This is a genomic window from Nocardia sp. NBC_01499 (assembly GCF_045040275.1).
Lineage (GTDB): Bacteria > Actinomycetota > Actinomycetes > Mycobacteriales > Mycobacteriaceae > Nocardia.
Genome location: NZ_CP109426.1, coordinates 5,052,525 through 5,110,195, shown reverse-complemented (window position 1 = coordinate 5,110,195; position 57,671 = coordinate 5,052,525). Strand labels below are relative to the sequence as shown.

The 57,671-nt window shown below is 66.8% G+C and carries 51 protein-coding genes, 1 tRNA gene and 1 pseudogene (1 of these 53 only partly in view); 26 read left to right on the top strand and 27 right to left on the bottom strand.

What is annotated here, in order from left to right:
* Positions 1-153 carry the final stretch of an aminotransferase class IV gene (locus tag OG203_RS23345; RefSeq protein WP_405167711.1) on the top strand. It extends 762 nt beyond the left edge of the window, so 153 of the gene's 915 nt are visible here — the last part of the coding sequence; its start codon lies off the left edge, out of view; it ends in the stop codon at positions 151-153.
* An 18-nt stretch (positions 154-171) separates the two neighbouring features.
* Here OG203_RS23345 and OG203_RS23340 read toward each other — a convergent pair whose 3' ends face one another.
* Positions 172-864 carry a TMEM175 family protein gene (locus tag OG203_RS23340; protein WP_405167710.1) on the bottom strand — a complete coding sequence of 231 codons (693 nt, stop codon included), beginning with the start codon at positions 862-864 and terminating at the stop codon, positions 172-174.
* Between the two features lie 85 nt (positions 865-949).
* Positions 950-1,579, bottom strand: a complete 630-nt coding sequence (locus OG203_RS23335; RefSeq protein ID WP_405167709.1) for a TetR/AcrR family transcriptional regulator — start codon at positions 1,577-1,579, stop codon at positions 950-952.
* 76 nt (positions 1,580-1,655) lie between these two features.
* Between OG203_RS23335 and OG203_RS23330 the strand changes: the two genes are divergently transcribed.
* On the top strand, positions 1,656-2,183 hold the full coding sequence (locus OG203_RS23330; protein ID WP_405167708.1) for a PaaI family thioesterase: 528 nt from the start codon (positions 1,656-1,658) through the stop codon (positions 2,181-2,183).
* Position 2,184: 1 nt separating this feature from the next.
* On the opposite strand, the gene OG203_RS23325 is transcribed toward OG203_RS23330, so the two are convergent.
* On the bottom strand, positions 2,185-3,525 hold the full coding sequence (locus OG203_RS23325) for a serine hydrolase domain-containing protein (RefSeq protein WP_405167707.1): 1,341 nt from the start codon (positions 3,523-3,525) through the stop codon (positions 2,185-2,187).
* A 66-nt stretch (positions 3,526-3,591) separates the two neighbouring features.
* The gene (locus OG203_RS23320) at positions 3,592-4,944 is read right to left on the bottom strand and encodes a serine hydrolase domain-containing protein (protein WP_405167706.1); all 1,353 of its coding nucleotides are present in this window, start codon (positions 4,942-4,944) and stop codon (positions 3,592-3,594) included.
* 338 nt (positions 4,945-5,282) lie between these two features.
* Between OG203_RS23320 and OG203_RS23315 the strand changes: the two genes are divergently transcribed.
* The 5 genes from OG203_RS23315 (at position 5,283) to OG203_RS23295 (ending at position 10,993) form a co-directional block, all read left to right on the top strand.
* Positions 5,283-5,723 carry a Fur family transcriptional regulator gene (locus OG203_RS23315; protein ID WP_405167705.1) on the top strand — a complete coding sequence of 147 codons (441 nt, stop codon included), beginning with the start codon at positions 5,283-5,285 and terminating at the stop codon, positions 5,721-5,723.
* 55 nt (positions 5,724-5,778) lie between these two features.
* Positions 5,779-7,266 (top strand): catalase, encoded by a 1,488-nt coding sequence (locus OG203_RS23310; RefSeq protein WP_405167704.1) that lies wholly within the window; start codon positions 5,779-5,781, stop codon positions 7,264-7,266.
* Positions 7,267-7,392: 126 nt separating this feature from the next.
* On the top strand, positions 7,393-8,316 hold the full coding sequence (bla, locus tag OG203_RS23305; RefSeq protein ID WP_405167703.1) for a class A beta-lactamase: 924 nt from the start codon (positions 7,393-7,395) through the stop codon (positions 8,314-8,316).
* An 863-nt stretch (positions 8,317-9,179) separates the two neighbouring features.
* On the top strand, positions 9,180-10,406 hold the full coding sequence (locus OG203_RS23300) for a cytochrome P450 (RefSeq protein ID WP_405167702.1): 1,227 nt from the start codon (positions 9,180-9,182) through the stop codon (positions 10,404-10,406).
* Positions 10,403-10,993, top strand: a complete 591-nt coding sequence (locus tag OG203_RS23295; protein WP_405167701.1) for a TetR/AcrR family transcriptional regulator — start codon at positions 10,403-10,405, stop codon at positions 10,991-10,993. The genes OG203_RS23300 and OG203_RS23295 overlap by 4 nt, the downstream gene beginning before the upstream one ends.
* Before the next feature lie 56 nt (positions 10,994-11,049).
* On the opposite strand, the gene OG203_RS23290 is transcribed toward OG203_RS23295, so the two are convergent.
* Complete coding sequence (locus OG203_RS23290; protein WP_405167700.1) at positions 11,050-12,285, bottom strand: FAD-dependent monooxygenase; 1,236 nt, start codon at positions 12,283-12,285, stop codon at positions 11,050-11,052.
* A gap of 101 nt (positions 12,286-12,386) precedes the next feature.
* Here OG203_RS23290 and OG203_RS23285 point away from each other — a divergent pair, with 101 nt between their 5' ends.
* Positions 12,387-12,959, top strand: coding sequence for a TetR/AcrR family transcriptional regulator (locus OG203_RS23285; RefSeq protein WP_405167699.1), 573 nt, complete (start codon positions 12,387-12,389; stop codon positions 12,957-12,959).
* Positions 12,960-12,992: 33 nt separating this feature from the next.
* Here OG203_RS23285 and atzF read toward each other — a convergent pair whose 3' ends face one another.
* The 6 genes and pseudogenes from atzF to OG203_RS23255 form a co-directional block, all read right to left on the bottom strand.
* Positions 12,993-14,753: an allophanate hydrolase gene (gene atzF / locus OG203_RS23280; RefSeq protein WP_405167698.1), complete on the bottom strand. Its 1,761-nt coding sequence runs from the start codon at positions 14,751-14,753 to the stop codon at positions 12,993-12,995.
* Positions 14,754-18,413, bottom strand: coding sequence for an urea carboxylase (gene uca, locus OG203_RS23275; RefSeq protein WP_405167697.1), 3,660 nt, complete (start codon positions 18,411-18,413; stop codon positions 14,754-14,756).
* Positions 18,414-18,436: 23 nt separating this feature from the next.
* Positions 18,437-19,138 (bottom strand): GntR family transcriptional regulator, encoded by a 702-nt coding sequence (locus OG203_RS23270; RefSeq protein ID WP_405167696.1) that lies wholly within the window; start codon positions 19,136-19,138, stop codon positions 18,437-18,439.
* 250 nt (positions 19,139-19,388) lie between these two features.
* Positions 19,389-19,952, bottom strand: coding sequence for a flavoprotein (locus tag OG203_RS23265; protein ID WP_405167695.1), 564 nt, complete (start codon positions 19,950-19,952; stop codon positions 19,389-19,391).
* An 18-nt stretch (positions 19,953-19,970) separates the two neighbouring features.
* Positions 19,971-20,816 (bottom strand): XRE family transcriptional regulator, encoded by an 846-nt coding sequence (locus OG203_RS23260; RefSeq protein ID WP_405168222.1) that lies wholly within the window; start codon positions 20,814-20,816, stop codon positions 19,971-19,973.
* A gap of 156 nt (positions 20,817-20,972) precedes the next feature.
* Positions 20,973-21,152 (bottom strand): annotated as a pseudogene (locus OG203_RS23255) (multiprotein-bridging factor 1 family protein); the annotation flags it as partial.
* A 438-nt stretch (positions 21,153-21,590) separates the two neighbouring features.
* Here OG203_RS23255 and OG203_RS23250 point away from each other — a divergent pair.
* From OG203_RS23250 to OG203_RS23235, 4 genes are read left to right on the top strand one after another with little or no spacing between them, the layout of a single operon-like run.
* Positions 21,591-23,477: an SCO2524 family protein gene (locus tag OG203_RS23250; RefSeq protein WP_405167694.1), complete on the top strand. Its 1,887-nt coding sequence runs from the start codon at positions 21,591-21,593 to the stop codon at positions 23,475-23,477.
* A gap of 3 nt (positions 23,478-23,480) precedes the next feature.
* Positions 23,481-24,398 carry an SCO2523 family variant P-loop protein gene (locus tag OG203_RS23245; protein ID WP_405167693.1) on the top strand — a complete coding sequence of 306 codons (918 nt, stop codon included), beginning with the start codon at positions 23,481-23,483 and terminating at the stop codon, positions 24,396-24,398.
* A gap of 5 nt (positions 24,399-24,403) precedes the next feature.
* Positions 24,404-25,429: an SCO2522 family protein gene (locus tag OG203_RS23240; RefSeq protein WP_405167692.1), complete on the top strand. Its 1,026-nt coding sequence runs from the start codon at positions 24,404-24,406 to the stop codon at positions 25,427-25,429.
* A gap of 3 nt (positions 25,430-25,432) precedes the next feature.
* Positions 25,433-26,413: an SCO2521 family protein gene (locus OG203_RS23235; RefSeq protein ID WP_405167691.1), complete on the top strand. Its 981-nt coding sequence runs from the start codon at positions 25,433-25,435 to the stop codon at positions 26,411-26,413.
* A gap of 15 nt (positions 26,414-26,428) precedes the next feature.
* Here the strand turns inward: OG203_RS23235 and OG203_RS23230 are convergent, their stop codons facing one another.
* The 6 genes from OG203_RS23230 to OG203_RS23205 form a co-directional block, all read right to left on the bottom strand.
* Positions 26,429-27,286, bottom strand: a complete 858-nt coding sequence (locus tag OG203_RS23230) for a hypothetical protein (RefSeq protein WP_405167690.1) — start codon at positions 27,284-27,286, stop codon at positions 26,429-26,431.
* Between the two features lie 71 nt (positions 27,287-27,357).
* A complete protein-coding gene (locus OG203_RS23225; RefSeq protein WP_405167689.1) occupies positions 27,358-27,864 on the bottom strand; it encodes a GNAT family N-acetyltransferase in 507 nt (168 codons plus the stop codon).
* A gap of 196 nt (positions 27,865-28,060) precedes the next feature.
* Positions 28,061-28,810, bottom strand: coding sequence for an SDR family NAD(P)-dependent oxidoreductase (locus OG203_RS23220; protein ID WP_405167688.1), 750 nt, complete (start codon positions 28,808-28,810; stop codon positions 28,061-28,063).
* A gap of 161 nt (positions 28,811-28,971) precedes the next feature.
* Positions 28,972-29,045, bottom strand: a tRNA-Pro gene (locus tag OG203_RS23215).
* 95 nt (positions 29,046-29,140) lie between these two features.
* The gene (locus OG203_RS23210) at positions 29,141-31,015 is read right to left on the bottom strand and encodes a hypothetical protein (RefSeq protein WP_405167687.1); all 1,875 of its coding nucleotides are present in this window, start codon (positions 31,013-31,015) and stop codon (positions 29,141-29,143) included.
* Between the two features lie 38 nt (positions 31,016-31,053).
* Entirely contained in the window at positions 31,054-32,016 is a 963-nt protein-coding gene (locus tag OG203_RS23205) for a metallophosphoesterase (protein ID WP_405167686.1), read from the bottom strand.
* Positions 32,017-32,174: 158 nt separating this feature from the next.
* Here OG203_RS23205 and OG203_RS23200 point away from each other — a divergent pair, with 158 nt between their 5' ends.
* Positions 32,175-32,639, top strand: a complete 465-nt coding sequence (locus tag OG203_RS23200) for a GatB/YqeY domain-containing protein (RefSeq protein WP_396991639.1) — start codon at positions 32,175-32,177, stop codon at positions 32,637-32,639.
* 56 nt (positions 32,640-32,695) lie between these two features.
* Here OG203_RS23200 and OG203_RS23195 read toward each other — a convergent pair whose 3' ends face one another.
* Positions 32,696-34,993 (bottom strand): penicillin-binding protein, encoded by a 2,298-nt coding sequence (locus tag OG203_RS23195; RefSeq protein ID WP_405167972.1) that lies wholly within the window; start codon positions 34,991-34,993, stop codon positions 32,696-32,698.
* Positions 34,994-35,424: 431 nt separating this feature from the next.
* Between OG203_RS23195 and OG203_RS23190 the strand changes: the two genes are divergently transcribed.
* A complete protein-coding gene (locus tag OG203_RS23190; RefSeq protein ID WP_014981178.1) occupies positions 35,425-35,748 on the top strand; it encodes a WhiB family transcriptional regulator in 324 nt (107 codons plus the stop codon).
* A 97-nt stretch (positions 35,749-35,845) separates the two neighbouring features.
* On the opposite strand, the gene OG203_RS23185 is transcribed toward OG203_RS23190, so the two are convergent.
* Together OG203_RS23185 and OG203_RS23180 are read right to left on the bottom strand one after the other, a co-directional pair.
* Positions 35,846-36,976: an ArsA family ATPase gene (locus tag OG203_RS23185; RefSeq protein WP_405167685.1), complete on the bottom strand. Its 1,131-nt coding sequence runs from the start codon at positions 36,974-36,976 to the stop codon at positions 35,846-35,848.
* A gap of 2 nt (positions 36,977-36,978) precedes the next feature.
* A complete protein-coding gene (locus OG203_RS23180; protein ID WP_405167971.1) occupies positions 36,979-37,998 on the bottom strand; it encodes an ArsA family ATPase in 1,020 nt (339 codons plus the stop codon).
* A 360-nt stretch (positions 37,999-38,358) separates the two neighbouring features.
* Here OG203_RS23180 and OG203_RS23175 point away from each other — a divergent pair, with 360 nt between their 5' ends.
* The 3 genes from OG203_RS23175 to OG203_RS23165 are packed head-to-tail and all read left to right on the top strand — an operon-like array spanning position 38,359 to position 39,834.
* Entirely contained in the window at positions 38,359-38,520 is a 162-nt protein-coding gene (locus tag OG203_RS23175; protein ID WP_014981181.1) for a DUF4177 domain-containing protein, read from the top strand.
* Between the two features lie 11 nt (positions 38,521-38,531).
* Positions 38,532-38,999: a RidA family protein gene (locus OG203_RS23170; protein WP_405167684.1), complete on the top strand. Its 468-nt coding sequence runs from the start codon at positions 38,532-38,534 to the stop codon at positions 38,997-38,999.
* A 43-nt stretch (positions 39,000-39,042) separates the two neighbouring features.
* A complete protein-coding gene (locus OG203_RS23165) occupies positions 39,043-39,834 on the top strand; it encodes an MBL fold metallo-hydrolase (RefSeq protein WP_405167683.1) in 792 nt (263 codons plus the stop codon).
* 84 nt (positions 39,835-39,918) lie between these two features.
* Here the strand turns inward: OG203_RS23165 and OG203_RS23160 are convergent, their stop codons facing one another.
* Positions 39,919-40,593: a Crp/Fnr family transcriptional regulator gene (locus tag OG203_RS23160; RefSeq protein WP_011206875.1), complete on the bottom strand. Its 675-nt coding sequence runs from the start codon at positions 40,591-40,593 to the stop codon at positions 39,919-39,921.
* 210 nt (positions 40,594-40,803) lie between these two features.
* A complete protein-coding gene (locus OG203_RS23155; protein ID WP_107659949.1) occupies positions 40,804-41,031 on the bottom strand; it encodes a hypothetical protein in 228 nt (75 codons plus the stop codon).
* 106 nt (positions 41,032-41,137) lie between these two features.
* Between OG203_RS23155 and nth the strand changes: the two genes are divergently transcribed.
* The 4 genes from nth to OG203_RS23135 are packed head-to-tail and all read left to right on the top strand — an operon-like array spanning position 41,138 to position 44,509.
* Positions 41,138-41,971, top strand: coding sequence for an endonuclease III (gene nth / locus OG203_RS23150; protein ID WP_405167682.1), 834 nt, complete (start codon positions 41,138-41,140; stop codon positions 41,969-41,971).
* Complete coding sequence (locus OG203_RS23145) at positions 41,968-42,606, top strand: redoxin family protein (RefSeq protein WP_405167681.1); 639 nt, start codon at positions 41,968-41,970, stop codon at positions 42,604-42,606. The genes nth and OG203_RS23145 overlap by 4 nt, the downstream gene beginning before the upstream one ends.
* Positions 42,603-43,319: an NUDIX hydrolase gene (locus OG203_RS23140; RefSeq protein ID WP_405167680.1), complete on the top strand. Its 717-nt coding sequence runs from the start codon at positions 42,603-42,605 to the stop codon at positions 43,317-43,319. The genes OG203_RS23145 and OG203_RS23140 overlap by 4 nt, the downstream gene beginning before the upstream one ends.
* Positions 43,316-44,509 carry a MarP family serine protease gene (locus OG203_RS23135; protein WP_405167679.1) on the top strand — a complete coding sequence of 398 codons (1,194 nt, stop codon included), beginning with the start codon at positions 43,316-43,318 and terminating at the stop codon, positions 44,507-44,509. The genes OG203_RS23140 and OG203_RS23135 overlap by 4 nt, the downstream gene beginning before the upstream one ends.
* Positions 44,510-44,619: 110 nt before the next feature.
* Here OG203_RS23135 and OG203_RS23130 read toward each other — a convergent pair whose 3' ends face one another.
* The 4 genes from OG203_RS23130 to acs form a co-directional block, all read right to left on the bottom strand.
* Positions 44,620-45,555: an alpha/beta fold hydrolase gene (locus tag OG203_RS23130; RefSeq protein ID WP_405167678.1), complete on the bottom strand. Its 936-nt coding sequence runs from the start codon at positions 45,553-45,555 to the stop codon at positions 44,620-44,622.
* A gap of 46 nt (positions 45,556-45,601) precedes the next feature.
* Positions 45,602-46,108 (bottom strand): phage holin family protein, encoded by a 507-nt coding sequence (locus tag OG203_RS23125; protein ID WP_405167677.1) that lies wholly within the window; start codon positions 46,106-46,108, stop codon positions 45,602-45,604.
* Positions 46,109-46,214: 106 nt separating this feature from the next.
* Complete coding sequence (gene nhaA / locus OG203_RS23120) at positions 46,215-47,441, bottom strand: Na+/H+ antiporter NhaA (protein WP_405167970.1); 1,227 nt, start codon at positions 47,439-47,441, stop codon at positions 46,215-46,217.
* Between the two features lie 178 nt (positions 47,442-47,619).
* Positions 47,620-49,572, bottom strand: coding sequence for an acetate--CoA ligase (gene acs, locus OG203_RS23115; protein WP_405167676.1), 1,953 nt, complete (start codon positions 49,570-49,572; stop codon positions 47,620-47,622).
* A 424-nt stretch (positions 49,573-49,996) separates the two neighbouring features.
* On the opposite strand from acs, the gene OG203_RS23110 reads away from it, so the two are divergent.
* From OG203_RS23110 to OG203_RS23090, 5 genes are all read left to right on the top strand, one after another.
* Positions 49,997-51,586, top strand: coding sequence for an ABC transporter substrate-binding protein (locus OG203_RS23110; protein ID WP_405167969.1), 1,590 nt, complete (start codon positions 49,997-49,999; stop codon positions 51,584-51,586).
* A 58-nt stretch (positions 51,587-51,644) separates the two neighbouring features.
* On the top strand, positions 51,645-52,571 hold the full coding sequence (locus OG203_RS23105; RefSeq protein ID WP_405167675.1) for an ABC transporter permease: 927 nt from the start codon (positions 51,645-51,647) through the stop codon (positions 52,569-52,571).
* Positions 52,564-53,541, top strand: a complete 978-nt coding sequence (locus tag OG203_RS23100) for an ABC transporter permease (protein ID WP_405167674.1) — start codon at positions 52,564-52,566, stop codon at positions 53,539-53,541. Before OG203_RS23105 ends, OG203_RS23100 begins: the two co-directional genes overlap by 8 nt.
* Positions 53,538-55,244, top strand: a complete 1,707-nt coding sequence (locus OG203_RS23095; RefSeq protein ID WP_405167673.1) for a dipeptide ABC transporter ATP-binding protein — start codon at positions 53,538-53,540, stop codon at positions 55,242-55,244. The genes OG203_RS23100 and OG203_RS23095 overlap by 4 nt, the downstream gene beginning before the upstream one ends.
* 167 nt (positions 55,245-55,411) lie before the next feature.
* Positions 55,412-56,158, top strand: a complete 747-nt coding sequence (locus tag OG203_RS23090; protein WP_405167672.1) for an oxidoreductase — start codon at positions 55,412-55,414, stop codon at positions 56,156-56,158.
* Between the two features lie 515 nt (positions 56,159-56,673).
* On the opposite strand, the gene OG203_RS23085 is transcribed toward OG203_RS23090, so the two are convergent.
* Positions 56,674-57,507 carry an HAD-IB family hydrolase gene (locus OG203_RS23085; RefSeq protein ID WP_405167968.1) on the bottom strand — a complete coding sequence of 278 codons (834 nt, stop codon included), beginning with the start codon at positions 57,505-57,507 and terminating at the stop codon, positions 56,674-56,676.
* Between the last annotated feature and the right edge of the window lie 164 nt (positions 57,508-57,671).

Below are 57,671 nucleotides of genomic sequence, written 5' to 3'. Positions count from 1 at the left end.
GGCACCTCCGCGGGCGCCGCCCCGGTCTTCGAGGTCGACGGCCGCACCGTGGCCAACGGGCAACCAGGCCCGATCTCCCAGGCCCTGCGCAAACGCCACGCGGCCGCACTGCGCACCGACGACCTGCACGGCTGGATCACCCCGCTGAACTGACCACCCGCGAGCGCCGGGCTAGGTGCGTGTTTGCGCCATCTGCTCGGCCTGGCGCTCGGGTGCCCGGTCGATGACGTCCGGCCGGATGCGTTCGGACAGTTTCCCGCCGAAGTAGGCGGCCAGCGGGGCGAAGAACCAGATGAACCAGATCCAGGGCGTCACCCACACCAGTCCGGCCGTCACGGCGAAGACCACGGTGACCGAGACGGACGCGCCGGCACTCATCCGGATCTTCGACCGATCGACGCCGGGCTTCAATATCGCACGCCGCCAAGCGAATTCCTTCATAACAGCCTCGCACCCGAACAGCGCCGCCGCCGTCGCGGCGAACAGGCAGGCGGCGAGCTTGTTATCGGGTGCGTGACCGAATATCGCGGTCGGAAACGGCAGGAAGGCGGCGAGCAAGAGCAGCGGCGCGTGCGAGGCGGCGGTCGCCCGGTCGAGTCGGTCGACCTCGTCGATGAGCGTGTGGTGCCTGCGCCAGACCGACCACAGCAGGAAGAACGCCAGCACGAACGCCACGAACGACGCTTTCTCGTGCCAGAGGAATTCGGCGAGGGCGTGCGGGCTGGCCAGATCTTCGCCCTCGGGCCGTTTGATCTCGATGACGAGTAGCGTGATCGCGATCGCGAGTACCGCGTCGGCGAAGGCTCCCATCCGGTGGGCGCTGAAATCCTCGTCCCTAGGCGAGGGTGGTACGCGATCGGTCACTGCTCCGAGCTCCTAACGGCGACGCGGTAAATCGGTTGAACCGTAGCCGATCCCCGGCCGGTCCCGCCGCGTGTAGCCGTATCGATCACAGTCGTTCGACGGCAGCGATGGTCGCCAGGAACAGTTCGACATTGTCGTGGATGAACTTGTCCCGAGGATAGGGCAGCGACTGCTGGATCCACGCGGTAGTGGTCTCGCCGAAGCCGCCCACCAGGAATCGGGCGGCGAGATCGATGGCCGGGTCGTCTGGTGTGCGGTCGGCGAGCAGCCCGTGCAATAGGGCGCCGTAGGTCCGCGACACGTCCTCGGACCGCGCGAGCCTGCGGGCCGCCACGGCGGGGTGACCATAAGCCTTGGTGGACAACAGTTTTCCCTTGGCCGGTGCGTTCAGGAAGAAGTCGGCGAGTGCCTCGACCAGCGCGCTCACCTTGTCGCGGCGGTCCGGCCCGGTCGCCGCGACCGCCGTGTCTACGGTCGCCGCCATCTGCCGGAAGGCCAGCTCGAACGCCGCGACCACCAGATCGTCGAGATCGGTGAAGCTCTCGTAGACGAAGCGGGTGGACAATCCCGCCTGTTTAGCGACGGTCCGGATGGTCAGCCCGCCGAGACCGTCCAGCGCCATCACCTCGAATGCCGCCTCGAGCAGCTGCTCGCGCCGAGTGGCGCGGCGTTGATCGGCGGAGACCCCGCCGTAGGTCCGTGCTTGTTTCACCACCTCGCGATCTTGACACAAATGTTTCCTAAATCTAGCTTCATTCAGGAGACAGCTGATTCCTGATCAAGGGGTGCACATGACCGGACTTGCCGAAGCGGCCGACCGCGCCGCAGCGAGCGTGCCGCGACCGGCGAGCGGCCAGCAGCGCGACGGCGCGGCATCCGCGCACGGCGACAACTGTTTCGGCTGCGGACCGCGCAATCGCGCCGGTGTCGCGCTGGTGTCGGAACTGGTGGACGGTCACCTCGTCGGCAGCTGCGTTTTCGACGAAAAGCACCAGGGCGCACCGGGTTTGGCGCACGGCGGGGTAGTCGCCGCGGTGCTGGACGAGGCATCGGGGAGCGTCCCGACCAGGAGTGGGATTCCCGCGGTGACCGCCAAACTCACCGTGAACTACGTCAAGCCGGCGCCGCTGCATCGCCCGATGACGGTATCCGCGTACCTGGAGCGCCGCGACGGCGACCGCAAACTGCACATCTACGCGCGACTCGAGCTCGACGGCGAACTCATCGCCGAGGCGGACGCGCTGTTCATCGTCGTCTCGCCGGATCACTTCCGCGCACACGGTGCCAAGGACGGCGAGTTGCCCTTCCTCGGCGGGTGATTCAGTGGATGCCCGGCGCGTCGGGGCCGAGGCAGATCATGATCACGCAGCCCGGCGCGGTGTCCGCGAAAGGCGGCGCCAGGGGGTATTTCAGGCAGGAGAGGACATCGCAGCCCGGGTAGGCGAACGGTCCGGCACCGAACACGGCGAGCACGAAGTTCAGGTCGACGAACTGGCTCGGATTCAGCCGCACCGGCGGTTCGACATAGGGGCCGGGGTCGGGAATGTGCTTGTCCTGGAATGACGCGAACAGCCTGCGGAAGAACTCGTACGGCAGTTCATCGATGTTCTGGATGGTGCCGTTCAGTCCGTACTGGCTGACATCGCCGAAGAATCCGGTCCACACCACCACCAGGTCCAGGCTCGGCATGACGAAGACGTTCTGTAGGCCGAGCCCGGCCATCATGTACACGTCGGCGGGCAGGTTGCTCGCTTGTTCCGCGCACCCGGGCCCCACCCAGAACAGATAGCCGTAGCACTTGTTGGCCTGCGACGGCTGCCGCGCCTTGCGCAGATACTCGGTCGAGACGATTTGTTTTGTGCCCCAACGTCCGTCGTTGCTCACCAGCAGGCCGAGTTTGGCGAAGTCGTTCGGCGGGATCATCAGGTGCGCGTAGCCGTAGGTGTGCCCGGCGCGATCGCGTGCCCAGTAGTAGTCGCCGCGTGCGATGCCGAGCGGATCGAAGAGTTCACGTTGCGCGAATTGCTGCAGTGGTTCGCCGATGGCCAATTCGATGACGTACGAGAGTAAGTCGACGTTGCGCTGGCTGTAGCTGAACACCGTGCCAGGCGGATGGTCCAGCGGCACACCGAGAGCCTGCACCGCGCTGTTCGGCTCGATCGGAATGACACCGGTGGCGCCCTCGGCCAGCACGCCGACCTTCATCCCCGATGACTCGGTGAGCAGGTTCGCCACGGTGATCGAGCGATGCTCGGCATCGCCGAGCCCCGGCGGCAGATACCGATCGATCGGGGCGGATATGTCCAGTTTGCCCTGATCCCAGGCGATTCCGGCGAGCACCGAGACAACACTCTTGGTCGCGCTCCAGATATTCCACGCCACATTGTCGGTCTGTGCGTTCGTCGGACCCTCGCCGATCAGGCAGTTGTGCCGAAATACCTTGATATTGACCCGGTTTCGACCAGCGGCGAAAGACAGTGCGTCCGCGAGTCGTGCGCTGTCGAGGTCGACCTGCTCCGGCAGCGCGCGCGCCAACTCGCGACCGGAACTCACCGCGCAGCTCGCCGGATCGGCGGACGCCGGTGCACTGCCGGTGAATACGTTCCCAGCGATCAGTGACAACACAGCGAACCCAACAAGGAACCCACCGAATCGCCCCATGCGCACGAGGTTATCGCGCCAGCCAGCCGGCTACGGGCGAATGGCGTGTTGTGGTACGCCCGAGACTCAATGGATGCCAGGGGCATCGGGGCCGAGGCAGGCCAGAATCGCACAACCGGGCGCGGTGTCCCAAAATGGCGGGGCCAGCGGATAGTCCAGGCAGGAGAAGACATTGCAGCCCGGATAGGCGTCGGGGCCGATGCCGAACACCGCGAGCAGGATGTTCGGGTCGACATACTTTCGCGGGTCCAGTTGGACCGGTGGCTCGACAAACGGGCCAGGGTCGGGCAGCGGCCTGTTATAGAACGCCGCGAACAGTTTACGGAAGAACTCGTACGGCAATTCCGCCTGATTCTGCAGGGTGCCGGTCAGGCCCTTGTCGCTGCGATTCCCGAAGAACCCGGTCCAGACGACCGTGAGGTCGAGGCTCGGAATACCGAAAACATTCTGCATGCCGAGCCCGTCCATCATGAACACGTCGGGCGGCACGTTGTAGAGCGGTGCCGCGCACTCGGGACCGAGCCAGAACAGGTACCCGTAGCATTCGTTGCCTGCGGACGGATGAAGTGCTTGCCGCAGATAGTTGGTCGAGACGATTTGTTTTGTGCCCCAACGTCCGTCGTTGCTCACCAGCAGGCCGAGTTTGGCGAAGTCGTTCGGCGGGATCATCAGGTGCGCGTAGCCGTAGGTGTGCCCGGCTCGATCGCGTGCCCAGTAGTAGTCGCCGCGTGCGATGCCGAGCGGATCGAAGAGTTCACGTTGCGCGAATTGCTGCAGTGGTTCGCCGATGGCCAACTCGAGGACATAGGTGAGTAGGTCGACGTTGCGCTGGCTATAGCTGAATACCGTGCCCGGCGGATTCTCCAGCGGCATGCCCAATGCCTGCACGGCGCTGTTCGGGTCGATCGGGACCACCCCGGAGATCCCCTCGGTGAGCGCGCCGACCGCCAATCCCGATGACTCGGTGAGCAGATTCGCCACGGTGATCGAGCGATGCTCCGCGTCGCCGAGTTCGGCGGGCAGGTACCGGCCGATCGGGGCGGAGATATCGAGCTTTCCCTGATCCCACGCGATGCCGGCGAGTATCGAGACGATGCTCTTGGTCGAACTCCAGATGTTCCACGCCACGTTTCCGGTCTGTGCGTTCGTCGGCCCCTCACCGATCAGGCAGTTGTGCCGGAACACCTGTACGTTCAACCGGTTTCGGGTGGCGGCGAAGGTCAGCGCGTCCGCGAGCCGCGCGGAGTCGAGGCCGACCTGCTCCGGCTTCGCCCGCGCGAACTCGCGCCCTGACTGCGGCGTGCACCGCACCTCGCCGGAAACGCGAGTCGGCGCCGCGTGCGCGCTGCCGGTGAAGATATTGCCCGCCACCAGCGATAACGCAGCGAACACGACGAGAAACCCACCGAATCGCCCCATGGGCACGAGGCTATCGCGCAGCCCCGCCTCGACCTGGCCTTCGCGGCGGCGAGCCGGGCCGGAAAACACAAACGCCGCCAGGTCGCAAAACCTGGCGGCGCTGAGTCGCCGGACGCCACGCCAGCGTCACGACTCCAAGTCGACGTCCCACAAGCGCCTCTCGGCGGGTGGTCGCTCGTAGCGACAAATGGGGTGAGGCCCGGGGCTGTCCGGACGCCGACAGTGGTGATCAACGACCACCTGCCCAGAAGTATTCCGCGCTCTCGAATGTGATCCGCGCCACGAAAGCGCATCCTCCTTTTCTTGACTAATTCCAGAAAAGGAGGAGTATCGAAGACATGCACACCAACCACACCGATCCGCAAGCGCAGTTGCGTGCGGCGGGCCTGCGGGTCACCGCCCCGCGGGTCGCGGTGTTGAACGCGGTCGCCGCCTCGCCGCATGCCGATGCGGATCGGGTGGCCGCCACCGTTCGCGAGGCCCTGGGTTCGGTGTCGACGCAGGCTGTCTACGACGTATTGCGCGCCTGCGTGCACGCCGGAATCCTGCGGCGCATCGAGCCCGCCGGTTCGGCCGCGCTGTATGAGACCAGGGCCGGGGACAACCACCACCACCTGGTGTGCCGTAGCTGCGGCACGGTCGTCGACGTCGACTGTGTCGTGGGCGCAGCGCCCTGTCTTGAACCCGCTGACGCGCACGGGTTCGCGGTCGACGAGGCCGAGGTCGTCTTCTGGGGACTGTGCCCGACCTGCCGTTCCACACAGCGGCAGCCATCCTGATCGGCCCGGGTCAGCCCACCCGGGACGTCGTCCATCAGCCGAGGAGGCTTCGAGAATGACCAAGCCGACAACCACCAACACCGGAACCCCGGTGGAAAGCGACAACGAATCGCTCACCGCCGGTACCCAGGGCCCGATCCTGCTGCACGACCACTACCTCATCGAGAAGCTCGCCCAATTCAACCGCGAGCGGGTGCCGGAGCGGATCGTGCACGCCAAGGGCGCTGGCGCCTACGGCGAGCTGGTGGTAACCAACGACGTCAGCCGCTACACCAAGGCCAAGCTGTTCCAGCCGGGTGCGCGGACCGAGTCGCTTGTCCGGTTCTCCACCGTCGCCGGCGAGCAGGGCAGCCCCGACACCTGGCGCGACCCACGGGGTTTCGCGGTGAAGTTCTACACCGAGGACGGCAACTACGACCTCGTCGGCAACAACACCCCGGTCTTCTTCATCAAGGACCCGATCAAGTTCCCCGACTTCATCCGATCGCAGAAGCGCCTGCCTGGCAACGGACTTCGCGATCACAACATGCAGTGGGACTTCTGGACCCTGCGCCCGGAGACGGCGCACCAGGTGACCTGGCTGATGGGCGATCGAGGCATCCCGAAGACCTACCGGCACATGAACGGCTACGGCTCGCACACCTACCAGTGGATCAACGCGGCGGGCGAACGCTTCTGGGTGAAGTACCACTTCAAGACCGACCAGGGCGTCGACTACCTCACCCAGGCCGACGCGGACCGGATCGCGGGCGAGAACGCCGACTACCACCGCAAGGATCTGTGGGACGCGATCGAGCGCGGCGAGTTCCCGAGCTGGACGTTGCACGTGCAGGTGATGCCGGACGCCGACGCCGAGGGCTATCGGTTCAACCCGTTCGACCTGACCAAGGTGTGGTCGCACAAGGACTACCCGCTCATCGAGGTCGGCAAGTGGACGCTGAACCGCAACCCCGGCAACTACTTCGTCGATATCGAGCAGGCCGCCTTCGAGCCGTCGAATGTCGTTCCCGGCATTGGCTTTTCGCCGGACAAGATGCTGCTCGGCCGGGTGTTCGCCTACGCGGACGCGCACCGCTACCGGATCGGCACCAACTACGCGCAGCTGCCGCCGAACCTGCCGAGGGCCGCCGAGGTGAACTCCTACTCCAAGGAGGGCGCCATGCGGTACACCTACAACGACGCGAGCGTGCCGGTGTACGCGCCGAACTCCTTCGGCGGCCCGCACGCCGACCCGGCACAGGCGCCCGACGGCGGTCTGTGGGAATTCGATCCGACGATGGTGCGCGCGGGCTACGTCCAGCACGCCGAGGACGGCGACTTCACCCAGGCCGGCACCATGGTTCGCGAGGTGTTCAACGATGAGCAACGCGACCGGCTGGTGAACAACATCGTCGGGCACGTGCTCGGCGGTGTGCGAGAGCCGGTGCTGAGCCGGGTCTTCGAGTACTGGACGAATGTGGACCCCGATCTCGGCAAGCGCGTCGAGGAGGGCGTTCTGGCCGGTCTCGACGGCGGTTCGACGCCGCCGCCTGCGCAGGGCTGAGCGGCGACGTAGTTCGACATCGAGGCAGGTGTGCACCGTTTTCGGTGCACACCTGCCCTGGCTTCAGCACGTTCAGGGGACCGAAGTCCGTTTGCCCGGTGGTGGCTCGCCTGCAACAGTGATGGGATGTTTCGGCTGACGCGTGATTCCCGGGTGGCCCTGGCCACCGCCGCTCTCGTTCTCCCGTTGCTTGCCGCTTGCGGCACCGATACCCCTGCGGCGCATACCGACCCGCCGAGCGCCAGCGCGCAGGCCGACAGTTCCGCCGCCGCCGAGCTGGCGGCGCTGGAGAAGCAGTACGGCGCGCAGCTCGGCGTGTTCGCGGTCGATACCGGCAGCGGCAAGACCCTCGTAGCGGGCGGGGACCAGCGCTTCCCGTTCCTGTCCACCTTCAAGGGTCTGGCCGCCGCAGCCTTGCTCAAGGCACATCCGCTCGACACCGGCTACTTCGATCAGGTCATCCACTACACCCAAGCCGATCTGCTCAGCTACTCGCCGGTGACCAGCACCAAGGTGGCCGAGGGCATGACGGTCGCCCAACTGGCCGACGCCGCGATCACGCAGAGCGACAACACCGCCGGCAACCTGCTGCTGCGCGAACTCGGCGGCCCCCAAGCGCTTACGGACTTTCTGCGCACCCTCGGCGATCAGGTGAGCCACCTCGACCGCTGGGAACCGGACCTCAATACCGCGATCCCCGGCGACGAGCGCGACACCACCACCCCGGCCGCGCTCGCCGCCGACTACCGCGCGGTCGTTGTCGGCGATGCCCTCGGCGCCCCCGAGCGCGATCGGCTTACCGGCTGGCTGAAGGCGAACACCACCGGCGACAAGCGAATTCGCGCTGGGGTGCCCGCAGGCTGGACCACCGGCGACAAGACCGGCACCGGTGATTACGGCTGCGCCAACGATGTGGCGGTCACCTGGCCCGACGGTGCCGGTGCGCCACTGGTCATCGCGATCCAGTCCCGCAAGCCGGCCAAGGATGCCGAGCCGAGCAACGACCTGGTCGCCGACGCCACCAAGGTTGTCGTCAAGACGCTGCACTGACCTTGCCGCCGCTGTCCGCCATTCCTGTTGGCGGACAGCGGATTCCGGCATTCGTCGGGTAGCGTCACGCGGTCCGGCGATGCCGATGACCGCGGCCCATCGGTCAACATCACCGCGATGGTGATGGCCGCGAATCGCGCTGTGCCGTGCGCTATTACGGTGCTGGAAATGGGTGTGCATGTCGCGCCGTCACTGCTGAACTACGGCGCAAATCTACGACAGAGTGTAGTAGACCTGGTCGGCTTCGACCAGGTTCCTGTCAACGGTTACAGCAGGCCCCACCAATACAGCAGGCAGGCCAGTGCCCAGACCACCACGGTTTCCATCGTTGCTCCCACTCTCCTTGGCGCTCCTGCCTCCATCATCCGCTATCCGGGACCGGGTGGTACAAACTCGGTACATTCCGCGCCCAGATGGCCGGATAACCTGCGATTTCGCGCCTGCAAGGTGTTCTTAAGTCCGTGCTAAGCCCGCGCGTGCATTGTTTGTGTCAACACCGAACGCCTCGGGCGGGGAGGTTCCGGGGCGTTCGGTGTTGCGGCCACCGCCGGGGGTGGGGAACGGGGCGCGACCTGTCTTCGAGGGGTTGACAGGTCGGGCCTCGGGGGAAGGGTGCTTGCCGGGCCGGTCCACGAGGGGTGACCGGCCTGGCAGGCCACTCGGGATACCTGACACGCTTTTCGCTGGCTCTTCCGGGAGCTGACCGGCAACGAGCACCGTGTTGCCACTGCTGAGGTAACCGCGGGCGCGGCGACGGTCCCGACGCGGAGGGTGGCCGGACCGGTTTCGGAGGGTAATCGGCCCGGCGCCATCGAATAGAACTTGTTCTAGACACAATTGTGGATTTGTCTTACCGTCACTACATGTTGATCGATGCGTATCGGCCCGCTCCCGTCTTCGAGCTCCGCTCCGGCGCCACCTGGACGTCGCCGTGGGAGATGTATGCCGCACTGCGCGAACAGGATCCGGTGCATCACGTGGTGCCGCCGACGCGTCCCGACAACGACTACTGGGTGCTCACCCGGCACGAGGACGTGTACGCGGCGGCCCGCGACAGCGAGACCTACTCCTCGCGCGACGGGCTGACCGTGGAGTACGGCGAGCTGGAACAGATCGGGCTCGCCGACAATCCGCCGCTGGTGATGCAGGATCCGCCGGAGCACACCGACTTTCGCAGACTCGTCGCCCGCGGGTTCACCCCGCGCCAGGTCACCGAGGTGGAACCGGTGGTGCGCCGGTTCGTCCGCGACCGCCTCGACCGGATCGCCGAGGACGGCGGCGGCGACATCGTCAAGCAGGTGTTCAAGCCGCTGCCGAGCATGGTGGTCGCCTACTACCTCGGGGTGCCCGCCGAGGATCGGGCCCGGTTCGATGGCTGGACCGACGCGGTGGTCGCGGGCAGCATCGATCGCGCGCAGACCCAAGCCCTGCCCGCTTCGATGGCGATGATGGGCTACTTCGCCGAACTCATCAAGCGGCGCCGGACCGATCCGGGGGAGGATACGGTGTCACTGCTCGTGCAGGCTGGCATGGCGGCGGACGACCTGGATGTCCGTGGCCTGGTGCAGATCCTGGCCTACACCTGGACGATGGTCGCCGGCGGCAACGACACCACGACGGGGTTGCTCGGCGGCGCTGTGCAACTGCTGCAACAACATCCGGACCAGCGGGCCGCGCTGGCCGCGGACAAGAACCAAATCCGCGCGGCCGTAGAGGAATTCGCCAGGCTGACCGCGCCGGTGCAGGGTCTGGCACGCACGACCACGCGCGCAGTCGAGTTGCACGGCAAGACGATTCCCGTTGGTCGCAAGGTATTACTGGTGTTCGGCTCCGCCAACCGGGACGAACGGGCGTTCGGCGCCGACGCGGCAGTCCTCGACATCGATCGGAATCCGCAGCGAATCCTCACTTTCGGGCATGGCCCGCACCACTGCCTCGGCGCGGCCGCGGCTCGGATGCAGGCACGGGTGGCATTGGAGGAACTGCTCGATCGCTTCCCGAACTTCGCGGTGGATATCGACGCGGTCGAATACGCACCGGGGCCCTATGTCCGGCGCCCGACCACCGTCCCGTTCCGGTGCGCCGCGTGACCGGCGACTGGCTGGCGGACGGCCGGGCTGAGCTGGCCAGCGAGCGCATCCTGGACGCGGTCCGCGCGCTGTTCATCGACAAGGGGGTCAGCGGCGTCGGCATGGCCGAAGTCGCTGAGGCCGCAGGCTGTTCCAGAGCGACGCTCTACCGCTACTTCGACAACCGTCAGGCGCTGTACGTCGCCTTCGCCGGCCGCGAGGCGCGTCAGGTGATCGAGCGCGTGTGGCGGGCCCCGGTCGTCACCGCGGCCACCGATCCCGGCGAACAACTGCTCGACGGTTTGACCGCGTTGATCGCCGAGGTCCGCAAAACACCGCACCTGGCAGTGTGGTTCGCGCCGGCCAACGCGGGAATCGTTGCCCAGCTGTCGAATTCATCGGAGGTGGTGGACACTCTCGCGACCGACTTCGTCAGCGGCTTCCGTCCGGATCTGTCCGCGCCCGCCGCACGCAGGCTCGGCCAATGGTTCGTCCGCGTCATGGTGTCCCTGCTGACTCTGCCGGGCGCGACCGAAGACGAAGAGCGCGCGATGCTTCGCGACTTCGCCCTCCCGTTCCTCCTCGACCCGCGAACGACGGTCGAGTAGCCGCATACGACAGTGACCGGATCCGCGCTGGACGGTTCCGGTCGTTGTGGTTCGGGCTACTGGCTGACGGTCTGCGCGGAGTAGTCGGGCAGGTCGTAGGACTCGGTCTTGGTGAGCATCTTCATCATGACCGGCTTCATCACCTTCGAGGTCATCAGCTTGCTGACGGTCTGGCCCGCGCGAATGGCGAAGGCGGTCTTGGGGGTGATGGCCTTCAGCCCGCCCGGCTGGAGCTCCTGCGCCTTCGCGACGAACGGGCGAAGCACCTCCTCGTAGCGGGCCAGCGCCTGCTCGGGATCGCCCGCGTGCGCGGCGATTTCACCGGCGAGCACGTAGGCGCCGATCAATGCCATCGCGGTGCCGTTGCCGCTGAGTGGCGAACCGCAGTATCCGGCGTCGCCGAGCAGCACGACCCGGCCCTTCGACCAGGTCGGCATGTCGATCCTGGCCAGCTCGTCGAAGTAGAAGTCGGTGGCCGCGCTCATGGCGTCGGTGATCGTGGCCGCCTCCCAGCCGCCACCGGCCAGCCGCTGCCGGATCAGCTCCTGCTGAGCCGAAACATCGCGGCGCAGTGCGGGATCGGCGTCGGTACGGATGGTGACCAATGCCTTGGCGGTCGCCGGATCGAGGTCGGGGCGCAGGCCGATATTGGTCGCGCCGACCAACGAGTGCAGCGTGAACCAGTTGTTCTCCACGTCCTCCGGTGACGGCATGGTGAAGAAGGACATGTACCCGCCCAGATACGTCGAGAACTGCTCGGTCGGGCCGAACACCATGCGGCGGGTGCCGGAATGCAGTCCGTCCGCACCGATTACGAGATCGAAACGCTGCGCCGAGCCAGCGGCGAAGGTGACGTCGACGCCCGTCTCGTCCTGTTGGATGTCGGTGATCCATTCGCCGTAGCGGTAGTCGACGCCGCCAGCCTCGGCCAGCGCGTCGAGCAGCACCTGGTTGAAATCGCCACGGGTGAGCTCGATTTCGGCGACACCGCCCTTGCCGTCGAACATCTCGGTCGGCATCCGCAAGACCTCGCGGCCCGCGGCGTCAACGAACTTCATGCCGCGCTCGTCGAGCTGGTACTTGCGGATCCCCGGCATCAGGCCCATCCGCTCGGCCACCTCGCAGCTCGGCCCGCGCAGGTCGACGGCCTGTCCGCCCGGCCGCGGCGCTTCGGCCCGCTCCACCACGGTGGCCCGGATGCCTGCCCGAAGCAGTTGCAGCGCAACCGCATTGCCGCCGATGCCGCCGCCGGCGATCAGGATGCGGGTCGCTGTGGAGTGGTTGCTGCTCATGGTCTGTTCCCTCGCTTGGGTCGAATGTCTTAGACGTATGTCTACACCGCACTTGCACGATTGTCTAGCACAAATGTGTAAGACATCCGTACATTGGAGCCATGGGAAACAGACAAGCGCTGCTCGCGGCCGCCCGCACCTGCGTCTACCTGCGTGGATTCGCGGGCACGACGGCACGCGACATCGCCACCGAGGCGGGGGTGAGCCTGGCCGCGATCGGCTATCACTTCGGCACGAAGGACCGCCTACTCACCGAGGCCTTCACGGAAGCGGCCGGTCATTTGATGGGCGACGAGCTCGCGGAGCGCATCCGCGCCGCGGCCCGTGCCCGATCACGGGCTGCGGCCTTCGCCGACACGTGGACCGGCATCGGGGACCTGTTCACCCGGCACCGCGACGCGATCGTCGCGAGCGCCGAGAACCTGATCCGCGGCCATCGCTCGACCACCGCGGATCAGCGCCACATGGCGACGGTCCATGAAGACGCGGTCGCCGAATTCGCCGCGCTGGTCGGCGACACGCTGCCGACGCTGTCCGAGGCGCAGGCCCGCGCGATCGGCAAGCTGTACTTCGTCCTCATCAACGGGCTGGCCATGCAATGGATCAGCGACCCGATCAGCCCACTGCCGACCGGCGAAGAACTCGCCACCGCGGTAGTGGCACTAGCTCACTAGTGGCCATGGCGGCGGCTAGGCGCGAGAAGGCACTCAGGGCACGGCGCGCTCGAGGTAGGACTTCCAGCCGCCGAAGGAGGTGATGTCGGTGGCTGTGCTCGCCGCGTCGTAGGTGCAGGCGAAGCCGATTACCGAACGGCCATCGGACAATTCGATGCTGGTCAGCGCCATCGGAGCAGGGAGGGCGGCGAGGAAGCTGCCGAGTCCGGCCTCGGAAACGCGGAAGAGTTCACCGCCGATGGGGGCGCCGAGGCCGTCGCCGTGGCGAACGAGTCCGGGCTTCGGGGGCGTGGTGTCCAGGGCGGTCAGGCGGTAGGCGTCAGTGGTGTGGATTTCTCCGGTGCAGCGGGCACCGATCTGTTCGAGCTGCCAGTGCAGCGGCTGGCCGCGCAGGTGCGCGCCGAAGACGGCCAGTTCGACACCGCGTTCGACCAGCAGCGGGGTGGGTTCGGCACCGAGCATGCGGGCGGCGAGATCGACGGCGACCTGGTCGGTGAAGGCGGGCGTCACCAGCATGACGCCGAAAGGCGGGCCGTCGGCGGTGGGTTCGCCGGGGATGGCGAGTGCCGCCATGTCGAGGAGGTTGCAGAAGTTGGTGTAGGTGCCGAGGCGTCTGTTGATGCCTATCGGATCCGCTTGTACCGCAGCGATACTCGGGTGTTCGGTGGTCGTCGGCAGTAGCAGTGCGTCGAAGCCGTTGAGCAGTTCGGCGGCTGCCGCGCGGGTACGGGCCAGTGTGTCGAGGTCAGCGGCGAACGCGGGACCTGTTGTGGTACCCGCTGATTCGATGATCGCGGCGACGGTGGGATCGGCACCGGCGGGCGCCGTGGTCAGGAAGGCGCCGACCGCCGCGTAGCGTTCGGCGACGATCGCGCCGTCGTAGAGCAGCAGCGCGGCATCGAGCAGGCCGGAGATGTCGACCTCCTCGATCTTCGCGCCGGAATCCGCGACGGCGGCCGCGGTCCGCGCGAAGGCGTCCCGATACGGCCCGCTCAGCGCGGCGAGGTCCGCGGCGCGCGGGATCGCGATGCGCGGGGCCAGCGGCGCGGCGAGCCGGACATCGGCGGGCCAGTCGCGGCTGCGCGGATCCCGCGGTTCGGGTCCGGACATGACCGCGGCGGCGGACACCGCGGCCGCGAGGTCGGCGGCGAACACGGTGACGGCGTCGTAGTCCGCGCAGGCAGGCACGACACCGTGCACCGGGATGATGCCCAAAGTGGCCTTGATGCCGACGATTCCGTGGAAGGCAGCCGGAACGCGTCCGGAACCCGCTGTGTCGGTGCCGATTCCGATATCGGCGATACCGAGCGCGACCGCAACGGCCGAACCCGAACTGGAGCCACCGGAGATCAGCGCGGGATCGTGCGCGTTACGCACGGCGCCATAGGGGCTGCGCGTGCCGACCAGCCCCGTGGCGAACTGGTCGAGGTTGGTCTTACCGAGCACGATTGCGCCCGCCGCGACCAGCCGCTCGATCGCGGCGGCGGTCGCCTCGGCGGTGTAGGCGAATTCGGGGCAGGCCGCGGTCGTCGGCAGCCCGGCGACATCGATATTGTCCTTGACCGCAACCAGCACACCGGCCAACGCCAGCGAATCACCGTCGGCGAGGCGCTGTTCGACCGCCGCTGCGTCGGCGGCGACCTCGCTCTCCTGGCGCAGGGTTATCCACACCTCGGGCCGATCCACCTCGGCGATCCGCCGATACGCGGCGGCCACCCGTTCGGTGGGTAGTGCGCCGTTGCCTAGGGGGACGGCAGTCGGCGGGGTGGGTAGGGACGGCTCGCCAGCGGCCATTCAGTCGACTCCGATCACTGCCAGTGGGGTTCCCGGTTCTACCTTGGCACCTGGCGTCGCCAGTACCTTCAAAACGGTGCCGGTGCCCGGGCTGTGCACTGGCAGTTCGAGTTTCATCGCTTCCAGCACGGCGATCGGTGTTCCTGCCGTGAGTCGTTGTCCCGCTTCGACTTCGATCCGCCAGACATTGCCGATCATCGGCGCCGTCACCACCGTCGCGCCAGGGGGCATGCCGTCCAGTGGGTCGTCGATGGGCTCGGTGACCGGCGCGGTCGTTGTCGGCCGGTCGAATTCGCCCGCCGCCCGCCATGCGGTCTTCTCCGCCTTGAACGCCGCGGCCTGCTTGGCCTCGAATGCGGCGATGGCTTCGGCGTTTTCGCTGAGCAGTCGCAGGTGGTCGGCCAGCGCGAAGGTGCCGTCGCTGACCTCGGCGTCGAACCGGCCAGCCTTGGCGGCCTCGCGGTAGTCGAGGAGTTGTTCGGGACTCACCGGCTCCCAGACAATGCGGTCGAAGAACCGGAACAGCCAGGGTGTGCCCGGCTCGAATGGAGCGGACTGCCGGTAGCTTGACCAGATCGGCACGGTCCGTCCGATCAGTTGATATCCGCCGGGCGAGGCCATGCCGTATACGCAGAGGTACTTGCCGCCGATGCCGACCGCGTCCGAGGGGGTCCAGGTGCGGGCCGGGTTGTATTTGGTGGTGACGAGGCGGTGTCGTGGATCGAGCGGAACCGCAAGCGGCGCACCGAGATACACGTCGCCGAGGCCGAGCACGAGGTATTCGGCGTCGAACACGGTGGCGCGCACGTCATCGACGCTGTCGAGTCCGTTGACGCGGCGGATGAATTCGGTGTTGGACGGCAGCCACGGCGCGGTGTCGCGAACTCCGCTGCGGTAGCGGTCGATCGCCTCGGCGATGGACGGGTCGTCGAACGAGAGCGGCAGCCGGATGGTGCGGCTCGGCACCACCAGGTCGGTGGTCGCTGGCAGGGCGAGTTCGAGCTCGTGCAGCATGCCGAGCAGGCGATATTGCGGCAGCACTCGGGGATCGAAGTGGATGTGCAGAGAGCGGACGCCGGGGGTGACGTCGAGGACGCCGGGTAGGCCGGTGTCCGCGAGCGCCTCGGCCAGTGCGTGTACGCGCATGCGGAGGCCGAGATCAAGGACCATGTCGCCGTATTCGACCAGGATGTTGTCGTCGCCGCCGCGCAGATAGGCAACCTTCGGTCGATCGCCGTCAGCGTCGAGCGAGCCGAGAATGCCACGATCACGCAGTGCGGCAACGGGATTCGCGGCAATGTCGTGTGCGCGAGCGGTGTTCGATCCGCGTAATGCGACCGCTTCGTCGTCGGTGACTGGTACGAATCGGAGGGTGTCGCCGGGACGCAGCTGGCCGAGTTTCCACCGGTGTGCCGAGACGACGGTCAGCGGGCAGGCGAAACCGCCGAGGCTCGGGCCGTCGGGGCCGAGCAGGATCGGGGTGTCGCCGGAGACGTTCAATGTGCCGACGCTGTACGGGTTGTCGTGCAGGTTGGACGGATGCAGCCCGGCGTCGCCGCCGTCGGTGCGCGACCAGGTCGGTTTCGGTCCTTCGAGGCGGATGCCGGTGCGGTTGGCGTGGCTGCCGACTTGCCAAGGGTGCGTGTAGAACTGGGTCATATCGGCGTCGGTGAAATAGGCGGGCGAGGTCTGCGGTCCCTCGCCGACGGCGAGCTGCCAGTCGTGAGTGAAGTCGGGGCGCTCGTGCGTTGGCACCTCGGTCGGAGTGCCGAGAGTTGCCTCTGGTGTCGGCGCTATGCCCAGAACATCGCCTGTCACAACGGCTTTGCCGGTCACGCCGCCGAAGCCGCCGAGAGTGAAGGTGGCGGCGCTACCGTGATAGAGCGGTGCGTCGATGCCGCCGCGCACTGCCAGGTAGGTGCGCAGGCCCGCGTCGGCCGGTGTGCCGATGTCCAGGACCGAACCGGCGGGCACGGTGATCGGCTGCCACATGTCCACGGGTTGATCGTCGACGGCGACCGGAGTGGATGCGCCGGTCACGCACACCACCGTGGTGTCGGAGACGCGCAGCCGCGGGCCCTGCAACGTGCATTCCAGCGCGGGTACGCCGACCGGATTGCCGACCGCGGTATTGGCGAGGGTGAACGACAGGTCGTCCATCGGGCCGGAAGGTGGAATCCCGACCTGCCACAAGCCGATTCGGCCCGGATAGTCCTGCACCGTCGTCATGGTGCCGCCGCGCAGCACGTCGATGCGGCGGCCGACCGGACGGATATCGGCCAGGGTGGTCGTGACGTGTTCCGCGTTCAGCACGCGCGGGTCGCGTGCCGCCTGGCGTAGTTGCGGGAGGTTCGTCTGCACACCATAGATTCGGGAGTCGGCGAGTGCGTCGGTGAGGCGGGCGAAGGCGTGGTCGCGGCTGTCGCCGGCCGCGATCACCTTGGCCAGCAACGGGTCGTAATGCGGGCTGACCTCGGTGCCGGTGCCGACCCAGGTGTCGACGCGGATGCCGTCCGGCTCGGTCCGGTGCGCGGTTTCGGCGCCGGTGTCGGTGTCGAGCGGGAAGGTGGCGGCCGTGACCAACCCGGCGCTCGGGCGGTAGTCGTGGCCGGGATCTTCCGCGTAGACCCTGGCTTCCACGGCCCAGCCGGTGATCGGCGGCCCGCTCTCCGGCTGTTCGTCCACCATCGAGGTATCGCCACCGGCCAGGCGCAGCATCCACGCGACGAGGTCGATGCCGGTCACCGCCTCCGTCACCGGATGTTCCACTTGCAGGCGGGTATTCATCTCGAGGAACGATGCGGTGCCGTGTTCGGTGTCGTAGACGAACTCGACCGTCCCGGCAGAGCGATAGCCTACCGATCGCGCGAGTTCCCTTGATGCCGAAAGCAATTGGTCGGTCAGCGCGGAGTCGAGGCCGGGTGCGGGCGCTTCCTCGACCACCTTCTGATTGCGCCGCTGCAGCGAACAATCTCTGGTGCCGAGGCTCACCACGCGGCCGTGGCCGTCGCCGAACAACTGCACTTCCACGTGCCTTGCTCGTGCGACGAAGCGCTCGAGGAAGACGCCGGTCGAGGCGAAGTTAGTGGCCGCCAGACGCTGTACGCGCTGGTAGGCCGCGCGCAGCTGGTCCGAGCTGAAGCAGGCCTGCATGCCGATGCCGCCACCGCCGCCGACCGCCTTGAGCATCACCGGGTAGCCGATCCGATCGGCCTCCGCCGCCGCGTGCTCGGCCGAATCGAGCAGTCCGCTGCCGGGAATGAGCGGTACACCCACCGCTCGCGCCGCCTCCCGTGCGGTGTGCTTGTCGCCGAAGACGCGCAGCTGCTCCGGGGTCGGGCCGACGAACCGCACACCCGATGCAGCCACCGTCGAGGCGAAATCGGCGTTTTCCGAAAGGAATCCGTAGCCGGGATGGATGGCGCCTGCGCCGGTGGCCAGCGCCGCTTCGATCACCCGATCCGCGCGCAGGTAGGACTCGGCCGCCGGGCCAGGGCCGAGACGCACTGCGACATCGGCGGTTTCGACATGGGCCGCGCCGGTGTCGGCGTCGGAGTAGACGGCGACCGTCTTCAGGCCCAATGCCTTCGCGGATCGGATGATCCGGCAGGCGATCTCGCCACGATTGGCGACGAGCACCGTATCGAATTCCAGCCTCACGTGCTTGCCCCTATTCAGTTGAGTTATTCGGCGGCCATCGCGGCGATGGCCCTGGTGACCCGTTCGAGCACCACGTCGAGCGATTCGCCGATGTGCGTGTGCAGCAGCCGGTAGGCGAGGGAAAGATCCTCGGCCAGCACGGCTTCCAGGATGCCGAGGTGCTCGGCGATGGTGGTCTCGATGCGGTTGTTGACCATGAAGTCGTACATCCGGACGTGCCGGATCCGTGAGTTCACCGCCGTCAACGCCCGCACCATTTCGGCGTTACCCGCCGCGGTGAGCAGGGTGACGTGGAATTCCTCGTCGCGCACCACGAATCCCGGCTCCTGCACGGGTGGGTCGGCGCGCAACTCCAGCCACGCGTCGCGCTCGACCTCGAGCAGTGCGCGGTCGTGCGTCACCGCCGGATTGGTCATCGCACGCTGTATGCCACCGAGCTCCACCGTGATTCGCAGCTCATACAGGTCACGGATCAGCGGAATACTCGGCCGCACCGGGCTGAACCCATACTCCTCGCGCTGCAACAGCCCATCGGAGCACAGCACCGTCAACGCTTCCCGAATCGGCGTCCGCGAAATCCCGAACCGAGCCGACAACTTAGGCTCGGTAAGCCGCTCCCCGAACTTGATATCCCCATTCATCAACTCACTACGCAACGCCGCATAAACCACGTCCCGCAGCGGCCTCCCCGCCGCATCTTCCACTGTGGCCAACCGTGTCGACATGCCTGTATACGCTAAGAACCTCGCGTTTCGCCGATGTGACGGCAGGTTATCAAGGCGTAAGCGTCTGCTCACCGCTTGTAGAGAGCGGCAGCCGTATTCGCTCAGAGCGCCCCACGCCGCACTGACGCTGCTGTCTAGTTGCCTGTGGCTGCCGGCGATGTCCTGATGTCTCTATTCTTAGGACAAAGTCGGATTTCTGGCTCAAGTTTAGAGACATCAGGACATACCGACCTGCGGGAATGTGGTGCGGTTAGCTCGGTGGGGTGAGGTGGGGGTGGGTTAGGACGGTTTGCCAGGCGCGGTGCCAGGGGAAGTGGGGGATGTGGGCTTCGCCGGTGCCCGGTTCGTGGGGTTCGCCGACGTCGGTGCCGCCGATGATGATGACGCCCCATTCGGCGAGCTTTCTGACGGCGTCTTGGATGGCGGGGAATTCGAAGAGTGCGCGGTTGACGAAGGGCACGGCGACTACCGGCATGCCCTTGCCGACGGCTTCGACGAGCAGGCCGAGGGGGAGGGTGTCGGAGATTCCGGCGGCCCATTTCGCGAGGGAGTTCGAGGTGATCGGTGCCACGATCATGGCGTCGGCCGGTGGACACGGGTCCGGCGTGCCAGGGGCCTTGTACTGGCTCCGCACGGGGTAGCCGGTCTTCGTCGCGAGCGCGTCCGCATCAATGAACTTGCACCCATCTGGCGACGCGATCACACACACCTGCCATCCATCACCCAGCGCTAGGTCGACGAGTTTGTCGATGTCGCGCGCCGCGCCCGCGCCGGTGACAAGGGCGTACAGCACAGGATTTCCCTGCTCATCCATCTATGCATCCTGTCATTGTCAAAGCGTGACGCCGACCCAGCGGGCGAAGGCGCCGAGGCTGTCGCTGCGCCGCCGCTCGGCTGCGGCAATGCCGTGCAACGTTTCGCGAACGTCTGGGTGGAGCTTCGTCTGCTGCGGGGCAATTCGGCGTGCCGTGGTCAACGACTTCAAGGCTTTGTCGGGTTGGCCGACAATCAGCCATGCGCGGGCGGTGTCCTGCCAATGATGGCCTGCCCGTGGTGCCGCGATGTCTTTCGGCAGTACCAGCAATGAGCCTTCGCGGGCGGCTTTGCCGGGATCGCCTGCTTCGAGTTCGACTGAGCAAGCATGGATTTCGACGTTACCTGGACCGAACAGCGTGCCGTACAAGTCACTTTCGCGATCCATCGGCCGGGCTATCAGCCGCGCTTCGCGAATGTGGCTCTGCGCCAGGTCGAGTCGGCGCCCACGTGCGGCGACGATCGCGCCGCGTAGATGACCGTAGCCGCGCAGGACGCGTTCGGGTTCGCGGTCGTTCGAGATCATGCCAAGGCCCTCTTCGACCAGCGACATGGCGGAATCAGTCGAGTCATAAGACATGAGAAGGCGGGCGCGTTTCATCAGACTGCGCACTTTGAATAGCGGATCGTTTGTTTGCGTCGCCGCCGAATCGAGTCGATCGAGCACCAGGGTGGTTAGCGAGAGATAGCCAAGGCGACAGCAGGCACCTTCTGCGGCAACATATGCCGAGCACAGCAGTGAATGCAGCCGCTCGCGTTCACTGTCGTCGCGTGCCGCACGCAGCGCGCCGTGGATTTGGCGAATAAGTATCGGCAGTTGTGCCAACGCGAGTCTGGTTTTGTCGTTCCGGATAGCGGAATCCACGATCGCCAGCTTTGTTTCGAGTTCGGCCAGCGCAGGTGGTTCGACCGCGGTGATGAATGTGCCCTCTGCCAGGAGCGCTCGTAACTCGACCAGCCCTTCGAGTGGTCCGTCCTCTTCGAGAGTGCGGCGATAAGGGGTGCCGGTCAGCTGTTCTGGTTCGACGCCGAGCGCCTTTGCGACGGCGGCGACGAAACCCGGCGAAGCAGGCTCTCGTCCTTGTTCGACGGCGCGGACCATGCTCGCGCTGTAACCCGCTCGGTGCCCGAGCTGGACCTGGGTCAGTGCGGCAAGTTTGCGTTCTGCGCTGACCCGGTCGCCGATGCTCGTCGTTGTCACTCGTTAGCTCCCAGCTACGTGTGCAGCCCTTCGTGGCTTCGAGCGTATCGACTCCGGCTTGTTCGTGGCAGCTACTGGTAGTCGTCTGTCAGTCCACTGCCTGCGTCGAGGGGATTCTCAACTGGTTCTGGTTGTCGGATTGCTGGGGGTGGTGGTTGCTGCGATTTGGTGGCCGACGCCGAAGGGGCCCAGTGTGGCGGAGACCAAGGCTTGGATCGACGGGGAGGATGAATAAACAGACCGATTGGTTTTAAATCGTTGAGTAGGGCGCTGCTGACGCACAGTCCGCCGTCAAAGGGGTTTCGTGACGGTCTTGGGGACGTCGGATATCTGATTATCGAGTGCGCCGATCGCGTTGTCGGCCAACACCCTTGGTAAAAACCCGGAACGGGAGCACACTTTAGGCAGATCAGTGTTCGAAGTGAGAACGGGGGGCTGATGAGGATCCAGCCGCGACAGCAGCTTTTGGAAGTGTGGCGGTCGCTGCTTTCCGCTTGCTATGACAAAGGGACTTGGCATTGGGGTGGGCGCGACGGGGCGAACTCCATTAGTGATACCGAGCAGTTGCTTTGTTTGTTGTATCCGGCCACCGAGATCGGGGCGTTCGCGCTGGATCAGCCCGATGATATGTCCGATGACATTCGCGCTGTCCTTATTCCACTCGGTGAGGAGACGCGGATCGGGGGTGCGCTGGTCGGGGTCCTCGAGGACTATATCGCCCGCTACACCACCCCCGACGGGGAACCGATCTTCGCGGCGGGTAGCTATCTGCGCACGGCGGACGGTCGCGAACCGAGCGCCGAGCAGTACGGGCTGGAAGTTGTTGACGCGTACTCGATGTCGCTCACGCTGTGCATCGCCTCGCTGCGCTTCCTGCGGGTCTTCCAGCGGTTCGTCGACAAGGAGGTGCGGCGCGAGGCCAGGGAACTCTCGGCCCGCATCCGAGTACTGATGCCGCAGATCAGTATTCGGCTGACCGCCGCGATGACCGGTCTGGTACGCAGCTTCGTTGTGCATACCCCGAGCCCGAAATCCGCGCAGGGGCAAGCGATCCTGGGGATGCTCAACCAGATCGGCGCGCCGGAGGGCACGGTGATCGACGGTATCGCCCGCCGACTCGACCGGGTGCGGGTGCAGATGGCCAACGACGTTAAACTGGGGCAGACCCCGGACATCGATCTCGAGGACGACCTGCTGCTGTTCGAGTGCGGCTGGACCTGGGGGATCGACAAGAAAGCCACGTCGATCGACTTCGTGCCGATGCGAATCGGCGACCAGCCCGGTTACGCGGATTCCCGCCCTGACCTGTACTTCACCATCGTGGCCCTGGACGGCATCGACGATCTGACCTGGCGGCGCACCCGGGAAATGGACCTGCTCAACGACGAGCAGCGGCAACTGGCCGACGCGCTGGAACTGCGCTGGGACCTGACCCAGCGCTACTGGTCCACCGCCGCGCGATACGGCCCAGGCCGCTGGCCGCTCGAGGACATCCCGTGGCGCACCTCGGACGGCGAGGAGTCCGACTACTACACCCTCGCGGTCGCGACCATGGTGCTGAAGGACTTCGTCAACCGGCAGGCAACCGACGAATTGCCCCAGCTGGTAGCCGTTTTCGACCAGCTGGCCAGGCGCGGACGGATCATCAGCAGGCTCACCGCTGGCGATCCCGCTGCGGCACTGCACTATCCGGGCGTGCAGATCCCGATGCCGGGCAGCGAGGGCATCGGCGACGGCCCACCGCTGGTGTGGGTGGTGCCGGACTTCGCGACCCTGCTGCTGAAGCGGTCGCTGCAGGCCTGGCAGCTGTCCGGCGACGTCGCCATGCGCGACCGGCTGATGTCGATGGCCGAACTCACGATGGATCACCTGGTCAGGCGCCAGATCACCACCGGCCCGGCGGCCGGACTCTGGGACGACGCGGAGCGGGTGTCGGGTAGCCAATGGCCCGGCGCCGCGGCGACATCGACCGGCGAGGAGCTGAAAGATGGTGCGGCGCAACCCTCGTGGTATCTGACCGAACGCGTGGCCGAATGCTTGGTCTCGGCGGACCGCAACTTCCGTGAGCCCCCGCTGGCCATGCCGTCGATGATCAGTCGCGCCATCGAAATGCGCAGCGAGGCAGAACATCTGCTGAATCAGGAAATGCTGGAGGTCGGCGATCCCGACGTATCCCAGGCCATGCTCGCGCGGATCGAACAGCAACTCGACGAGGCACGGCGGCTGCTGAGCGAGCAGCCCGCCACCGCGTTCATCCTGGCCGGGCAGGCGCTGCTGCAGTTGTACGAGCTGGCCTACGCGCGACGCGACGCGACGAGGGCCTGACTCATGCTGGTGTTCTCGACTTCGGACAAAGGCGGCACCGGACGCTCGGTGACCAGCTGTAATCTCGCGTATCGACTATGCGTCGGCGGCCGCAACGTCGCCTACGTCGACTTCGATTTCGGTTCGCCGACCGCGGGTGCGCTATTCGAAATCAGTGCCGTGGAACGCGGAACCCCCCACCAGGACGGCGTGCATTCCTATCTACTCGGCGAGACCGGCGTCGCCGCCAGGGTGGACGTGCGGGCGGCCTCGGATCGACCGGCGTTGCGGCGGATGGGACCCCGTGCGGGCAAGCTCCTGCTGTACCCGGGCGACGAGGGCGGCGCCGAATTCCTCACCGCCGACGACGCGGTCGTCGCGCGATGCGCGGAACTGCTACTCGCACTGGAGCAGGAGTTCAAGGTGGTCCTCATCGACTTGAGCGCCGGACGCTCGGTCGCACTGGAATTGGTGTTGAAGGCGACCGCATTGCCGCAGCTGCGCTCGTTCACCGTGCGCTGGTTGATCTTTCATCGGTGGACCCGCCAGCACATTCTGGCGGCGAGCGGGCTGGTGCACGGACCGCACGGGTTGACGCAGACCGGCAAGGAGTGCGGCCACGATCCGCTGGAACTGCTGGAATCGGTCCGCTACGTCCGCACCGCGGTGCCGGCGGCGACCCTGCCCGGCGCGGTGGACCGGCCGGCGCAGGCCGCCTGGCTGATGGAACAGAACGCCGCGCTCAAGCGGCTGGCCTCGGCGAACCAGCTCGGCGCGAGCTCGCTGCTCGGCGAGACGCCGATGGAGCCGGTGCTGCAGTGGCGCGAGCAGGTGGTGATGGACATGGATGTGGACGCGAAGATCGCCAATCCGGCTACCACGGCCGCGTATACCGACCTGGCCAGGCGACTGCTCGACGCCGCGACCTGGGAGAGGTTCTGACCGCCGTGAGGGACGCCGTGGGTTACAGCGAAGAGACCGAACGGGCGCGGATCGACCAGGTGCCGCTGTCGCACCTGTCGATCGAGGTCGGTCACTTCTACATGAACGAGATCGCCAACGACATGGATCAGGTGGTCCGCGAATTCCGCCGGATCGTGCCGCTGGTCGAGGCCTTCATCGCCTCGGCCCGCGTGCAGTTCGGCCCGAGGGCGCGGGTGAGCACCTGCTATCTGATCGACGACTACTTCCAGCCGGATACCGATCCGCGCGAGATTCTCGGCAAGCTGCTCACCGCGGCGGACGAAACCGGTTTGCGCATCGACTATTTGGCGCGTGAGTCGGGCTGCTGGGAGGCGGATCCGTTCGTCGACGGGGTGCCGTTGGACGAGCCGATCCGGCTTGCCGAGATGGTGGCGGCCAGAATCGTTGCCGAGCCGGAGATTTCGTCATCGACCGGCCGCAGGCCGCCGACCGCCGAATCCGGATGGTTGTGCAACGGGCGGCGTTCGTCGCTGGACGAGCCGGGGCAGGCCATGCGGGTGCAGCAGTATCGGCCGCCGGAGGAGTTCGGCAGGCGCGAGCATTCGATCTTCCTCGACGTGCAGCTGTGGAGTAAACGACCCGAGATGGTGGACGGGCACAACGAGATTCGCACCAGGTGGTCGTGCGCGTTCCTCGCCTCGGTCTGGCATCTGCTCCGGCTCGGCATGCTGCGCAACGACGGCGCGGCCGTGGTGGTGCCCCAGCCGTGGCACGCCGGTGACGGCTGGCCGAGCCGGTGGCGCGAGATTCCCGCTGTGCTGCAACTGAATCCGAACGCCACCCCGTTCGCGGCCTATCGGACACTGTCGATGCTGCCGAAACGCTATCTCGGGATCGAACATTCGGTGCGGCTCATCCTCGACCACATCGACCTCGACGGCGACGTTGTCGATCAGATCATCGCCCTCGGCACCTATGACGAGGTCCCGGTGACAGTGTCGCGCAAGGTCACCGAGCGACTATCCCACCTATTGCTCGACGGATCCTGACCGATGGGGCCGTCGACCACTCCGTTGATCGCCCTCGGCGAGGTGCGCACCTGCCTGGTCCCCGCGTCCGCCACCCTGCACCGCGCCGAAGCGAGCGAGCTGCTCGCCCTGGTGCCTGGACGACGGGTGCTGTGGCGGCAACGGCCGGGGACGCTCGCCGTCTCGCCCGCCACGCCGGTCGGCGTCGACTGCGATCTGGTGCTGCCCGGTGCCGCCCCGGTTCGGGTGGTCGGCACGGTCGCCGGTCGCGCGGTCGTGACCGGCGGACGGATACTGCAGAGTTCGGTGCGCACCCAGGTGATCAGGGCCGCCGAGCGGCGCCGCCAGACCTGGTCGCACTATCTGAGCCGGGTCGGGGTGACCGAGGTGATCAGCAGGATCGGCGATCGGGCGGAAACCTCCGACGCGCTGATCGACGGCTACCTGGACGAACGGCCCTCGCCGGAAACCCTCGACCTGGCCTCGATCAGTGAGCGGCTGCTCGCCCGGCTGCGCACCGACCCGAAGCTCGATCAGAAGGCGCCGATGCAATCGGTGACCACCCGGCTGCGCTGGACCGCGAAAATCGGCGGCACGGTGGGGCCGAAGGTGAGTCTTCGCCTGGACGACGAGTTGGTGCGCTCCGCTTGGGTTACCGTGCGCACCGAGGCGGATCTCGATGCGGCACAACGTTTCTGCGAGGACCTGGCCGCGCACGACTGGTTGCTGACTGTCGGCGACGCGGCGATCGAGGAGGCGGACCGGTTCCCTGCGTCCAGCCGCGAACAGCTGGAGATCCTGGCGGCGGTGCTGGAACACCTTGCGCACCTGTGGATGCCGGGCGCGCACACGCCGCCCGAACTGCGCGGCCTGTGGAAGGATCTGCAGTCCGAGCCCGGCTTCTCCCGGCAGTGGAACGCGCTGACCGGACAGGTGCGCGATCGGCTCCGGGTCGCGCAATGGGATCTGTCGCGCCGTCTCGGCGTCAGCACCACTGAGTGGTGATCGAAACCCGCTGCGCTACAACCGGAACCAGCGCCGGACCAGCAGCGCGAAGAACACCGATAGCGAAACCGTGCCCGTCCACGCCTCGATGACAAGCAGCGCTTGACCACCCTGGCGCAGGTCACGAGTATCGCTGAGCCCCATGGGATTCAGATAGTTGGTGATGCTCAGATAGAGCGTGTCGCTGACCGGCCCGTCGGCCAGCAGCAGGAACGCGATACTGAACAGGGCCAGCTGCACCGCGATCCAGCCGAGCAGCCGAAATGGCAGGTAGCCGTAGCCACACGAGTAGTCCGAGAAGTAGGGGCCGATCCGTCGCCAGCCCGACGCCTTCGTCTGGCGACGGGCGCGCGCCTGCGCCAGCCCGCACCGGTCCATCGCGTCCACGTCCTCGTTCAGCCGGTGCAGGTAGGCCGCCCGCCCGAACGACTGCATCGCGTGTACGGGCAGCCCGACCGAGCACAATCGGGGGCCGAGCCGCTCGTACACCTGCGCGAGCAGGGCATTCTGGGTGCGGCTGAGGCGCAGCGGTCCGCGAAACTCGACCTCGGCCGCCAGCAGCGCGACGGCCAGTTCCACCAGTGCGCGGCCCTCGTCGTCGACCGGTAAAGGGGCGTCGTCGACATCGGCGTAGAGGTGCGCGAACACCAGGCTGTCACCGCGGCGCCACGCGCTCGGCGGATCGTAGGTGTCGAGTACCGCCTCGACATTGATGTTGAGCGAATCGAGCAGCACCTGCTCGGCCGGTGTGCCGATCCGGCGACCGGGCGGTCGATAGGCGTCCTCGGCGTATTTGGCTGCCCGGCGCACGATTCGGATGGAGGTCGATTCCACGAAATCCGAGCGCGGCTCGCGCGGTTCGTGTTCCGTCATGATCAGCTTCCCCGAGTAGGGCGCCGCAGCTTGGCGCGCCTAGTCAAGGCTACCGACGTCGAGGACGTCGGTCAGGCGTTGGCCAGCTTGTACTCGAGCACATCCCGCGGTTCGCCGACGCCGAAGTAGCGCTCTTCGTGATGGCCGGTCCACTGGAAGCCGATGCGCCGGTAGAGGTTGTATGCCGACTGGTTGGTCGGGCGCACGGTGATGAGCACGCTGCGCATCGCATGCCGCCTGCACAGGTTGATCGCTTCTTCGAGCAGGTCTGATCCGTAACCGCGACCGCAACTGTCCGCGCTGACCGCGAGGCTGAGCAGCCACGCGCGCCGATCGGGAGTGAGCGCCACCAGTACGTGGCCGAGGACGGTGCCATCGACCTCCGCGATCAGCCAGTTGGCGCCGTGCAGGTCGAAGAGCTGGCGCAGTGCGAAGTACGGGTACGACTGATCGCCGAAGCGCTCGGTCTCGATCGCCGCGACGTCATCGAGGTCGGACAGCGCAGCAATCCGATACACGGGCGTCGGTGACGTCGTCGCGATGTCCAATGTGCTCCCTTGCGCGGTAACACGGGTCATAAAGCACAGCGTAAGCGTTTGCTCGGCGGGTCGAGGCGAACCAGGTGTGCATGATCCGAATCGAGGTATTTTAAGCCGTGCCGCGCAGTCTCGCCGCGCGGACGGCATGGCGTTCTGAGATCGTCCTACCCGGAATCGGCGCGGCTACCCACGTTGCCTGAGATTCGCCGTCGGTTTGCAACAGCGGCAAGCGCTTTCAGGCGGTACCGTCGCCGACCCGGATATGCCGCGCCGTCACCGCTGCGGCGTCGTCACTTGCCAGGAAGGCCACCACCTCGGTGATCTCGGTCGCGCCGGCGATCCGGCCGAGCGCGGTCGTTTCCGTTCCGTAACTCGATTCATGCTCGTTCTTGTCCGAACTGTCGCTCTTGTCCGGCCTTTCCGTGTCCGCCGGGCCTGGGCTGACCGCGTTGACGGTGACACGGCGGGCCGCGAAGTCGGTGGCGAGCGCGCGGGTGAACTCCGCGATGGCGCCCGTCGCCGCGTTGTCGACGGCGTTGCCGGGCGTGGTCGACCTCGTGACGGTGATGATGCGGCCACCGTCGGACAGGTGCGCCGCGGCGAGCTGCATGCCGTGCAGGACGGCCTTGGCCGGAGCCGCGTAGCCGAGATCGAACTCGTCGTCGGAGATCTCTCGCAGCGGTGCGGTGATCGCGGTCGCCGTGGTGTGCACCAGCACATCCCAGTGTCCGCATTCCGCCAGTAGGGCCTGGATCAGCTCCTCGTATTCGGCGCGATCGCCGATGTCGGCCGCGAGTGCCAGCGCCGAGCCACCGGCTCCGGTGATCTCCTTGACCACGTCGGCGGCCGATTCCGGCGAGTGCGGATGCTGGATCACCACCTGCGCACCCTGTCCGGCAAGAGTTTTGGCGATGGATTTGCCGATCCCGGCGTCCGCGCCGGTGATCAGGGCCGTTTTTCCGGCAAGCGGGCCGGTCATGGTCATGGCCTTGCCTTTCGCAGTCGCCGCTGGGTGCCCAGCAGAGCCAGTATGCAGTCCGGCCTGGCTGTGCGTCGGTCGAAGGATCGCGGCGGTGAGTTGGTCCGGAAACGGGTCCGCCCCCGGCCGGTGAGGGCAGGGGGCGGACCGTTCGTCTCAACCACGAGTCGGGGTGACAGGATTTGAACCTGCGACCTCTTCGTCCCGAACGAAGCGCGCTACCAAGCTGCGCCACACCCCGTGAATCGAACCTGGACTACCTTACAACAAGGACGGCGTAGACGTTAAACCACCAGGTCAGAGGGGGTAATGACGGAGCGATTTCGGGGCGGATGATCAGCCGTCGTGCGGGCGGATGCTGGTGAAGATGCGCTTGGCGGTATCGGCGTCGAGTGCGTTGGGGACGCCGGTGTCGGCGGCGATCACCATGACGAAGCTGCCGTTATCGGTGGGGAAGGCGACGGTGTAGATGGAGTACGCGGTGGCGCAGCCCGGCTTGGCCTGCGTGACGGTGCCCTTGGTCTCCACGAACATGCCGTGCTGTGAACCGTCCAGCGATTGGAGCGGGACGGGCGGGGCCGGGTGGGGGTCGGCTGTTGCGGTGTAGGCGAGTTTGGCTGTTCTGGTGCCGAGATCGGTTGCGGCGGCCGCCTGATCGGGGTCCTTGGAGCCGGTGAGGAAGGACGAGGTGCGGGTCGATCCAGGGCAGTAGCCCTTGCCGTCGCTGGCGTAGCCCTTGCCCGCCACCGCGTTAGGCGGCTCACCGAACCCGCCGATGGCGGTCTCCGGCGCGATGATCCAGCCTGCTGGCACGTCGTAGGCGGCGCCGCGGTCGGGGGCGACGACCACCTGGTAGCCGGGGATGACCGGGGGCTCGTTGCGGCCCGCGCTGCTCGGCGTCGGTTGCGCCGTTGTGGTTTTCGTCGGTGTCGGTTGCGCGCTCGCGCTGGTGGTGAGCGCGCTCACCATGGAAGGCGAGTTGCGTTGGGAGTCGGCGTTATTCGATCCGCGCTTGCTGAGTACCACCGCGGTCACCGCGCCGGCCGCGACAAGCAGCACAACCAGTCCGATCAGCAGGATCGCCTTCCCGCGCCCGCTCGGCGGTGGCCCGCTGGCGCCGTGGCCGGGCGGCAGGTGATGCGGTGGTCCGCCGAATCCGCTCTGCGGCGCGTACGCACCGGCTACCGGTTGTCCGTACTGCGGTGCGGCATAGGTCGGCGTCGGCGGCGCAGGCTGCCATTGCAGCGTGGGATCGGGCTGGCCTAGTCGAGTGGCGTTGGGATATCCGAGCATGGTCGGAGCCGCTTCGCCCGGCGCGTTCTGGCTCGGCTCCGGGGTGCCGAGGCTCGGCTGCCACAGACCGACCGGCTCATTGCCACTGCGAGACTGCTGCTGCGCCAACAGGGTTGGGTCGGCTTGGCCTGGCGTGGCGGGTGCTTGCCACTGTGGGGCCTGGCCGCCGGATACCGGTTGTGCCATGAGGGTTGGGTCGGCTTGGCCTGGTGTAGCGGGTGTTTGCCATTGCGGGGCCTGGCCGCCGGATACCGGTTGTGCCATGAGGGTTGGGTCGGCTTGGCCTGGTGTAGCGGGTGCTTGCCACTGCTGGGGCTGACCACCAGATACGGGCTGCGCCATGAGGGTTGGGTCGGCTCGTGCGGATCCAGACGTGGGAGCCTGCCACTGTTGGGCGTGACTGCCGCCCTGTGCGTTGGGCGTAGGACTACCACCGCTTGGCTGCCACTGCGGGTTCGAGGCCGAGCCGCCGTTACCCGGCTGCCGCTGTGGTGTGGAACCGCCGCTGCTTGGCTGCCACTGCGGGTTGGTGGCGGGGGCAGCACCTGGCTGCCACTGGGCGGGCTGCCCTTGCCCGCTAGGACTCGGCTGCCACTGATAGTTGGGTGTCTGCCCCGGCTGCCACTGCGGTGCGGCATCGGGCGCTGTCGAGCCGCCCGGCGCGGTCGCTCCCGGCTGCCACTGGACCGTCGGATCCGGTTGCCCGGCGGCCGGTGCCTGCGGTGGCCATTGCACTTGCTCGTGAAAGCCCGAATCCCGCTTCCACGGTCGCGCGGGTGCTGGCTGCTCGGCGGTCTCGTCCGCCGACCCGGCCGGGTCGAATCGGTCTGCGCCGTATGACTGTTGCTGGTATGGGTGCGCCGCACCGGGCTGGCCCAGAACGGTCGGGTCGTTGCGCCGGTCGTCGAATCCACTCACAGTTGTCCCCTGCCTGACACACGTCTCGGCACGCGACCTTAGCGGGCGACGGCCTCCGATGTGGACACGCCCTGGCCTGTGTCGGCCGACGGCCGCTTCGGCGGGGCGGCGACCAGCGTCAACAGGGTGGCCTCGGGGCGGCAGCAGAAGCGGTACGGCGCCCATGGCGAGGTGCCGACGCCCGCGGAGACGTGCAGCTGGGTGTGCTCGCCCCACTTGGACGCGCCCTTGACCCTCGACCGGTCGATGCCGCAGTTGGTGACCAGCGCGCCGTACCCGGGCAGGCACAGCTGACCGCCGTGCGTGTGCCCGGCCATGACCAGGTCGTAGCCGTCCTCGGCGAAACGATCGAGCACCCGTGGCTCGGGGGAGTGGGTCAGGCCGATGCGTAAGTCGGCCAACGGGTTCGGGGCACCGGCCACGGTGTCGTAGCGGTCGCGGTTCAGGTGCGGGTCGTCGACGCCGGCGGTGGCGATCCGGATACCGGAGACCTCGAGGTCGCGCCGGATGTGGGTCAGATCGAGCCAGCCGCGCTCGGTGAAGGCCGCGCGCAGGTCCTTCCACGGCAGCGGGGCGCCGTAGACGCGACGGTGGTCCTTCTTGAAGTACTTCATCGGGTTCTTCGCCACCGGCGCGAAGTAGTCGTTGCTCCCGAAAACGAAAAGCCCCGGGCGGGAAAGCAATCCGCCGAGGGCCTGGACTACCGCGGGTACCGACTTCTGGTGCGAGAGGTTGTCACCGGTGTTGATGACCAGGTCCGGCTCCAGCCGATCCAGTTCCCGCAGCCACTGCTGCTTGCGCTGCTGGCCGGGAGTCATGTGCAGATCGCTGATGTGTAGCACCCGCAGCGACGACGAGCCAGGCGCGAGCACCGGCATCGTTGTCTCCCGCAGAACGAAGGCGTTGCGTTCGACCAGCGAGGCGTAGCCGATTCCGGCCACGGCCGCCCCGGCGGCTCCCAACGCGGTCGTGCGGACAGCAGAGGTCGAGATTACGGGCATTTGCCCAGCATAGGTGACCCCGTTGCGGAACGCCGAGTGTGTTTACGCACAAACGCTTGCGCACAGCCCGCTGACCACCCGGTAAAACAGCGCCGCGATTCGCCGCAGCTGGGCAAATGTGGTGGGCGGGTTGCGAAGGACCGGCTACCGTGAGCCTCATGTCGGAACTCAAAGCGCAACTGCGGACGGACATGACCGCCGCGATGAAAGCCAAGGACACGCTGCGTCTTGCCACGTTGCGGATGCTGCTCGCCGCCATCCAGACGGCCGAGACCGCAGGCTCCGAGGCGCGCGAACTCTCCGATGCCGACGTGATCGCCGTGCTGCAGAAAGAGGCGAAGAAGCGCAGCGAGTCGGCCGAGATCTACACCCAGAACGGGCGCGGTGAGCTCGCCGCCAACGAGCACGCCGAGGCGCGGATCATCGACGAGTACCTGCCGACCCAGCTGAGCGAGGCGGAGGTCGCCGACGTCGCCGACACCGCGATCGCGCAGGTCGCCGAGGAGCTCGGCGAGCGGCCGGGCATGCGCCAGATGGGCCAGGTCATGAAGGTCGCCACCGCGCTCGCCGAGGGCAAGGCCGACGGCTCCAGGCTCTCGGCCGCGGTGAAATCCCGCCTCTGACATAGCTGCTGAACGCAAAGGGCCGCGAACCTGGATCAGGTTCGCGGCCCTTTTTCTCAGCGTGGGATGGGGATCGGAATCGGGATGGGCGGCAACAGCGGTGGCGGTGGCAGCCCTGGGATTCCCGGTGGCCCTGGTGGCGGGCCCGGTGGTGGCGCGGCGCGCTGGGTGCCGTCACTGATGTAGAGGGTGATCACCGAACCGGGGATCGCGGACCCGTTGGGCGCGGTCCCCATCACGGTGCCCTTGGCTTGGCCGCCGGGACCGGTTACCGGAGTCACCTGGAATCCCGCGCCGACCAGTGCCGCGGTCGCCTGACCCTGCGTCATCCCGACCACGTCGGGCACCTGCGCGTTGTTCGACCCTCGGACGTACTTGTCGTCCAGTGGCGGCAGACCGGGCGGTGGGAAGCGGTTGAGGACCGGCTTGACGGAGTTGAACCAGGTGCGCGCGGGTTCGTTACCGCCGAACAGGTTTCCGTCGCCACAGTTGCGCAGCGGGAACGAGCAGATCTCGCCGGGCGTCGGGCTGTCGCCATAGATGTAGGTGGCGGCGGCCAGCGAGTTGGTGAAACCGAGGAAGGCCGAGGAGCGGTGGGTCTCGGTGGTGCCGGTCTTGCTCGACACCGGCGCGTTCCACCCGCTCGATTGAGCGGCGCCGGCCGCGGTACCGCTGACGTCGTCCTTGCTCATCGCGTTGGCGAGGGTGTTGGCCAGGCCGGGCTCGATGACCTGCTCGCAGGCCTGCTGGGTGAGCGGTACCTGCTTGCCCGACCGGTCGACGACCTCCTTGATCGGATTCGGCGGGCACCACTTGCCGCCGGAGCCGAGCGTGGCGGCGACGTTGGACAGCTCGAGCGGGTTGATCGCGACCGGGCCGAGGGTGAACGAACCGAGGTTCTGTTCCTTCATCATGTCCGCGAGGCTCTGGTTGCCGTGGCCCGAGCTGCCCGCCTCGGTGTAGGAGCGCATGCCGAGGCGGACCGCCATGTCGACGGTCGGCGTCACGCCGACGGCCTGAATGAGCTTGACGAAGGCGGTGTTCGGCGAGGTGGCCAGCGCCTCGGTCACCGACATCGGTGACTTGTACTTGCCCGCGTTCTCCACGCAGTAGGTGGCGACCGGGCAGCCGCGGGCACCACCGTTACCCATGCCCTTGGCCTCGAAGCGGGTCGGCACGTCGAGCTGGGCGTTGATGCCGAGGCCCTTCTCCATGGCCGCGGCGGTAGTGAAGATCTTGAAGATCGAGCCGGCGCCGTCACCGACCATCGAATACGGCTGCGGCTGCACGGTTTCGTTCGCGTCGCGATTCAGGCCGTAGGTGCGGCTGCTCGCCATCGCGATCAGCGGGTGCGAGTCCTGGCCGGGCGCGACGACGGACATCACTTGCGCGATGTTGTCGAGGTTCGGATTGGCCGAGTCCGTCACCGACCGCTTCACCGAGTCCTGCACCGCGGGGTCGAGCGTCGTCTTGATCAGGTAGCCGCCCTTGTCGATCTGCTCCTTGCTGATCCCCGCGTTGGCCAGGTACTGCATGGCGTAGTCGCAGAAGAAGCCGCGGTCGTTGGCGGCGATGCAGCCGCGCGGCAGGCCCTTGGGTTCGGGCAGCACGCCGAGCGGCTTGGTCTTGGCGTCGCGGAACTCGTCGGCGCGACTGGGGATGTTCTGGATCATCGTGTCCAGCACCGTGTTGCGCCGGGCAAGCACGCCCTCGGTGTTGGTGTACGGATTCAGCTTCGAGGAGCTCTGCACCATGCCGGCCAGCATCGCCGCCTGCGACACGTTCAGCTCGGAGGCGTCGACGCCGAAGTAGGTCTGCGCCGCGTCCTGGATGCCGTAGGAGGAGTTACCGAACGGGACCAGGTTCAGGTACCTGGTGAGGATCTCGTCCTTGGTGAGCTGGCGGTCCAGCGTGAGCGCCATCCGGATCTCGCGGATCTTGCGCGCGGGGGTCGTCTCGATGGCGGCGCGGCGCTCGGCATCGGTCTTGGCGACGACGAGCAGCTGGAAGTTCTTCACGTACTGCTGGTCCAGCGTCGACGCGCCCTGCTGCACTTCACCGCTGGAGGTGTTGGTGAGGAACGCGCGCAACGTGCCCTGCCAGTCCACACCCTCGTGTTCGGCGAAGCGCCGGTCCTCGATGGAGACGATCGCCAGCTTCATGTCGTTGGAGATCTTGTCGCTTGGGACTTCGAAGCGGCGCTGCTCGTATAGCCAGGCTATCGGTGTTCCACTCGCGTCGACCATGGTCGAGACGGCGGGTGCCGTGCCCTCCACCAGTTCCGAGGACACGTTGTCGACGGCGTCGGCGGCTCGGTTCGAAACGAATCCGAAGCCACCTGCGAGCGGGAACATCAACCCGGCGACGAGCACGGCGGCCAGCGCACAGCTGCCGGCCAGCCTCGCGAGCGTTTGTGTGATCGGCACGATCCCCAGCCTACGGGGTGGGGTTCGAACGCTCTTCCGTGCGTTTACCCGAGGGCGATTCGCACGGGCGATTGGGCGTGTCGCGGGGGCGAGTCTGGCGTGTCGCGGGACGGCGCGCCGCGAATGTGCCGGACCCGCCGCCGCTCGCGGCATTTTGCAGGGACGGACGTACCAAAAATTCCGGGGGCGGTCTTGCGCTGGGGCCATACCTTTACCTAGATTGAGAACCCAGTGTGATAGAGCTAACACTCAAAGTGGAATGTGGTGCAGAGCGCAGCGGGGTTTGGGTTGCTGCGACGCTGACACGCGATTCTGGAGCGCCGTTGACCCGGTGTTCGGACTGCAAAGGGGCACACCAAATGCACATGACAACCCCCATCGCTCGATTGGACGTGGAGCAGGCCGAAGCAAGGATTGCCTGGGTAGCCCAGGCCCGATGCAAGGAAGTGGATCCCGATCAGTTGTTCGTCCGCGGCGCCGCACAGCGCAAAGCCGCGACGATCTGCAGGCACTGCCCGGTGCTGATGCAGTGTGGTGCCGACGCGCTCGATAATCGAGTGGAGTTCGGTGTGTGGGGCGGTATGACCGAGCGGCAGCGTCGCGCGCTGCTCAAGCAGCATCCCGAGGTGACTTCATGGGCCGACTTCTTCCAGGCCCAGCGCCAGCATCAGGTGGCAATGTAGCCCCGGCATACATTCGGAACTGAGCCTGCGAAAGCGGGCTCAGTCCCGTTTGGGGGTAAATACTTCCGTTTGGACCAATAGCCGATGCGTCTATGTATCAAGCTGACGCGCGGTGGCCGGTGAGCTGATCACCGACGGCGCGCAGCGCCTCCAGATCCGACACTTCGTACGGCAACGCGGTCACCGCCACGATCGGTACCCGCGGATGCGCGCCGGTAAACCGGTGCAGCAGATGCTGTTCGCGCTTGTCGGTGGCGACCCGCCTGGCGTGAATGCGCAACACGGCCGAGGTGAGCGGATCGGTGTCGGCCAGTTGCTCGGCCGCGGTCAGCGCGTGATCGCCCGACAGCGCACTCAGCGCCGGATGCGTCCGGTTGAGGATCAGTCCGGCCAGCGGCATCCGCTCGGTGGAGAGCCGGTCGACGAAGAACGACGCCTCGCGCAACGCGTCCGGCTCGGCGGCGGCGACCACCAGGAAGTGGGTGCCCGGCTTGGACAGCATCGCGTAGGTGCGGTCCGCCCGATCCTGGAAGCCGCCGAACAGCGAGTCCAGCGACTGCAGGAAGTTCGACGCGTCCTTGAGCATCTGCCCGCCGACGATGGTGGACACCCCGCGCACCGCGAGGCTCATCGCGCCGGTGACCAGTCGGGTGACGCCGCGCCCCGGCGCCATGATGACCCGAATCATCCTGCCGTTCAAGAAGTTTCCGAGCCGCTTCGGCGCATCGAGGAAGTCGAGCGCGTTGCGCGACGGTGGCGTGTCGACCACGATCAGGTCCCACTCCTTGCGCCCGGCCAGCTGGCCGAGCTTCTCCATCGCCATGTACTCCTGCGTTCCACCGAACGAGGAGGCGACGGTTTGATAGAAGGGGTTGGCGAAGATCTGCTCGGCCTTGTCCGGGCTGGTGTGCTCGAGCACCATGTCGTCGAAGGTGCGCCGCATGTTCAGCATCATCGCGTGCAGCTCGCCCTTGGCCTCCGGGCCGAGCGGCACCCGCTGCGGGGTGTTGCCGAGGTCGGCAACACCGAGTGACTGGGCCAGTCGGCGCGCCGGATCGATGGTGAGCACGACCACCTTGCGGCCCCGCTCCGCCGCGCGCAACGCGATGGCGGCCGCGGTGGTCGTCTTCCCGACACCGCCGGAGCCGCAGCAGACGACCACCTTCGCCGACCGATCCTCGATGATGTCCGAAATATCCAGTGGCGCAGCCACAATCGGCGTACTCATGGCTAGCGGACCCCTTGCGTACTGAGATGTTCGGCCAGTTCGTAGAGGCCGCCCAGGTCCATGCCGTCGGGCAGGGCGGGCAGGTACAAGCGGGACACGTCGACCTTGCCGAGCTCGGCGGCGCTGTCGTCCTGCGCCTGCAAAGTGGCGGCGTGCTCGATGGTTTCGGTGATCAAGCCCTGGAAGTCGTTGTCCGGCAGGGTAATACCCACCTCGGCCAGGCCCGCCCGGACGGCGTCGGTGTCGACATCGCCCTGCGCGGCCTTGGCCCGCAGCTCGGGCGGCAGCTGGCCCTCGGTGGCGCGATTCACGATCACCGTGCCGATGCGCAGATCCGCCGCCTTCAATTCCGCGACGGCGTCGGCGGTCTCCTGCACCGGCAGCGCCTCGAGCAGCGTGACCAGGTGGATCATCGTCTGGTCCGAGTGCAGCAGCCGGGAAACGCCCTCGGCCTGCGAGGCGATCGGCCCGCCCTTGGCCACCTCGAGCATGGCCTGGGTGACGTCGAGGAAGCTGGCGATCCGGCCGGTCGGTGGGGCGTCGACCACGATCTCGTCGTAGACCCGCTTGCCCGACTTGTCGGTCCGGACCGCGGTCTCCTTGATCTTGCCGGTCAGGATGACATCACGCAGACCAGGTGCGATGGTGGTGACGAACTCGATGGCGCCCATCCGGCGCATCGCCCGGCCCGCGAAGCCGAGGTTGTAGAACATGTCCAGGTATTCGAGGAACGCGTGCTCGATGTCGAGCGCGAGCGCGACCACCTCGCCGCCACCGTCGGCGGTGGCGATCCTGGTCTCGGTGGGCGGCAGCGGCGGCAGATCGAACAGCTGCGCGATGGACTGCCTGCTCTCCACCTCCACCAACAGCACCCGGCGCCCGCCAGCGGCCAATGCCAGCGCGAGCGCGGCGGCCACCGTGGACTTGCCCGTGCCTCCCTTTCCGGAGACATAGTGCAAGCGGGCCTTTTCCGCGCGCTTCGGCCACCCTGTTTCCAGTCCCGGCTCCGCCGAAAGAGGCACTGCTGTTGGTACTCCCACGTTCGCGAGCCTATAACCCGTTCTGAGATCGCGCCCGAGGGATCCGCCTAGTGCCTGGTCCAGGGCGTGTGTCTGTACCAGACAGCAGGCTGGTTGCGTCCTGGGCAACACCGACGGTTCAGCTTCTGCCGCTGCCGAATCTGGCACCGAACCCCTCGGTAGACCGCCGGTTTCGAGCGCAGCGAGATCGAGCATGTTCGTTCGCGGCCCGTCTCGCGTCCGAGTGGCCGCAGCGCATGCGACGAAGTCGCTAGTCGTGGCCGCTCGGACGCGAGACACCCGGGGGCCGCGAACACGCGGTGCCGCAGGCGCCGCAAATTAGACAGAGCTACGCTCACCCACATGAGTGAAGCGAGCTTGTGGGAGTACGCGACCGTGCCGCTGTTAACGCACGCGACCAAGCAGATTCTCGATCAGTGGGGCGCCGACGGCTGGGAGCTGGTGACCGTGCTGCCAGGGCCGACCGGCGAGCAGCACGTCGCCTACCTCAAGCGCCCGAAGTAAAGGAGAAGGGGATGACCGCAGTGACCGAGTGGGAGAGCAATCTCGCGAAGCTCGAAGTGACCCTGCCTCCGGTCGTGGCGCCCGTCGCCGCGTACATCCCGGCGATCCGAACCGGTTCGCTGGTCTACACCTCCGGCCAGCTGCCGATGGCGGATGGCCAGTTGACGGTGGCGGGCAAGGTCGGCGCCGAGGTGAGCACCGAGCAGGCGAAGGAAGCCGCGCGACTGTGCGCGCTCAACGCGCTGGCGGCGGTGCACGATCTGGTCGGACTCGACGCCGTGGTGCGTGTCGTGAAGGTGGTCGGATTCGTCGCCTCCGCACCGGGATTCAACGATCAGCCGATTGTGATCAACGGCGCGTCGGAGTTCCTCGGCGAGGTGTTCGGTGACGCGGGCGTGCACGCGCGGTCCGCCGTCGGCGTGTCGGAATTGCCGAAGAACACCCCGGTCGAGGTAGAGATCATCGTCGAGGTGCAATAAACGTAAGGTCCCGGACTGGGATTCGATCGACTGAGGTACATCGATGACGCTGACTCATCCCGCTTACGGACAACTACGCCAGGTCACCCCGACGGCAGCGGTGCTGCTCGCGGACAACCCGGGCCAGATGACCTTGGAGGGAACCAACACCTGGATCCTGCGGGCACCCGGCCGGTCCGATTGTGTGGTGATCGATCCCGGTCCGAAGGACAAGGCGCACGGCGCCGCGATCGCCGAGGTCACCGGGGGCGATATCGCCCTGACGCTGATCACCCATCGGCATCACGATCACACCGGTGGCATCGACCACCTCGTCAAGCTGACCGGAACCCGGGTGCGCGCCAAGGAAACCGAGTTCCTGCGCGGTTCGGACACGCCGCTGTTCGACGGCGAGGTGATCGAGGCCGCCGGCTTGCGGATTACCGTCCTGGCCACGCCTGGCCACACCGGTGATTCGCTGAGTTTCGTGCTCGACGACGCGGTGCTGACCGGCGACACCATTCTCGGCAGCGGAACCACCGTGCTCGATTCGACCGACGGAACCCTGGCGGACTATCTGTCCTCGCTGGACAAGCTGGTCGAGATCGGCGCGGGCAAGGCGCTGCTGCCCGCGCACGGCCCGGATCATCCCGATCTGGCGCCGGTGGCCCGGTACTACATCACGCACCGCCAGCAACGCCTCGATCAGGTGCGTGAGGCCTTGCGGGTGCTCGGACCGAACGCGGGCGCGATGGCGGTGGTCCGGCGCGTCTACGCCGATGTCGACAAACGCCTGTGGCTGGCCGCCCGCAGCTCGGTGCAGGCGCAGCTGGAGTACCTGCGCGCCGAGGGCTAACGCCCGGCTAGCTCCGAACACGACAACACGCTGGGCTCTAGGAGCTCTGAACCCAGCGTGTTGTTCGGTCGGATCGATGCGGCGTCAGCGCGCGCGGCGCGCCAGACGCTCCGAGTCGGAGATGAGCACGCTCTTGCCCTCCAGCCGCAGCCAACCGCGGTGCGCGAAGTCGGCAAGCGCCTTGTTCACGGTCTCGCGGGAGGCGCCGACCAGCTGGGCGATCTCCTCCTGGGTCAGGTCGTGGGTGACCCGAAGCGCACCGGCCTCCTGGGTGCCGAACCGCTGTGCGAGCTGCAGCAGCGCCTTGGCGACCCGGCCGGGAACGTCGGTGAAGATGAGGTCGGCCAGGTTGTTGTTGGTGCGACGCAGGCGACGGGCGAGCACGCGGAGCAACTGCTCGGCGATCTCGGGCCGCTGGTCGATCCAGGACTTCAGGGCATCGCGGTCCATGGTGACGGCGCGGACCTCGGTCACCGTGGTTGCCGTAGAGGTACGCGGGCCCGGATCGAAGATCGACAGCTCGCCGAACATGTCCGACGGGCCCATGATGGTCAGCAGGTTCTCCCGGCCGTCCGGCGATCTGCGCCCGATCTTCACCTTGCCCGAGGTAATGATGTAGAGCCGGTCTCCCGGCTCACCCTCATTGAAGATGACGTGGCCGCGCGGAAAATCCACCGGCTGCAATTGCTTGGCGAGGGCGGCCACCGCAGTGGGCTCGACGCCCTGGAAGATGCCTGCTCTGGCGAGGGCCTCGTCCACTTATGTGCTCCTTATGGGAAATGGCTCCGAACTGGACCGAAAGCGACTCGGCCAACAGCGCAGTCTACGCGGCATGATGACAGCGTAGTGACAGACACCACGTAACGTGTGGATTGCGTGGCGCAGCGAAGAACCGTACCAGTTTCTGATCTTGGCATTCGCGGGCACCTACGTGCTCGAGCTCCAGTCGCCAGGTCTGTCGGTCACGCGTCAGCTTGCCCGGGCCACGTCCAGCTCTTCGCCGCGCGTTCGGCGCTTGCGCATCCGGGCGACGGCGGCCGGCAGGCCGAGCCTCGTCAGCTCTTTCACTTCTGCGTTGCTTGCCTTGTCCAGGTACTGCTGAACCTCTTCGTCGGGTTCGAGAAGTTTGCGGAGCCGGTTCTCGACCCGCTCCATACCCAGTGCGAACAGCATCAACAGCACTGGGAAGAGCACCACAGCGAGTCCTTGCATACGGAGGAGTAAACACGGTCTAGGTCTCAGATGGAACACGGCAACCGAACTGGACGGGCAACGTTCGCCGATGGTTCCGTATGGTGGACAGGTGCGTGTCACCCCCTCCACAGCCGCCGGGACCGGGCGTGCGTCCGCCCCCGAGGCGACCGACGCGCAACCCGCAACGGTCGCCGCTCCGAAACGGAAATCCCGCGCGCGACAGGCGGAAACCCAACTCGGACTAGTACGCCGGGCACGCCGCATGAATCGCACATTGGCGGCCGCTTTCCCGGATGCGCATTGTGAGCTGGACTTCACGACTCCGCTTGAATTGGCGGTCGCGACAATACTTTCCGCACAGTCCACGGATGTGCGGGTGAATCTCACCACGCCAGCCCTGTTCGCCAAGTACCGCGACGCCCGCGATTACGCCGAGGCCAACCGTGCCGAGCTGGAGGAATACATCCGCTCGACCGGTTTCTTTCGCAACAAGGCGAGCTCGCTGATCGGCCTCGGTCAGGCGCTGCTCGAGCATCATGACGGTGAATTGCCTCACACCATGGACGAACTCGTGCGATTGCCCGGGATCGGCCGCAAGACCGCCAACGTCATTCTCGGCAACGCGTTCGGCGTGCCAGGCATCACCGTCGACACGCATTTCGGTCGGCTGGTGCGGCGCTGGGGGTGGACCACCGAGGAAGACCCTGTGAAGGTCGAGCACATCATCGGCGAGCTCATCGAGCGCAAAGACTGGACGATGCTGTCGCACCGGGTGATCTTCCACGGCCGCCGGGTGTGCCATGCCCGCAAACCGGCCTGCGGTGTGTGCGTGCTCGCCAAGGACTGCCCGTCGTTCGGGGCCGGCCCCACCGACCCGGACACCGCCGCCGAGCTGGTGAAGGGGCCGGAGAAGGAGCATCTGCTCGAGCTGGTGGGCCGGTGAGACAACTCCCGGTCGCCTGGCGATGGGCGCTTGCGGGATTGATCGCGGTGATCGCACTGGCCTTTGCCCTGTGGCCGAGGGGACGGGACACCGAAACCACGGCGGACAACGGCCAGCAGGCGCGCATGAGTGCGGGGGTATCCGAACAGCAACGCGTCGCGGCGAATCTCGCGGCCTGTCCGCAGCCTGCCCCTGGCGCCAAGGGTTCCGGACCGCTGGCAGGCCTCACGGTCGGCTGTCTTGCCGACGGCGGGTCCGTCGACCTGGCCGCCGCGCTGGCGGGTAAGCCCGCGCTGCTGAACCTCTGGGCATACTGGTGTGCACCGTGTGCGCAAGAATTGCCGTATTTGCAGCACTTCGCCCAACGCGCCGGAAACGCGATTACCGTGCTGACCGTGCACAGCGACCCCGATGAGGCCAAGGCGATTTCACGGCTGACTGGACTGAACGTGAAACTGCCCGGTGTGCTCGATGCCGACGCGCGGGTGCGCACGGCCGTCGGCGCCCCCTCGGTGCTGCCGATCTCGGTGCTGTTGCGGGCCGACGGTTCGGTCGCGCGGGTGGCGGTGCGCGCGTTCACCGGAGTGGACGACATCGCGAACGCCGTCGCGCGGGATCTGGGCGTGGCCGCATGACAATCCCTGTGCCCCAAGACATTCCGAAGTGGCTCAGCAAAGCCATCGAGCCCGCCGCTGACACCTCGGACACCCTCACGCTGGCGCGCACGCTGCGCCGCGCCATGGCCATCACCTCGACCCCGCGACAGGCGGCGGTCCTTGTCCTGTTCGGCGGCACACCCGAGGCCGACTCCGACGCGCCGGGCGGACTACCCGCCGACGCGGAGGTGCTGCTGACCCAACGCGCCGCCACCCTGCGGCAGCACCGCGGTCAGGTCGCGTTCCCCGGCGGCGCGGTCGATCCCGGCGACACCGGACCGGTCGATACCGCGTTGCGGGAGGCTTGCGAGGAGACGGGGCTCGATCGTTCCGGCGTGGAACCCCTTGCGGTACTACCGAAGTTGTTCGTGCCGCCGTCGCGTTTCGACGTGACACCGGTCGTCGCCTACTGGCGCACTCCCAGCGCGGTCGGGGTGGTCGACCAGAGCGAGACCGAACGGGTGGCGCGCGTGCCGGTGGCCACGCTGCTCGATCCGGCGAACCGCTTCCTGGTCCGCGGCAGCCTCGGCTACCAGAGTCCAGCCTTCCAGGTGGACGGCATGCTGGTGTGGGGGCTGACCGGCGGTATCCTCGCTGGAATCTTCAAAGCCGCTGGCTGGGAACAAGATTGGGACCATCAAGACGTTCGTGACCTGGAGACCGCGCTGGCCGATGTGGGAATGACCTTATGAGTACATCGGCATGGCTCGATATCGCGGTCGTGCTGCTCGCGCTGCTCGCCGCCTCCTCCGGGTGGCGGCAGGGCGCGGTCGCGTCCGCCCTGGCGTTCCTCGGCGTGGTACTCGGCGCCGTCGCTGGCATCCTGATCGCTCCGCACATCCTGATCCACGTCAGCGAGGGCCGCGCCAGGGTGCTCACCGGCGTGCTGCTGATCGTGCTGCTGGTGATCGTCGGCGAGGTCGCGGGCATGGTGCTCGGCCGGGCCGCGCGCGGCGGCATGCGGCATCCGTTCACCCGCAGTGTGGACAGCGTGATCGGCGCCGTGCTGCAGGCGGTGGCCGTGCTGGTCACCGCGTGGCTGCTCGCGCTGCCGCTGGCCACTTCGTCGCAGCCGTCGATCGCCACCGCGATCAACGGTTCGCGGGTGCTCACCGACGTCAACGATGTCGCGCCGAACTGGTTGCGCCGCCTGCCCAACGAATTCTCCAAGCTGCTCAACACCTCCGGCCTGCCGGACGTGATCGGCCCCTTCGGCCGCGCCCCGATCGCCGCCGTCGAGCCGCCCGACCCGAGCGTGCTGTCCAGTCCCGTCGCCGCCTCGCTGCAGGGCAGCGTGTTGCGCATCCGCGGCGTCGCGCCGAGTTGCCAGCGGGCGCTGGAGGGTTCGGGCTTCGTGATCGCGCCCGAGCGGATTATGACCAACGCGCACGTGGTCGCCGGCACCACCAGCGTCCAGGTGGACACCGTGCGCGGTCCGTTGGACGCGAACGTGGTGCTGTTCGACCCGTCCAAGGACGTCGCGGTGCTCGCCGTACCCGGGCTGACCGCCCCGGTGGTGCCGCAGGCGCCGACGGCCGCGCGCCCCGGCGACAGCGCCATCGTGCTCGGCTACCCCGGCGGTGGTCCGTACACGGCGAGCGCGGCCCGCGTCCGCGAGACGCTGGATCTCACCGGTCCGACGATCTATCGCGACGGGACCGTCGAGCGTGAGGTCTACACCGTGCGCGGCCGGGTTCGCGCTGGCAACTCCGGTGGGCCGCTGGTCGATACCGATGGTGAGGTGCTCGGCGTCGTCTTCGGCGCCGCGGTGACCGACGACGACACCGGCTATGTGCTCACGTTGTCCGAGATCCGCGCCCAACTCGATGCCGCGGCCGGGTCGAATGTCCCGGTGGGCACCGGGGCCTGCGTGCTCAGCTGAGTTCTGGTCCCGGGTCGGATTCTTCGGATGCGACCCGGGACCGGGCAGGACTCATCATCCGGACTTGATCAGGGTGGCACCGGAGAGTTCGCCGACCCCGGAGAGTCCGGTTACGCGAGTAGCTTCGCCAGCTCCGCGGTCACCATGTCCGGGTTCTCTTGGTGCGCATAGTGACCCGCGGCGGGAATGGTGGCCAGGCGGCGATCCGGGGACAGGTGCTGGCCACGACGGAACGTACTGGTGAGCACGTAGGGGTCGAGGTCGCCGCGCATGGCGAGCACCGGGATGCGGATCGGCGCCCGCATGGTGGCCATGAAACGGCGACCGTCCGGCCGCCACTGGCTACGGAAGGCCCAGCGCTGATATTCCAGCGCACAGTGCGCGGCCCCTGGAATCTGGATGGCCGAACGCATCCGCCGCGCGGTATCGACGAATTCGGTGGTGCCCGACCACGATCCACTCACCCGCTGCCGCAGCATCCGCTCGACCTCGAAGCCGTCGCCGGTGGTCAGCAGCCGCTCGCCGTAGCGGGGCAGCTGGTAGCGCAGGAAGTTGGGCAGCCAGGTCGCGCGCTGGTGGCGGTTGCGCAGCACCGCGCTCTTGAGCGCCGCCGGATGCGGTGAGCTCACCACCGCGATGGAACGGACCAGCCGAGGGTGCAGCACCGCGGTCGCCCAGCACACCAGGCCGCCGTCGGCATGCCCGACCAGCGTCGCGTCGGTGTAGCCGAGCGCGCGGATGAGCCCGGCGATATCGCCGGCCAGGGTCCAGCCGTCGTAGCCGCGCGGCGGTTTGTCGCTGTCACCGTACCCGCGCAGGTCGACGGCGACCGCGCGGTAACCGAGGTCGGCGAGCCCGGTCAGCTGATGCCGCCAGGACCACCAGAAGTCGGCGAAGCCATGCAACAGCACGACCAGTGGTGCGTCGGTGCGGTCGGGCGCGGCATCGACAACGTGGAATCGAATGCCGTTGGCATGAACGTCCCGATGCGCCCACGGGCCGTCGAAACGGACGCTGGACGGATCCGGAATGAAATGCGACGACACGCCGAGGCAGCCTAGTAGTTCGGGGTATCCGCGCGCGAGCGAGCGGTTACGAAGCGGGTTTTTCCAGCGAGCGGGGCTCGTCGTTGGCGGCGGCGCCGAGTCCGTGCGGCAGCACCGCGCGGGCCTGCTTGAGCGAGTCGATCGTCTTCTCCGGCGCCCGCAGCTTCTTCACCCGCAGATAGCCGAGCAGGGCGAGCACCGCGGTCGTGACGATCATCAGCAGGAACACGATGAGGAACGCCGCCCAGCGGGCCAGCCACACGTCGAGCAGTTCGCCGAGGAAGAAGAAAAAGAAGAACGTGCTGAACAGCAGGACGGTCAGCGCGAGGATGAAGTAGACGCTGCCCTGCAGGCCTTTCTTGATCTCGCCGGTGACCTCGGCCTTGGCCAGCGCGACCTCGGCGCGGACCAGGGTCGACATCTGCTCGGTGGCGTCGCGCACCAGCGTGCCGAAGCTGGCGCTGCCGCTGGGATTGGCGTCGGACAGGGGAATGGAGGTCACCGTACGACCGCGCTGTGCGTCGTTCCCGTTACCGCCGTTTGTGACACTCACTTGGTAGACCCTTCTCCCTGTCCAGGCACTGCTTCGACTCCGTTCGATCTGCGGCGTTCCCGGGGCCCTTCGTGGTCACGCAAGCTACCGCCTCCGGGCCCGTAGCTCACGCCGCGTCCTCTTCTCGTTGTAGCGCACGGGCATCCCGCCGCGCCTGGTGGACACGCCCACGCCGCAACAGTAGCGCCGAACCGGCGAGTGACGCCGCCATTGATGTGACCAACACAGCGGCCTTCGCCAATTCGACAGCGGAGCCGTCTCCGACGTCGGCAAGCGCGAGTTCTGCCACAAGAAGGCTAACGGTGAACCCGATCGCGCCGAGCACCGACAGGGCGAACATGTCGCGATAGCCGAGTCCGGCCGGGCGCTTCGCCACGCCGAACCGGATTGCGAGCCAGCTGATCCCGAAGATTCCGAGGGTCTTGCCGAGCAGTAACCCGAGAATGACGGCCAGCGCCAGCCTGTCGCTGAACAGCTCACCGAATACCTTGCCGTCCAACGGAACTCCGGAGGCGAACAACGCGAACAGCGGCACGCACAGCCCGGCCGAGATCGGCTGGATCAGGTGCTCCAGCCGGGTGGCTGGCGCCTCCGCCTCACCGGGGTCGGTCCGCACCCTGGTGAGCAGTCCGAGCGCCACGCCCGCCAGCGTCGGATGGATGCCAGCTTCGTGCAGCGCGTACCAGGACACCAGCGCCAGTGGGACGTAGAGCCACGGCGTGCTGATCCGTTTGTGCTGGGCCAGCACCCACCCCGCTAAGCAGGCCGCGGCGGCAAGCAGCCACAGCAGCGCCAGCGTCGTGGTGAACAGCACGGCGATCAAGATGATGGCGATCAGATCGTCGACGACGGCGAGGCTGAGCAGGAACACCCGCGCGCTCGCCGGGATGCGCGAACCGGTCATCGCGAGCACGGCAAGCGCGAACGCGATATCGGTCGCCACCGGAATGGCCCAGCCGCGATCCATCCCCGGCACGCCGAGGCCGACCACCAGGGCGATCAGCGCCGGGGTGACCACACCGCCGATCGCGGCGATGATCGGCAGCGCGGCCCGTTTCGGGTCGGCCAGCTCACCGACGACGAGTTCGCGTTTGAGCTCTAGCCCGGCGACGAAGAAGAAGATGGCGAGCAGACCGTCCTCGGTCCATTGGGCCAGCGTGAGATCCAGGTGCAGCGGCGGGATGGCGAGCACCGTGTCGGTCATGGTCACGTAGCTGTCGCCCCATGGCGAGTTCACCCACAGCAACGCCGCGGCGGCCGCGATGAGAAGGATTGCACCGCCGACTGTTTCGGTGCGGAGATAGCGGGACAGTTCCGAGCGCACTTGCGTGATCACGGGGAACCTTTCGGCAGGGTCGGTCAACGCTGCGACCACGCCATCCACCGATTCGGCTGTCAGGTACGTGATCGCATGCCGACCAGACTTCCCGGCACACCTTACGCAATCCTAACGGGTAGGGCCGGTGACGAAACACGCCACCGGCCCTAAACTGCCCTGCCTATCGCTTCGACTATGCCTTCGTCGCCCGAATCGCCTCGAAGACATCGGGGTCGACCAGCGTCGAGGTGTCGCCGAGTTCCCTGCCCTCGGCGACGTCGCGCAGCAACCGGCGCATGATCTTGCCGCTGCGTGTCTTGGGCAGCTCGGGCACCACGTGGATCTCCCTCGGCCGCGCGATCGGGCTGATCTCGCGCGACACCTCCGCCTTCAGCTCGTCGACCAGCGCCGCGCCGGTGTCCTTGGCCTCTGCGGTCAGGATGACGAACGCGACGATGCCCTGACCGGTGGTCTCGTCACTGGCGCCGACCACCGCGGCCTCCGCGACGCCGGAATGTCCGACCAGCGCCGACTCCACCTCGGCGGTGGAGATCCGGTGGCCGGACACGTTCATCACGTCGTCGACCCGGCCGAGCACCCACAGGTCGCCGTCCGCGTCGAGCTTGGCGCCGTCACCGGCGAAGTACCAGCCCTGCTCGGCGTAGCGCTCCCAGTAGGTGGCCCGGTAGCGATCCATATCGCCCCAGATGCCGCGCAGCATCGACGGCCACGGCTGGTCGAGCACAAGGTAGCCGTTGGCCTCGGTCTCGCCGCGCTGCACCGGCTTGCCCTCCTCGTCGACGACCAGCGCCGAGATGCCTGGCAGCGCGGCCATCGCCGCACCCGGCTTGGTCGCGGTGACGCCGGGCAACGGCGAGATCATGATCGAGCCGGTCTCGGTCTGCCACCAGGTGTCCACGATCGGAGTGTGGTTGCCGCCGATGACTTCTCGATACCAGCGCCATGCCTCCGGATTGATCGGCTCACCCACCGAGCCGAGCAGCCGGATGCTGGACAGGTCGTGCGCGGCGGGGATCTCCCTGCCCCACTTCATGAACGTGCGCACCAGCGTCGGCGCCGTGTAATAGATACTGACGCCGTACTTTTCGACGATCTGCCAGTGCCGGTGCTCGTCCGGGAAGTTCGGCGTGCCCTCGTAGACCACCTGGGTGGCGCGGTTGGACAGCGGACCGTAGACGATGTAGCTGTGTCCGGTGACCCAGCCGATATCGGCGGTGCACCAGTAAACGTCCTGTCCCGCTTTGTGATCGAAGACGGTGTGGTGGGTGTAGGACGTCTGGGTCAGGTATCCGCCCGAGGTGTGCAGGATGCCCTTCGGCTTTCCGGTGGTGCCGGAGGTGTAGAGGATGAACAGCGGATGCTCGGCATCGAACGGCTGTGCCTCGTGTTCCGGGGACGCCTGCGCGACCGTCTCGTGCCACCACACGTCGCGGCCGTCGGTCCACGGCACCTCGATCTCGGTGCGCCGCACCACGAGTACGTGTTCAACGCTGTGCGGCACATCGCCGTTCGCGTACAGCGCCTCGTCCACCGCCTCCTTCAGCGGTGCCGCCTTGCCGCGCCGCCACTGCCCGTCGGTGGTGATGATCAGCCGGGCGCTCGCGTCGTCGACGCGCTGGCGCAGTGCGGTGGGGGAGAAGCCGGCGAACACCACCGAGTGGGTGAGGCCGAGCCGGGCACAGGCCAGCATCGCGACGATGGCCTCGGGCACCATCGGCATGTAGATGGCGACCCGGTCGCCCGCCTCTAGTCCGAGTTCGGTGAAGTAGTTTGCGGCACGGCTGACTTCGGCGAGCAACTCGCGGTAGGTGATCGCACGCGAGTCGCCCGGCTCGCCCTCCCAGTGGATGGCGACCTGGTCGCCGTGGCCGTCGAGCACGTGCCGGTCGACGCAGTTGTAGGCGACGTTGAGCTTGCCGCCGTCGAACCACTTCGCCACCGGCGCGTCGCTCCAGTCCAGCACCTGACGCCACGGCTGATGCCAGTGCAACCGACTCGCCTGCTCGGCCCAGAACGCGTCGCGATCGGCCGACGCCTGCTCGTAGAGCCCGGCATCGGCGTTCGCCGCGGCCGCGAACTCCGCGCTCGGCGGGTACGAGTCCCTGTGGTCGGCGGTTTCGGTCATCTCGTTTCTTCTTTCCACGTAGCCTGAGCGCACGATTCAAACGCAGCAAGTTCGACAGTAATCAACTGTGACCTACGCCGCGTCCGATGTTTCCACCGGGTTTCCTTCCCGACACGCCGTCGCGCGATCCGCAACGGAGTGGGTGGATCCAGGAGACACCGGACGGTCTCTATGGAGGCAATGTTCCGGTCGATAGGTCATTTTCGCGTGATGTTTTCCGTGTTTCGTCCGTGTTGCCGGATTGGTAACAAGTAGAACGAACTGGAACGAACCTTGGTCAATCCGATGACAGAGTCCGATGTTGTGGATAATCTGCGAGGCACCCAAGGCGGTTTGTGCCGGCATGCGCCTGGTGACCTCATGCGCGTGCCACGGATTCCGCCCTTCTCGAAATCGGGAGAACGCGTTGAGATTCAACAGAGCAATGGCGCTGACTGCGGCAGTACTGCTGGCTACGAGCCTCGGTCTGTCCGCATGCTCGTCGGACGACAGTGCCGATGCGAGCATCGTCACCACGAACGGTGGTGAGCCGCAGAACCCGTTGGTACCCACCAACACCAACGAGAACTATGGTGGCCGCGTCGTTGACCGATTGTTCGCCGGCTTGAAGTACTACGACGCCAACGGCGTCGCGCACGACGAGATGGCGCAGAAGATCGAGACGACGGACCGGAAGAACTACACGATCACCATCAAGCCGGACTGGAAGTTCTCCGACGGCACCCCGGTGACCGCGAAGTCGTTCGTCGACGCGTGGAACTACGGCGCCCTCGGCACCAACGCTCAGTTGCAGAGCTACGTGTTCACCCCGATCGTCGGGTTCGACGAGGTGTCGGCTGAGAAGCCGACGGCACAGACGATGTCGGGCCTGAAGGTGGTCGATGACAAGACCTTCACCGTCGCGCTCAAGTCGCCGTCCATCGACTTCGAGACCGAGCTCGGTTACGCGCCGTTCTACCCGCTGCCCGACGCCGCGTACAAGGACATCAAGGCCTTCGGTGAGAACCCGATCGGCAACGGCCCGTACAAGTTCGCGCACACTGGCGCGTGGCAGCACAACGTCCAGATCGACCTGGTACCCAACCCGGATTACCACGGTGGCCGCGTGCCCAAGAACAAGGGCCTGCGCTTCGTGATGTACCAGTCCTTCGACACGGCTTACGCCGATCTGATCGCTGGCAACCTGGATAGCCTCGACACCATCCCGGACAGCGCGATCACCTCGTACAAGAAGGACCTCGGCGATCGGGCCATCACCAAGCCGACCGCGCAGAACCAGCACGTCGGCATCCAGACCAATGTGCCGCACTTCTCGGGCGAAGAAGGCGTGCTGCGCCGCAAGGCGCTCTCGATGGCGATCAACCGAGACCAGATCTGCGAGAACATCTTCCACGGCACCCGGCTGCCCGCGCGTGACTTCACCTCCGCCTCGCTGCCCGGCTTCGACGGAAACCTGCCCGGCTCCGAGTTCCTGAAGTACAACCCCGACGAGGCCAAGAAGCTGTGGGCCCAGGCCAACACCATGTCCCCGTGGTCGGGTCGTTTCGAGATCGCCTACAACTCCGACGGCGGTCACCAGGCCTGGATCGAAGCCGTTGCGAACAGCATCAAGAACACCCTCGGCATCGATTCCATCGGCACGCCGTACCCGACCTTCAAGAACATCCGCGATGAGGTGAACGCCCACACCATCGGCAAGGCGTTCCGCTACGGCTGGCAGGGCGACTACCCGACCATGCTGCAGTTCCTCACCTCGCAGTACTACAGCTACTCCGCTACCAACAACGTCGACTGGAAGAACCCGGACTTCGACAAGCTGCTCGACGCCGCGCTCGCCGCGCCGACCTTGGACGCGTCCTACAAGATCGTCGCGCAGGCGCAGACCCTGATGCTGAACCAAATGGCCGATATCCCGGTGCTGGACTACATCGCCGCCGCTGGTCGGTCGGACAAGGTGAAGTCCGCCGCACTGGCCTGGAACGGCCTGTTCGACTTCGAGAACATCGAAAAGTAGCCGCTGACGAGCCTCGCCGCCCCGTGCGGCGCGGCTCGTCACTGACCCAGGAGGCGAAATGGCCTGGTATATCGTGCGGCGTCTGCTTCAGATGATCCCCGTATTCCTCGGGGCGACGTTGCTCATCTATGCCCTGGTATTCCTCGTCCCCGGCGACCCGATTCACGCACTCGCCGGTGACAAACCGATGACCCCCGCGGTGGAGGCCCAACTCCGCGCGCGGTACCACCTCGACCAGCCCTTCTTCATGCAGTACCTGCTGTATCTGAAGGGCATCGTCACGTTCGACTTCGGCACCGCCTTCTCCGGCAGGCCGGTGCGCGCGGAGTTGGCTCGCGCCTTCCCGATCACGATCAAGCTCGCCTCCATGGCGGTGGTCATCGAGGCCGTGTTCGGCGTGGCGTTCGGCCTGATCGCCGGCCTGCGCAAGGGCAAGCTGTTCGACTCGACGATGCTGGTCGTCAGCCTGATCGTGATCGCAGTGCCGATCTTCGTGGTCGGCTTCCTCGCGCAGTTCCTGCTCGGCGTGAAGTGGGGGATCGCGCCGGTGACCGTCACCGGCAAGGCGAGTTTCGGCGAGTTGCTTGTCCCGGCGTTCGTGCTCGGGTCGCTGTCGTTCGCCTACGTGCTGCGGCTGACCCGGAACTCGGTGGCGGAGAACATGTCCGCCGACTATGTACGCACCGCGACCGCGAAGGGGTTGAGCAGGCGCCGCGTGGTAACCGTGCACATCCTGCGCAACTCGATGATCCCGGTGATCACCTTCCTCGGCGCCGAACTCGGCTCGTTGATGGGCGGTGCCATCGTCACCGAAGGCATCTTCAATATCCCCGGTGTCGGCGGCACGCTGTACCAGGCGATCACCCGAGGCGAACCGCCGACGGTCGTCTCGTTCGTCACGGTGCTGATCATCATCTTCTTGGTCTCGAACCTGATCGTCGACCTCCTCTACGCCGCACTCGACCCGAGGATCCGCTATGCCTGACCTCGACAAAGGACAAGGAATCGACCTCGCGGAGAGCGCGGCTCGTGGTAGGCAGGTCTACTTCGTCGCGCCGCCCGACGAGGTCGAGGTGCTCGCGACCGACATGGTCGTCGACGGCGGCTCGCCGACCAGCATCTGGTACGACGCGTGGCGTCAGCTGCGGCGCAACCCGATCTTCATCGTCGCGGCGTTGATGATCCTGTTCGTCCTCGTCGTCGTGATCTGGCCCGGCCTGTTCACCAGCCAGGATCCCCGTTATTGCAACGGCGATTTCAGCATGAGTCCGCGCGGGGCAGGTCACCCGTTCGGCTTCGACAAGCAGGGTTGCGACATCTACGCCAGGACCGTGTACGGCGCACGGGCTTCGGTGATGGCCGGTGTCGGCTCCACCATCGCCTTCGTGCTGATCGGTGGCATCCTCGGCGCGCTGGCGGGCTTCTACGGTGGGCTCCTCGACTCGGTCGTGTCCCGCGTCGCCGAGATCTTCTACGCGATCCCGCTGATGCTGGCCGCGATTGTGATCATGCAGCTGCTCGATTCGCGGACCATCTGGACCGTGATCATCATCCTCGCCGGATTCACCTGGCCGCAGGCGGCCCGGATCGCACGCAGCGCGGTGATCCAGGCGAAGAACAGTGATTACGTCACGGCGGCAAAGGCATTGGGCGTTTCCCGAATACGCACGCTGATTCGGCACGTACTGCCGAACGCGGCGGGCCCGCTGATCGTGGTCACCACGATCTGGCTCGGCGTCTTCATCGTCACCGAGGCGACGTTGTCCTACCTCGGCGTCGGGTTGCCGCGCACCATCGTGTCGTGGGGCGCCGATATCGCCTCCGGGCAGAAGGAGATTCGCACCTCCGCGATCCTGTTCTATCCCTCGGCGGCCTTGGCGCTCACCGTGCTGAGCTTCATCATGCTGGGTGACGCCGTGCGCGACGCCCTCGACCCGAAGGCGAGGAAGCGATGAGCGAGTCTCGCAGCGCACAGTCGCCACTGCTCGAAATCAAGGACCTCAACGTCTGTTTCAGCTCGGAGGGCAAGAAGATACCCGCCGTCCGCGATGTGAACCTTTCGGTCTATCCGGGCCAGACGGTCGCGATCGTCGGCGAATCCGGCTCCGGCAAGTCGACAACGGCGCACGCGATCATCGACCTGTTGCCCGGCACGGGACAGGTGACCTCCGGCTCCATCCTGTTCGACGGCAAGGATCTCGCGAAGGCGTCCAAGAAGGACATCGTCGCGGTGCGTGGCAACGGGATCGGCCTGGTCCCGCAGGACCCGATGTCGAACCTGAACCCGGTGTGGAAGATCGGTTTCCAGATCCGGGAAACGTTGGAGGCCAACGGGATCGCCAAAGGCAAGGCCGCCAAGCAGCGGGCCATCGAACTGCTGCACGAGGCGGGCATGTCCGACGCCGAGCGTCGGGTCAACCAGTATCCGCACGAGTTCTCCGGCGGTATGCGTCAGCGCGCGCTCATCGCCATCGGATTGGCTTGCCGCCCTAAGCTGTTGATCGCGGACGAGCCGACCTCGGCGCTGGACGTCACCGTGCAGCGGCAGATCCTCGATCACCTCGACGGCCTCACCAACGAGCTCGGCACCGCGGTACTGCTGATCACGCACGATCTCGGTCTCGCCGCCGAACGCGCGGAGCATCTGGTGGTGATGTATCGCGGCAAGGTGGTGGAATCCGGTCCGGCCCTGCAGATTCTGCGCGAACCGCAGCACCTCTACACCAAGCGGCTGGTGAACTCGGCGCCCTCGCTGGCCTCGCAGCGACTGTCTTCGGTGAAGCAGCGCATCGAGATTCGCGAGCAGGCGGTGCAGGTGGCCGAGCAGATCGCGGCCGCCGACACCGAGCTGACCGCCGCCCAGGACGACGTGGTCGTTGTCGAGAACCTCACCAAAGCCTTCAAGATCCGCGGCAACGCGCCGTGGAAATCGACGGACTTCATTGCGGTGCAGGATGTCTCGTTCCGGCTGCGACGCGGCACCACGACCGCCATCGTCGGCGAATCGGGTTCGGGTAAATCGACTGTCGCGCAGATGATTCTCGGTCTGCTCGAGCCAACCTCGGGCAAGGTCGTGTTCGACGGCAAGGAAGTCGCCAAACTGGATCGCAAGAGCGCCTTCGCGTTCCGGCGCCGGGTGCAGCCGATCTTCCAGGACCCGTACGGCTCGCTCGACCCGATGTACTCGATCTACCGCACCATCGAGGAGCCGTTGCGCACGCACAACATCGGCTCGCCGAAGGAGCGGGAGGCCGTGGTTCGTGACCTGCTCGACAAGGTGTCGCTGCCGTCCACCGTGATGCGCAGGTACCCGAACGAGTTGTCCGGTGGTCAGCGTCAGCGCGTCGCCGTTGCCCGCGCCCTCGCGCTCTCGCCCGAGGTCGTGGTCTGCGACGAGGCGGTGTCCGCGCTCGACGTGCTGGTGCAGGCGCAGATTCTGCGGCTGCTGAACGATCTGCAGGCCGAGCTCGGCCTGTCGTATGTGTTCATCACCCACGACCTGGCCGTTGTCCGGCAGATCGCGGATGACGTGCTGGTCATGCAGACCGGCAAGGTGGTCGAGGCGGCCTCGACCGAGGAGGTTTTCGACAGTCCTCGGGAGGCGTACACCAGGCGGCTGCTCGATGCCATTCCTGGCCGAGATCTGTTGGTGAGCTGAGGAAGCCGGCTCGTCGGCAATCGAAGAGTACGGCGCTCGCCCCGACCCAACCTGGTCGGGGCGAGTCGCGTTTCCACGAAGATCGGGCCGGTGCGAAGGCAACGTGCGGCGGGCTCCTGAGCGGGCTGGGTCCGGGGGCCGAACGCGCGCAAGTAGCCTCGTAACCCGTGACCGATCCGCTACAGCCTCTCGTCGATCTGCCCGGTGTCCGCGCCGCCGCCGACCGTGCCCGCGACGCGCTCGCCGAGGTGCATCGGCACAAGGCGAATCGGCGCGGCTGGCCGACCACGGCCGCCGAGGCCGCCGTGCGCGCGGCCAGGTCCTCCGCCGCCATCGACGGCGGCAGCACCGAACTCCCCGCCGACGGGCAGGTCGGCGATCCGATTCTGGCCGGTTCGCTGCGGGTCGGACAGGCGTTGGACGGTGACGCGCTGCGCAACTTGGTCGGCACCTGGCAGCGGGCGCCGCTGCAGGCGCTGGCCCGGCTGCATCTGCTCGCCGCGGCCGACCTGGTCGCCGACGAGGAGTCACTCGGCAGGCCGCGCGCGGATGCCGGTGTGGCGCAGCGGCTCGATCTGCTGGTGCAGGCGGTGCTCGGGTCGGGTGCGCCCGCACCGGTGATCGCGGCGGTGGTGCACGGGGAGCTGCTCACGTTGCGGCCGTTCGGTACCGCCGATGGTGTGGTGGCGCGTGCTGCCGCGCGGCTGGTGGCGGTGTCGAGCGGGCTGGACCCACACAGTTTGGGGGTGCCCGAGGTTTTCTGGCTGCGGCGTCGACAGGCCTATCTCGATGCCGCGGCGGCGTTCGGGAGTGGCGCGGCGGACGCTGTCGGCAGCTGGGTGATCCTGTGCTGCGGTGCGCTGGAAGATGGCGCACGGGAAGCCACATCGATCGCCGATTCGGCGTCGGGATAGGCCACTGATCGAGCCCGCACATCAAAACGGGCGGCGTTGTCGTTGTCGACCTCGCCGCCCGCGTAGCACGGACTACCCGGTTACCAAGCGTGCTGGGTGGGTTGTGTTCTTGCGGCCTCGGCGATAGTCCGAACTCCGGCGGTTCATCCCCGCAACCTGTGCGAGGCCCTCGCCGACGAAGACCCGGATTTCGCAGGCCCACAACGCTTCTGCCCTTGTCGCGGCGCGCTCCGCGTGGGTGCCTGGTGCCCGTGCTGGGAAGGGTAGTTGGGAGACTGAACCTTCTCTTCCGGTCCTGCCTTGGCCTTCCGACCTTCCGTAGTTACCTTTCTACCCTGTGACCGCCCTCACATCAATAGCTGGGAACACATTCAATATTCGGCGTGTCGACCGGCGTTTCGTGGTTCAATGCCTGGTCGCGCGTGCCTTGACATTCCGTCGGCAAACCCCTCCGGCAAGTGTCCGGCTTCCCCTCGAGCAGCGGTCTCCGCCACTCGGTGAGTGGTGGCAAAGGCTCAGCTGCGGCGGCGCAGCAATCGATAGCTGATCGCCCCGGCGAGCACCGCGCTCAAGCCGACCACCGCGGTCGCGGCAAGGGTGGTGGACGATGGCGCCTGGAAGCGGGCCCACAACGACACCGGATTCGAAAACGTCAGGATCGGCCAACCTTTGGCGACCGCCTCGCGGCGCAGGTTGCGATCCGGATTGACCGCCGTCGGATGGCCGACCGCGGTCAGCATCGGCAGATCGGTGACCGAATCGGAGTACGCGTAACAGCGCGAAAGATCGTAACCCTCACTGGCGGCGAGCTTTTCGATTGCGGCGACCTTGCCCTCGCCGTAGCAGTAGAAGTCGACCTCGCCGGTGTACTTGCCGTCCGCGACGACCATGCGGGTCGCCGCGGTGTGTGAGGCGCCGAGCACCTCCGCGATCGGGCCGACGATCTCCTCGCCGGAAGCCGACACGATCACCACATCGTGGCCCCGGATCTTGTGGTCGGCAATGAGATCGGCAGCCTCGGCGTAGATCAGCGGATCCACCAGCTCGTGAAGTGTCTCTGCCACAATGGATTTCACCTGCTCCACGTCCCACCCGGCACACATGTTGGTGAGATGGGCGCGCATCCGCTCCATTTGGTCGTGGTCGGCGCCGGAGAGCATGAACAGGAAGTGGGCGTAGCTGCTTTCGAGCACGTCGCGGCGATTCAACAGGCCTTGCGCGTAGAAGGGCTTGCTGAAAACGAACGTGCTCGATTTCGCGATCACGGTCTTGTCGAGATCGAAGAAGGCGGCGACGCGTCCGTCCGCGGTGGGTGAGTCCACTCGACCAGCATAGGCGTAGGTCCGCATCGGCTCGAGCCGTGCGCGGGCTCGGTCCGGCACGCGCTGTCTGCTGGCTGGGACTGGGGATCGACTGGGGACCGCGCCGGGGTCGATGATGATGGCTTCCTTGCCGCGTCCACGGGCCGCGAGCGGGGAGTTTGCCCCGCGCCCACAGGGCAGGTATTCGCCGC

What these genes read in the sequence shown, in the direction of transcription:
- OG203_RS23170 (WP_405167684.1), top strand. Translation starts at nt 38,532, where the DNA reads ATGACCGCAGTGACCGAGTGGGAGAGCAATCTCGCGAAGCTCGAAGTG.
- OG203_RS23165 (WP_405167683.1), top strand. Translation starts at nt 39,043, where the DNA reads ATGACGCTGACTCATCCCGCTTACGGACAACTACGCCAGGTCACCCCG.
- OG203_RS23250 (WP_405167694.1), top strand. Translation starts at nt 21,591, where the DNA reads ATGAGGATCCAGCCGCGACAGCAGCTTTTGGAAGTGTGGCGGTCGCTG.
- OG203_RS23315 (WP_405167705.1), top strand. Translation starts at nt 5,283, where the DNA reads ATGCACACCAACCACACCGATCCGCAAGCGCAGTTGCGTGCGGCGGGC.
- OG203_RS23140 (WP_405167680.1), top strand. Translation starts at nt 42,603, where the DNA reads ATGACAATCCCTGTGCCCCAAGACATTCCGAAGTGGCTCAGCAAAGCC.
- OG203_RS23110 (WP_405167969.1), top strand. Translation starts at nt 49,997, where the DNA reads ATGGCGCTGACTGCGGCAGTACTGCTGGCTACGAGCCTCGGTCTGTCC.
- OG203_RS23320 (WP_405167706.1), bottom strand. Translation starts at nt 4,944, where the DNA reads ATGGGGCGATTCGGTGGGTTTCTCGTCGTGTTCGCTGCGTTATCGCTG.
- OG203_RS23330 (WP_405167708.1), top strand. Translation starts at nt 1,656, where the DNA reads ATGACCGGACTTGCCGAAGCGGCCGACCGCGCCGCAGCGAGCGTGCCG.
- OG203_RS23230 (WP_405167690.1), bottom strand. Translation starts at nt 27,286, where the DNA reads ATGACGGAACACGAACCGCGCGAGCCGCGCTCGGATTTCGTGGAATCG.
- OG203_RS23290 (WP_405167700.1), bottom strand. Translation starts at nt 12,285, where the DNA reads ATGAGCAGCAACCACTCCACAGCGACCCGCATCCTGATCGCCGGCGGC.
- OG203_RS23185 (WP_405167685.1), bottom strand. Translation starts at nt 36,976, where the DNA reads ATGAGTACGCCGATTGTGGCTGCGCCACTGGATATTTCGGACATCATC.
- OG203_RS23135 (WP_405167679.1), top strand. Translation starts at nt 43,316, where the DNA reads ATGAGTACATCGGCATGGCTCGATATCGCGGTCGTGCTGCTCGCGCTG.
- OG203_RS23235 (WP_405167691.1), top strand. Translation starts at nt 25,433, where the DNA reads ATGGGGCCGTCGACCACTCCGTTGATCGCCCTCGGCGAGGTGCGCACC.
- OG203_RS23270 (WP_405167696.1), bottom strand. Translation starts at nt 19,138, where the DNA reads ATGTCGACACGGTTGGCCACAGTGGAAGATGCGGCGGGGAGGCCGCTG.
- OG203_RS23085 (WP_405167968.1), bottom strand. Translation starts at nt 57,507, where the DNA reads ATGCGGACCTACGCCTATGCTGGTCGAGTGGACTCACCCACCGCGGAC.
- OG203_RS23200 (WP_396991639.1), top strand. Translation starts at nt 32,175, where the DNA reads ATGTCGGAACTCAAAGCGCAACTGCGGACGGACATGACCGCCGCGATG.
- OG203_RS23105 (WP_405167675.1), top strand. Translation starts at nt 51,645, where the DNA reads ATGGCCTGGTATATCGTGCGGCGTCTGCTTCAGATGATCCCCGTATTC.
- atzF (WP_405167698.1), bottom strand. Translation starts at nt 14,753, where the DNA reads ATGGCCGCTGGCGAGCCGTCCCTACCCACCCCGCCGACTGCCGTCCCC.
- OG203_RS23245 (WP_405167693.1), top strand. Translation starts at nt 23,481, where the DNA reads ATGCTGGTGTTCTCGACTTCGGACAAAGGCGGCACCGGACGCTCGGTG.
- OG203_RS23175 (WP_014981181.1), top strand. Translation starts at nt 38,359, where the DNA reads ATGAGTGAAGCGAGCTTGTGGGAGTACGCGACCGTGCCGCTGTTAACG.
- OG203_RS23285 (WP_405167699.1), top strand. Translation starts at nt 12,387, where the DNA reads ATGGGAAACAGACAAGCGCTGCTCGCGGCCGCCCGCACCTGCGTCTAC.
- OG203_RS23190 (WP_014981178.1), top strand. Translation starts at nt 35,425, where the DNA reads ATGCACATGACAACCCCCATCGCTCGATTGGACGTGGAGCAGGCCGAA.
- OG203_RS23220 (WP_405167688.1), bottom strand. Translation starts at nt 28,810, where the DNA reads ATGACCATGACCGGCCCGCTTGCCGGAAAAACGGCCCTGATCACCGGC.
- OG203_RS23100 (WP_405167674.1), top strand. Translation starts at nt 52,564, where the DNA reads ATGCCTGACCTCGACAAAGGACAAGGAATCGACCTCGCGGAGAGCGCG.
- bla (WP_405167703.1), top strand. Translation starts at nt 7,393, where the DNA reads ATGTTTCGGCTGACGCGTGATTCCCGGGTGGCCCTGGCCACCGCCGCT.
- OG203_RS23205 (WP_405167686.1), bottom strand. Translation starts at nt 32,016, where the DNA reads ATGCCCGTAATCTCGACCTCTGCTGTCCGCACGACCGCGTTGGGAGCC.
- OG203_RS23095 (WP_405167673.1), top strand. Translation starts at nt 53,538, where the DNA reads ATGAGCGAGTCTCGCAGCGCACAGTCGCCACTGCTCGAAATCAAGGAC.
- OG203_RS23225 (WP_405167689.1), bottom strand. Translation starts at nt 27,864, where the DNA reads ATGACCCGTGTTACCGCGCAAGGGAGCACATTGGACATCGCGACGACG.
- acs (WP_405167676.1), bottom strand. Translation starts at nt 49,572, where the DNA reads ATGACCGAAACCGCCGACCACAGGGACTCGTACCCGCCGAGCGCGGAG.
- OG203_RS23265 (WP_405167695.1), bottom strand. Translation starts at nt 19,952, where the DNA reads ATGGATGAGCAGGGAAATCCTGTGCTGTACGCCCTTGTCACCGGCGCG.
- OG203_RS23300 (WP_405167702.1), top strand. Translation starts at nt 9,180, where the DNA reads ATGTTGATCGATGCGTATCGGCCCGCTCCCGTCTTCGAGCTCCGCTCC.
- OG203_RS23310 (WP_405167704.1), top strand. Translation starts at nt 5,779, where the DNA reads ATGACCAAGCCGACAACCACCAACACCGGAACCCCGGTGGAAAGCGAC.
- OG203_RS23325 (WP_405167707.1), bottom strand. Translation starts at nt 3,525, where the DNA reads ATGGGGCGATTCGGTGGGTTCCTTGTTGGGTTCGCTGTGTTGTCACTG.
- OG203_RS23195 (WP_405167972.1), bottom strand. Translation starts at nt 34,993, where the DNA reads ATGTTCCCGCTCGCAGGTGGCTTCGGATTCGTTTCGAACCGAGCCGCC.